43 protein-coding genes and 8 pseudogenes are annotated in these 48,422 nt (G+C 69.1%); 25 read left to right on the top strand and 26 right to left on the bottom strand.

What is annotated here, in order from left to right:
• Nucleotides 1-107: 107 nt before the first annotated feature.
• Together ACGF8B_RS25975 and ACGF8B_RS25970 are read right to left on the bottom strand one after the other, a co-directional pair.
• Nucleotides 108-476, bottom strand: a complete 369-nt coding sequence (locus ACGF8B_RS25975; RefSeq protein WP_392742938.1) for a VOC family protein — start codon at nt 474-476, stop codon at nt 108-110.
• A gap of 33 nt (nt 477-509) precedes the next feature.
• The gene (locus ACGF8B_RS25970; protein ID WP_392742935.1) at nt 510-1,283 is read right to left on the bottom strand and encodes an oxidoreductase; all 774 of its coding nucleotides are present in this window, start codon (nt 1,281-1,283) and stop codon (nt 510-512) included.
• 69 nt (nt 1,284-1,352) lie between these two features.
• Between ACGF8B_RS25970 and ACGF8B_RS25965 the strand changes: the two genes are divergently transcribed.
• Nucleotides 1,353-1,952, top strand: coding sequence for a TetR/AcrR family transcriptional regulator (locus ACGF8B_RS25965; protein WP_392742933.1), 600 nt, complete (start codon nt 1,353-1,355; stop codon nt 1,950-1,952).
• A gap of 49 nt (nt 1,953-2,001) precedes the next feature.
• Here ACGF8B_RS25965 and ACGF8B_RS25960 read toward each other — a convergent pair.
• Both ACGF8B_RS25960 and ACGF8B_RS25955 read right to left on the bottom strand, forming a co-directional pair.
• Nucleotides 2,002-2,223 (bottom strand): annotated as a pseudogene (locus ACGF8B_RS25960) (Tn3 family transposase); the annotation flags it as partial.
• Between the two features lie 104 nt (nt 2,224-2,327).
• Nucleotides 2,328-3,326, bottom strand: a complete 999-nt coding sequence (locus ACGF8B_RS25955) for a LacI family DNA-binding transcriptional regulator (protein ID WP_392742930.1) — start codon at nt 3,324-3,326, stop codon at nt 2,328-2,330.
• Nucleotides 3,327-3,344: 18 nt separating this feature from the next.
• Here ACGF8B_RS25955 and ACGF8B_RS25950 point away from each other — a divergent pair, with 18 nt between their 5' ends.
• Together ACGF8B_RS25950 and ACGF8B_RS25945 are read left to right on the top strand one after the other, a co-directional pair.
• Nucleotides 3,345-4,811 (top strand): MFS transporter, encoded by a 1,467-nt coding sequence (locus ACGF8B_RS25950; protein WP_392742928.1) that lies wholly within the window; start codon nt 3,345-3,347, stop codon nt 4,809-4,811.
• Nucleotides 4,808-6,151, top strand: coding sequence for a carboxylesterase family protein (locus ACGF8B_RS25945; RefSeq protein ID WP_392742925.1), 1,344 nt, complete (start codon nt 4,808-4,810; stop codon nt 6,149-6,151). The genes ACGF8B_RS25950 and ACGF8B_RS25945 overlap by 4 nt, the downstream gene beginning before the upstream one ends.
• 248 nt (nt 6,152-6,399) lie before the next feature.
• On the opposite strand, the gene ACGF8B_RS25940 is transcribed toward ACGF8B_RS25945, so the two are convergent.
• The 7 genes and pseudogenes from ACGF8B_RS25940 to istA form a co-directional block, all read right to left on the bottom strand.
• Nucleotides 6,400-6,816, bottom strand: a complete 417-nt coding sequence (locus tag ACGF8B_RS25940; RefSeq protein WP_392742980.1) for a pyridoxamine 5'-phosphate oxidase family protein — start codon at nt 6,814-6,816, stop codon at nt 6,400-6,402.
• A gap of 340 nt (nt 6,817-7,156) precedes the next feature.
• Nucleotides 7,157-8,929, bottom strand: coding sequence for an ABC transporter ATP-binding protein (locus tag ACGF8B_RS25935; protein WP_392742923.1), 1,773 nt, complete (start codon nt 8,927-8,929; stop codon nt 7,157-7,159).
• The gene (locus ACGF8B_RS25930; RefSeq protein WP_392742920.1) at nt 8,926-10,845 is read right to left on the bottom strand and encodes an ATP-binding cassette domain-containing protein; all 1,920 of its coding nucleotides are present in this window, start codon (nt 10,843-10,845) and stop codon (nt 8,926-8,928) included. The genes ACGF8B_RS25935 and ACGF8B_RS25930 overlap by 4 nt, the downstream gene beginning before the upstream one ends.
• Nucleotides 10,832-11,182: an RHS repeat-associated core domain-containing protein gene (locus ACGF8B_RS25925; protein WP_392742977.1), complete on the bottom strand. Its 351-nt coding sequence runs from the start codon at nt 11,180-11,182 to the stop codon at nt 10,832-10,834. Before ACGF8B_RS25925 ends, ACGF8B_RS25930 begins: the two co-directional genes overlap by 14 nt.
• The gene (locus ACGF8B_RS25920) at nt 11,179-11,682 is read right to left on the bottom strand and encodes a hypothetical protein (protein ID WP_392742983.1); all 504 of its coding nucleotides are present in this window, start codon (nt 11,680-11,682) and stop codon (nt 11,179-11,181) included. The genes ACGF8B_RS25925 and ACGF8B_RS25920 overlap by 4 nt, the downstream gene beginning before the upstream one ends.
• Before the next feature lie 52 nt (nt 11,683-11,734).
• The gene (gene istB / locus ACGF8B_RS25915) at nt 11,735-12,529 is read right to left on the bottom strand and encodes an IS21-like element helper ATPase IstB (protein WP_392742917.1); all 795 of its coding nucleotides are present in this window, start codon (nt 12,527-12,529) and stop codon (nt 11,735-11,737) included.
• Nucleotides 12,526-14,150: pseudogene (istA, locus tag ACGF8B_RS25910) on the bottom strand (IS21 family transposase). Before istA ends, istB begins: the two are co-directional and overlap by 4 nt.
• Before the next feature lie 903 nt (nt 14,151-15,053).
• Between istA and ACGF8B_RS25905 the strand changes: the two are divergent.
• Nucleotides 15,054-15,458 (top strand): hypothetical protein, encoded by a 405-nt coding sequence (locus ACGF8B_RS25905; RefSeq protein ID WP_392742914.1) that lies wholly within the window; start codon nt 15,054-15,056, stop codon nt 15,456-15,458.
• Here the strand turns inward: ACGF8B_RS25905 and ACGF8B_RS25900 are convergent.
• Nucleotides 15,431-16,660, bottom strand: coding sequence for an alpha/beta hydrolase family protein (locus ACGF8B_RS25900; protein ID WP_392742911.1), 1,230 nt, complete (start codon nt 16,658-16,660; stop codon nt 15,431-15,433). The genes ACGF8B_RS25905 and ACGF8B_RS25900 overlap by 28 nt on opposite strands.
• Before the next feature lie 526 nt (nt 16,661-17,186).
• On the opposite strand from ACGF8B_RS25900, the gene ACGF8B_RS25895 reads away from it, so the two are divergent.
• From ACGF8B_RS25895 to ACGF8B_RS25865, 7 genes are all read left to right on the top strand, one after another.
• Nucleotides 17,187-17,840: a response regulator transcription factor gene (locus ACGF8B_RS25895; RefSeq protein ID WP_342281157.1), complete on the top strand. Its 654-nt coding sequence runs from the start codon at nt 17,187-17,189 to the stop codon at nt 17,838-17,840.
• Nucleotides 17,831-19,099, top strand: a complete 1,269-nt coding sequence (locus tag ACGF8B_RS25890) for a sensor histidine kinase (RefSeq protein WP_392742908.1) — start codon at nt 17,831-17,833, stop codon at nt 19,097-19,099. Before ACGF8B_RS25895 ends, ACGF8B_RS25890 begins: the two co-directional genes overlap by 10 nt.
• A 38-nt stretch (nt 19,100-19,137) precedes the next feature.
• A complete protein-coding gene (locus ACGF8B_RS25885) occupies nt 19,138-20,409 on the top strand; it encodes a hypothetical protein (RefSeq protein ID WP_392742905.1) in 1,272 nt (423 codons plus the stop codon).
• 350 nt (nt 20,410-20,759) lie between these two features.
• Nucleotides 20,760-21,065, top strand: a complete 306-nt coding sequence (locus ACGF8B_RS25880) for a hypothetical protein (RefSeq protein ID WP_392742902.1) — start codon at nt 20,760-20,762, stop codon at nt 21,063-21,065.
• Between the two features lie 68 nt (nt 21,066-21,133).
• Nucleotides 21,134-21,541 carry an FtsX-like permease family protein gene (locus ACGF8B_RS25875; protein WP_392742900.1) on the top strand — a complete coding sequence of 136 codons (408 nt, stop codon included), beginning with the start codon at nt 21,134-21,136 and terminating at the stop codon, nt 21,539-21,541.
• 851 nt (nt 21,542-22,392) lie between these two features.
• Nucleotides 22,393-23,205 (top strand): serine hydrolase, encoded by an 813-nt coding sequence (locus ACGF8B_RS25870; protein WP_392742897.1) that lies wholly within the window; start codon nt 22,393-22,395, stop codon nt 23,203-23,205.
• 60 nt (nt 23,206-23,265) lie between these two features.
• Nucleotides 23,266-23,451 carry a hypothetical protein gene (locus tag ACGF8B_RS25865; protein WP_392742895.1) on the top strand — a complete coding sequence of 62 codons (186 nt, stop codon included), beginning with the start codon at nt 23,266-23,268 and terminating at the stop codon, nt 23,449-23,451.
• A 51-nt stretch (nt 23,452-23,502) separates the two neighbouring features.
• Here ACGF8B_RS25865 and ACGF8B_RS25860 read toward each other — a convergent pair whose 3' ends face one another.
• A complete protein-coding gene (locus ACGF8B_RS25860; protein WP_392742892.1) occupies nt 23,503-23,856 on the bottom strand; it encodes a MerR family transcriptional regulator in 354 nt (117 codons plus the stop codon).
• A 64-nt stretch (nt 23,857-23,920) separates the two neighbouring features.
• Here ACGF8B_RS25860 and ACGF8B_RS25855 point away from each other — a divergent pair, with 64 nt between their 5' ends.
• Nucleotides 23,921-25,150, top strand: a complete 1,230-nt coding sequence (locus tag ACGF8B_RS25855) for an MFS transporter (protein ID WP_392742889.1) — start codon at nt 23,921-23,923, stop codon at nt 25,148-25,150.
• A gap of 894 nt (nt 25,151-26,044) precedes the next feature.
• Here ACGF8B_RS25855 and ACGF8B_RS25850 read toward each other — a convergent pair.
• Both ACGF8B_RS25850 and ACGF8B_RS25845 read right to left on the bottom strand, forming a co-directional pair.
• Entirely contained in the window at nt 26,045-26,377 is a 333-nt protein-coding gene (locus ACGF8B_RS25850; RefSeq protein WP_392742887.1) for a hypothetical protein, read from the bottom strand.
• Between the two features lie 85 nt (nt 26,378-26,462).
• Nucleotides 26,463-27,095: a transposase gene (locus tag ACGF8B_RS25845; RefSeq protein WP_392742884.1), complete on the bottom strand. Its 633-nt coding sequence runs from the start codon at nt 27,093-27,095 to the stop codon at nt 26,463-26,465.
• A 356-nt stretch (nt 27,096-27,451) separates the two neighbouring features.
• Here ACGF8B_RS25845 and ACGF8B_RS25840 point away from each other — a divergent pair.
• The 3 genes and pseudogenes from ACGF8B_RS25840 to ACGF8B_RS25830 all read left to right on the top strand — a co-directional run.
• Nucleotides 27,452-27,796, top strand: a pseudogene (locus ACGF8B_RS25840) (DUF6225 family protein); the annotation flags it as partial.
• 46 nt (nt 27,797-27,842) lie between these two features.
• The gene (locus tag ACGF8B_RS25835; RefSeq protein ID WP_392742881.1) at nt 27,843-29,162 is read left to right on the top strand and encodes a hypothetical protein; all 1,320 of its coding nucleotides are present in this window, start codon (nt 27,843-27,845) and stop codon (nt 29,160-29,162) included.
• A 256-nt stretch (nt 29,163-29,418) separates the two neighbouring features.
• Nucleotides 29,419-30,039: a hypothetical protein gene (locus ACGF8B_RS25830; RefSeq protein WP_392742878.1), complete on the top strand. Its 621-nt coding sequence runs from the start codon at nt 29,419-29,421 to the stop codon at nt 30,037-30,039.
• Here ACGF8B_RS25830 and ACGF8B_RS25825 read toward each other — a convergent pair.
• Nucleotides 30,036-30,479: a hypothetical protein gene (locus tag ACGF8B_RS25825; RefSeq protein WP_392742875.1), complete on the bottom strand. Its 444-nt coding sequence runs from the start codon at nt 30,477-30,479 to the stop codon at nt 30,036-30,038. The genes ACGF8B_RS25830 and ACGF8B_RS25825 overlap by 4 nt on opposite strands.
• A gap of 59 nt (nt 30,480-30,538) precedes the next feature.
• Here ACGF8B_RS25825 and ACGF8B_RS25820 point away from each other — a divergent pair.
• Nucleotides 30,539-30,896, top strand: a pseudogene (locus ACGF8B_RS25820) (transposase); the annotation flags it as partial.
• A 15-nt stretch (nt 30,897-30,911) separates the two neighbouring features.
• Here the strand turns inward: ACGF8B_RS25820 and ACGF8B_RS25815 are convergent.
• Together ACGF8B_RS25815 and ACGF8B_RS25810 are read right to left on the bottom strand one after the other, a co-directional pair.
• Nucleotides 30,912-31,028, bottom strand: a pseudogene (locus tag ACGF8B_RS25815) (IS481 family transposase); the annotation flags it as partial.
• Between the two features lie 174 nt (nt 31,029-31,202).
• Nucleotides 31,203-31,681, bottom strand: a pseudogene (locus tag ACGF8B_RS25810) (IS5 family transposase); the annotation flags it as partial.
• 99 nt (nt 31,682-31,780) lie between these two features.
• On the opposite strand from ACGF8B_RS25810, the gene ACGF8B_RS25805 reads away from it, so the two are divergent.
• The 3 genes from ACGF8B_RS25805 (at nt 31,781) to ACGF8B_RS25795 (ending at nt 34,259) form a co-directional block, all read left to right on the top strand.
• A complete protein-coding gene (locus ACGF8B_RS25805; protein ID WP_392742873.1) occupies nt 31,781-32,257 on the top strand; it encodes a hypothetical protein in 477 nt (158 codons plus the stop codon).
• Nucleotides 32,258-32,358: 101 nt separating this feature from the next.
• A complete protein-coding gene (locus ACGF8B_RS25800) occupies nt 32,359-33,681 on the top strand; it encodes a radical SAM protein (protein WP_392742870.1) in 1,323 nt (440 codons plus the stop codon).
• The gene (locus ACGF8B_RS25795; RefSeq protein ID WP_392742867.1) at nt 33,678-34,259 is read left to right on the top strand and encodes a hypothetical protein; all 582 of its coding nucleotides are present in this window, start codon (nt 33,678-33,680) and stop codon (nt 34,257-34,259) included. Before ACGF8B_RS25800 ends, ACGF8B_RS25795 begins: the two co-directional genes overlap by 4 nt.
• Nucleotides 34,260-34,468: 209 nt before the next feature.
• Here the strand turns inward: ACGF8B_RS25795 and ACGF8B_RS25790 are convergent, their stop codons facing one another.
• On the bottom strand, nt 34,469-35,200 hold the full coding sequence (locus ACGF8B_RS25790) for an NAD(P)H-binding protein (RefSeq protein WP_392742864.1): 732 nt from the start codon (nt 35,198-35,200) through the stop codon (nt 34,469-34,471).
• Between the two features lie 67 nt (nt 35,201-35,267).
• On the opposite strand from ACGF8B_RS25790, the gene ACGF8B_RS25785 reads away from it, so the two are divergent.
• Nucleotides 35,268-36,074 carry a nucleotidyltransferase domain-containing protein gene (locus ACGF8B_RS25785; protein WP_392742861.1) on the top strand — a complete coding sequence of 269 codons (807 nt, stop codon included), beginning with the start codon at nt 35,268-35,270 and terminating at the stop codon, nt 36,072-36,074.
• On the opposite strand, the pseudogene ACGF8B_RS25780 reads toward ACGF8B_RS25785, so the two are convergent.
• A pseudogene (locus ACGF8B_RS25780) lies at nt 36,061-36,297 on the bottom strand (NAD(P)-dependent oxidoreductase); the annotation flags it as partial. The gene ACGF8B_RS25785 and the pseudogene ACGF8B_RS25780 sit on opposite strands and share 14 nt — an antisense overlap.
• A gap of 89 nt (nt 36,298-36,386) precedes the next feature.
• Nucleotides 36,387-36,824: an Lrp/AsnC family transcriptional regulator gene (locus ACGF8B_RS25775; RefSeq protein ID WP_392742858.1), complete on the bottom strand. Its 438-nt coding sequence runs from the start codon at nt 36,822-36,824 to the stop codon at nt 36,387-36,389.
• A gap of 178 nt (nt 36,825-37,002) precedes the next feature.
• On the opposite strand from ACGF8B_RS25775, the gene ACGF8B_RS25770 reads away from it, so the two are divergent.
• Together ACGF8B_RS25770 and ACGF8B_RS25765 are read left to right on the top strand one after the other, a co-directional pair.
• Entirely contained in the window at nt 37,003-40,488 is a 3,486-nt protein-coding gene (locus ACGF8B_RS25770) for an indolepyruvate ferredoxin oxidoreductase family protein (protein ID WP_392742855.1), read from the top strand.
• A 38-nt stretch (nt 40,489-40,526) separates the two neighbouring features.
• Nucleotides 40,527-41,666 carry an acyl-CoA dehydrogenase family protein gene (locus ACGF8B_RS25765; protein ID WP_392742854.1) on the top strand — a complete coding sequence of 380 codons (1,140 nt, stop codon included), beginning with the start codon at nt 40,527-40,529 and terminating at the stop codon, nt 41,664-41,666.
• 590 nt (nt 41,667-42,256) lie between these two features.
• On the opposite strand, the gene ACGF8B_RS25760 is transcribed toward ACGF8B_RS25765, so the two are convergent.
• The gene (locus tag ACGF8B_RS25760) at nt 42,257-42,454 is read right to left on the bottom strand and encodes a hypothetical protein (protein ID WP_392742851.1); all 198 of its coding nucleotides are present in this window, start codon (nt 42,452-42,454) and stop codon (nt 42,257-42,259) included.
• Between ACGF8B_RS25760 and ACGF8B_RS25755 the strand changes: the two genes are divergently transcribed.
• Nucleotides 42,435-42,815, top strand: coding sequence for a hypothetical protein (locus ACGF8B_RS25755; protein WP_392742848.1), 381 nt, complete (start codon nt 42,435-42,437; stop codon nt 42,813-42,815). The genes ACGF8B_RS25760 and ACGF8B_RS25755 overlap by 20 nt on opposite strands.
• Here ACGF8B_RS25755 and ACGF8B_RS25750 read toward each other — a convergent pair.
• Nucleotides 42,810-43,400, bottom strand: coding sequence for a DUF4240 domain-containing protein (locus ACGF8B_RS25750; protein WP_392742846.1), 591 nt, complete (start codon nt 43,398-43,400; stop codon nt 42,810-42,812). The genes ACGF8B_RS25755 and ACGF8B_RS25750 overlap by 6 nt on opposite strands.
• A 483-nt stretch (nt 43,401-43,883) precedes the next feature.
• Here ACGF8B_RS25750 and ACGF8B_RS25745 point away from each other — a divergent pair.
• Nucleotides 43,884-44,009 (top strand): annotated as a pseudogene (locus ACGF8B_RS25745) (IS5/IS1182 family transposase); the annotation flags it as partial.
• A 160-nt stretch (nt 44,010-44,169) separates the two neighbouring features.
• Here ACGF8B_RS25745 and ACGF8B_RS25740 read toward each other — a convergent pair.
• Together ACGF8B_RS25740 and ACGF8B_RS25735 are read right to left on the bottom strand one after the other, a co-directional pair.
• The gene (locus ACGF8B_RS25740; protein ID WP_392742843.1) at nt 44,170-44,727 is read right to left on the bottom strand and encodes a hypothetical protein; all 558 of its coding nucleotides are present in this window, start codon (nt 44,725-44,727) and stop codon (nt 44,170-44,172) included.
• Between the two features lie 92 nt (nt 44,728-44,819).
• Nucleotides 44,820-46,031: an MFS transporter gene (locus tag ACGF8B_RS25735; RefSeq protein WP_392742840.1), complete on the bottom strand. Its 1,212-nt coding sequence runs from the start codon at nt 46,029-46,031 to the stop codon at nt 44,820-44,822.
• A 98-nt stretch (nt 46,032-46,129) separates the two neighbouring features.
• Between ACGF8B_RS25735 and ACGF8B_RS25730 the strand changes: the two genes are divergently transcribed.
• Nucleotides 46,130-47,047 carry a LysR family transcriptional regulator gene (locus ACGF8B_RS25730; RefSeq protein ID WP_392742837.1) on the top strand — a complete coding sequence of 306 codons (918 nt, stop codon included), beginning with the start codon at nt 46,130-46,132 and terminating at the stop codon, nt 47,045-47,047.
• A gap of 815 nt (nt 47,048-47,862) precedes the next feature.
• On the opposite strand, the gene ACGF8B_RS25725 is transcribed toward ACGF8B_RS25730, so the two are convergent.
• The gene (locus tag ACGF8B_RS25725; RefSeq protein WP_392742835.1) at nt 47,863-48,270 is read right to left on the bottom strand and encodes a contact-dependent growth inhibition system immunity protein; all 408 of its coding nucleotides are present in this window, start codon (nt 48,268-48,270) and stop codon (nt 47,863-47,865) included.
• Nucleotides 48,271-48,422 lie beyond the last annotated feature (152 nt).

Raw genomic sequence — 48,422 nt, 5'->3', positions numbered from 1 at the left:
CCGGAACAGCATCCACAACTCATCCGGCACCAGCCGCTCAACCAGATTCGCCATGCACAACTCAACGAACGATCAAGCCATAAGAAACGGCTTCTTAAACGGCAAGCTCAGGCCGTGCGCAGGCAGAAGGGATGTCCGGCGGGGCTGGCGTAGACGCGGCTGCCGGTCCGGGTTTCGGGAGTCGCCTCCTCCACGGGCCGCAATCGGGTGGCACCGGCGTCGGTGGCGGTGCGGTCGGCGGTCGCGAGGTCCTCGACGCCGAAGTCGAGGTGCATCTGCTGGGAGGTGCCGTCGGGCCAGTTCGGGGTGAGGTGTCCGGGGGAGGACTGAACGACTACCACAGGCAAACCGGGGGCCTGGATGAAGTGGTGGGTCGGCGTGCGGGTGATCGAACCGCCGAGCAGTCGGTGCCAGAAGGGGCCCTCCGTCTCGATGTCGGCGGCGTCGATGATCACGGAAGTCAGGGTGATGGGCATGGTGGTGGTCCTGTTCTTCGTGCCGGTTGATGCTCAGACGGTCGGGAGGATGCCGCCGTCGACGCGGAACTGTGCTCCGGTGAGCCACTTCGCGCGGCTGGAGGCAAGGAAGGCGATCATCTCGGCGATGTCCTCGGGGTCCCCGGGACGCCCCATGGGGACTTTCAGGTGGTCCACGATCTGCCGCGTGACCTCGTCCGTGGATACGCCTTGCTTCTCGGCCATGTGCCGGAGGTGGGCGGCGGCGCCGTCGGTGACGACGAAGCCGGGCAGGACGCAGAGCACACGCACCCCGTGTTCACCGACCTCGGTGGCCAGTTCGCGGCTGTAGGTGTTGAGCGCGGCCTTGGCGGCGGCATAGGAGGCTTCGTTGCGCTGGGGCAGTCGGCTGGCGATCGAGGAGACGTGCACGACGACGCCGGATCCCTGCTCGACCATTCTCGGCACCAGGGCCCGGTCCAGGCGCACAGCGCTCAGAAGGTTCATGTCCAGGTCGGCCTGCCAGGACGCGTCCGAACGGCCCAGGGTCGGCGCCGGGGCGCTCGCCGCGCCGGCGTTGTTCACGAGCACGTCCACGCCGCCCACATGGTCGATGATGCGGCGGCCGAGTTCGGCCACACCCTCCTGCGTCGAGAGGTCCGCCGGCAGGAATGTGGCGCCGCTGTCCTTCTCCGGCCGGCTGCGGGAGGCCGTCAGCACGGTCGCGCCCGCATCGACGAACCGACGCACGGTGGCCGCGCCCAGGCCCCGGCTCCCGCCGGTGACCAGGACTCGCAGGCCGTCCAGACCCTCACCGATGATCGGCATGGGAAGTCCCTTCCGTAAGGTGAACCTGACTCCGGAAACGATACACGCAACCGGAACCGGACTCACCTTATGGAGGATTCCTTGTCGGCATCACGCCCATCACGCCCACTGCGCGCCGACGCGCGCCGCAATCGCGAGGCGCTGCTGTCTGCGGCCCGTGACGCGTTTCTTGCCGGGGACACCGAGGCGCACGTGGAGGAGATCGCCCGCAGCGCCGGGGTCGCCGTCGGAACGCTCTACCGCCACTTCGAAACCCGCGAGGCGCTGATCGAAGAGGTCTACCGCAAAGAGGTAGACGACCTGTGCGCGTCGCCGGAGCACCTGCTGGACCACCACAGCCCCGAGGAGGCCCTGGGTCGCTTCCTGCTCCTGCTCGTGGACCACGCCGCCGTGGGCAAGGGGATGTCCGTCGCGCTGGAGAGCATCATGGCGACCGACTCGCCGGTCTTCGAGGACGCCCGTACCCGCATGGGCGATGCGCTGACGCGGCTGCTCGACGCCGGCGCCGCGGCCGGCACCGTCCGCGGTGACGTTACCGGCCCCACCCTGTTGCGGGCTCTGGGCGGCATCTGCGCCATGCGCGTGAGTGAGGGATGGATCGACGAAGCCCGCCAGATCACCGGCCTCCTCCTCGACGGCCTGCGCCATGGTGTCCCCCGCGCGCCCTGAGCCGAAGAATGCGTGGCGTGTTACCCCCGCTCGTCGTCCTTGTCCAAGTCGGGGCGCCCGCATCGCGCAGCGGGCGCAGGGCGTCGGTTGCCGGGGCCGAGGCGGTGAAACCGTAGCGGCCGAGGAGGTTCAGGTTGCGGTGCCTGAGCGGGGAGATCCGGGCGATGACCTCCTCCCGGATCTCACGGCCCTCGGCGCGGAGCGCCTGGACGGTGACGTCGACGTCCTTCGTGGTCCGGAGCACGACGGCGTTGAGGACTGGTCCGAGCGATTCCGGCCGGCGCTGCTCGAATGGCGACTCGCCGTGACCACCTGCGGGAAGCCACACGCGAAGATGTCCTCGCCCGGCTCGCGACCGTGCACGGAGGGGCTCCGTCAGGCGCTTTCCCGGATGACGAGGGTGGGATGCAACGGGGGCGTGGCCGGTGGTCTGTCGCCGTGGATGCCGCACACGATGACGCGGGCCAGGTGGGCGACGAGCACGTCCTGGTTGTGATCGATGGTCGTCAGTGGCGGGTCGGTGAACAGACTGATCGGGATGTTGTCGGCACCGATCACGGCGAGGTCCTCCGGCGCCGAGATGCCGAGGCGGCGCATGGCGCTCAGGAGGGCGAAGGCGTAGTCGTCGCTGTAGACGCACACGGCGGTCACACGATCGTCGGCAGTGACGTCCCACCAGCGCCGGAGCGCGGCCGCGACGCTTTTCGGCGTGAGGTCGGTGCTCTCGACGTGGGGCCGGTCCAGACCGAGGTCGAGACACGCCGCCTCGGCCCCCTCGATCCGCAACCGGCGGAAGAGCCGGTCGTGTTCGGCTCTGGGTGCGAGGAACCCGATTCTCCGGTGCCCTCGTGCGGCCAGATGCTCAACTTGGAGCGCGCCCACGAGGCTGCCGCGCGCGAGCAGCGGGTTGTCGGTGTGCTCCTCGTCCCACAGGAGCCCCTGGGCGACGAAGATGCCGGTGCTCTCCATCGATGACCGCTCGTCCCTGCCCACGTCGTCCAAGAGCAGGACAGCCGCGGGCATGATCGCCTGCCACAGCTCGCCGACGGGCATCCCCTGTTTCAGCCGGCGGATGACCGGCTGGAGGTTCAGCTGTTCGAGCTGCTCAGTGAGGCCGTCCACAAATCCCGACATGGCGTACCCCAAAGGCCAGTCGGGGAGCACGATCAGTACGATGTCCGACCGCCCGAGACGCAGTGCGCGGGCGGCTGCGGAGGGGGTGTAGTTCAGCTCGCGGGCGGCCTCGAGGACGCGGCGCCGGGTCTCCTCCGGGATCCGTGTCAGTGATTTGTTGTTCAGCACGTAGCTGACGGTGGCCTGCGACACCTGGGCCGCCTCCGCCACCTGCCTTGCCGTGACCCGAGCAGTTCCCATTGAGCGCCTTGTCATCGGATGCGGTTCTCGCGCCAATCGTACCGAGCGGAGTTGTCGGCACGAAGGGCGGCTTGTACTGTGCTTATACGTTTCAGCGCTGATACGTATAAGCGCGGCCACGTGTCAGTGTCTGCTTCCGAGGACGAGAGAGCCATGAATCACCTCAATGAAGGCCCGCCGCAACTCGTTGTCCCGCCCGCCAAGAGTCCGCACCCCCTGAGCGGCCGGAGCACGACCCACGACGCACAGCGTCCCGGCGCGTCGCCGACGGTGAGCGCGGGGTTCGTCCTCATCTACGCCTTGGCATCGTTCGGCGCACTCCTGGTACTGCTCACGCCGTCTCTGGAGAGTCTCGCGCTACGGATCAACGCCTCCGTGCCGGCCGACGAGGCCCCGGGTGCGCTCGGAACCGTTCTGGCCCTCGGCCTCATCCTTCAAGTGCTGGCGCTCCCCGTCATCGGGCGCCTCAGCGATCGCACCCGTTCGAGGTTCGGTCGGCGTCGCCCCTGGATCGTTCTCGGGTCGATCGGCCTCCTGGCCGGAGCCCTTGTCATGGCGCTGGTGCCGAGCATCGTCGGCCTGACGATCGGCTACGCCGTCGTGTCGGTGTCGGGCAGCTCCTGCGTCGCGGCCCTGCTGGCCGTGATGTCAGACCGGGTGCCGGTCCGGCAACGCGGTCTGGTGTCGGCGTTCCTGGGCCTCGGAACCGTCGGGGCCCTGGTGGTCGGCTCCGTGATCGTGGCTCTCCTCCCGAGCAATTCGGGCGGCATGTTCGTCGTGCCGGCCGTCGTCGGCGCCATCCTCCTCGCGCTCTTCGCGGCATTGATGAACGACCGGCCTTCGTCGAACGACGCCCCGTTCCCGAAACTGACCACCGCCATGGTGGTCTCCACCTTCTGGGTGAGCCCCCGCCGCCACCCCGATTTCGGCTGGGCCTACCTCAGCCGCTTCCTGCTCCAGCTGGCCTACGCGTTCCTGACGACCTACCAGGCGTTCTACCTGATCAGTCACCTGGGGACAGCAGCTGACGACGTGCCGGGAAAGGTGCTGACGGGAACCCTTCTCCTGGGAGCCGCCACGATCGTCTCCAGCGTCGTGGCAGGGCGACTCTCCGACAAGCTGGCACGGCGGAAGGTCTTCGTGATCACTGCGGCGTTCATCACTGCGGGTGCCCTCCTCCTCATCGCGGGCGCGAACGACCTGCCCCTGTTCTACATCGGGCTGGTTCTCGGCGGCATCGGCTACGGCGGCTACACCGCCGTGGACCTGGCGCTGGCGACAGACGTTCTTCCGAACCCCGACGACGCCGCGAACGATCTCGCCATCTTCAATACGGCGTCGACCCTGCCCCAGGCGCTCGCTCCGGCCATCGCGCCAGGCATTCTCGCGATTACCGCACAGTCGTACTCCGTTCTCTACACCGTCGCCGCTGCCGTCGCCGTCACCGGCGGCTTCGTCATCTTCCGCGTGCGAGCGGTGCGATGAGCGCGGGCCCGACGCCGCAGTCGGCCACCGAGCCCCTCTTCCGGCCTCCGAGCGGTCCGGTGATCGGATGGCGCGACGGCGCCGTCGTCCGCGCCACGGGTATCCCGTACGCCACTGCGGCGCGTTTCGAGGCACCCCGCCCTCTCGACGACCGCGCCGAACCGTTCAGTGCACGGGGCTGGTCGCCGATGTGCCCCCAGCCCGCGGATCCCATCGCCGACACAATGTTCGGAGCCGATCCGCGCGCTCTGCCCACCGATGAACACTGCCAGCATCTGTCGATCACGATGCCGGCCCGGTCGAGTCCGGATCTGCTTCCGGTCATGGTCTGGATCCACGGGGGCGGCTATGTCACGGGAGCCGGTGACCTCGCGGTGATGGACCCGGCGTCCTTGGTCGCCGAGCAGGATGTCGTCGTTGTCACGGTCACCTACCGCCTGGGGCTTCTCGGATTCATCCAGTCGGAGAGCGGCCCGAGGGCGAACCTCGGTCTGCTCGACCAGAGGGAGGCGTTCCGCTGGATCCGGCGGAACATCTCCGCGTTCGGAGGTGATCCGCACAACGTCACCGCGTTCGGGCAGTCGGCCGGAGCCGCTGCCCTGGTCGAACTCATGGCGACGGAGAACGCAGCCTCCCTGTTCACACGAGCCATCATCCAGAGCGCGCCTCTCGGCATCATGCGTGGCCGCGTGAAGCTCAACCGTGCCCTCTCCCGGCGCGCGAACACGATCCGGGCCACGGCACCGCTCTCGGCGATTGCTGACGTGCAGGCCGACGTCATCCGCGCGGGCGTGCCGTTCGGCCTCAAGGGCGGGATGCCCATCGCTCCGCAGTACGGATACCCGCCCCTCCCGGCGGAGCGCGATGTCGACGCCGCATGGAGGAACACGGCTCCCCGCATCGACGTGCTCATCGGCAGCACCTCCGAAGAAGCGCGACTGTTCCTCCCGGCTCTCCCCGGACTGGCCCGCTGGTTCCGGATGCCTCTCGTCGGCCGCGTCCTCGAACGCGGCGTCGTGGCCTTCTGCACCTGGGCGGTGTATTCACGGGGGGCTCGCAGGTTCGCCCGACGTCACCGCCGGGCCGGCGGACGGGCGAGCAGGTATGTCCTGTCCTGGTCCGTGGCAGGCAACCCCATCGGCGCGGCCCACACGATAGACCTTCCGCTTCTCTTCGGCGACGAAACGGCTTGGGAGAAGGCAGAGTTGATCAAGGGGTCTTCGTGGAACGATGTTCATGAGGATGGCCGCCTCCTGCGCGCGGCGTGGGCAAGTTTCGCCCGGGGCGAGCGCGTCGATTCCCAGGGCGGCACCCGTCGATTCCTCCGGTTCCGTTCGTGAGCGGGAAGACTCAGAACTCGTACGGAGGTCACTCGCGCCCCGCTCCGCAGGCCACCGGCCGGCCTTGGCGGTGCAGTTCGGCATGGTGCCGGTGAACGTGCGCCACCTTGCACGGAGGAAGTGCACCGTTTTCGGAGCGGTGATGGAGCGAGGGCAGTGAGTCTGCTGTCGGTTCGGTTCGACAGGAAGGCGCCCCTCAAGGCCATCGGCAGACCCGGCAGATCCTGGTAGACACAGAGTGAGCAAGCTCAGCGAGTGGCCGTATAGCTCAGATCGTGGGCTGTCAGGGACGAGGGGGTCAGCCGCAGCCACACCGTGCCGCGATGTTCAGGATCATCATGCAGGTAGCGGACGAAGCGTGAATCCCAGCGGGACTCATCCGTGCCCAGATAGCGGACCAACTTGCGACGCCCACGCGGAACGTCGAAGGGAACGAGTTCGGCACGTCCACGGGCGATGACCTGGCGGACAAGCCCCGTATCGATGTCACATACATCCACCACAAGAGCGATCTGCGCATCCGCGCTCACCCGGTGAAACAGCTTGGTCCACGGCCCGGTCAAAACCCAGAAGGCGCTCTCCTCCCACAGAAACCACACAGGCCGCACGCTCGGTCCATCGGTAGCGATGCGCGCGGTGAGCGGCTGACTGAGGAAGACATCAATGTCAAAGGGAGGAGGCGTCACGTCTCCATGCTCGTTCTTCCAACCACCGCCGAACACCCCGACCTTCGGCCTAGGCCGAGCCATCGGTAGACCTGGCACATTCTGGTAGATAAAAAACAAGCTGACCTCCCGGACTTCGTCTCCGCGGCGATGGCGCGGGGATACGAGGGTCGGGCGCTGTGCCGGACGGCGGCGACGGAACAGGTCCCGTCCGTCACGTCCCTGACCGAACTCCTGGAACTCTTCTGACCGTACGACGGTGACGGTCCGTCCAACGAGGACGGGGCCGTCGTCGCTCGGCCACACGGTCCATGAGTGCACACGCCCCATGCGTGCCGGGTCAGTCTCCGTACGCGGCGGCCTGCAGGGCGTACAGCTCGGCGTAGAGCCCCTTTCCCGCGATGAGCTCGTCGTGGCCGCCGCACTCGGCGATCCGGCCGTCCTTGAGCACCACGATCAGATCGGCCATGCGCACGGTCGAGAAGCGGTGGGAGATCAGCAGGGTAACCCGGCCGTCGGCCCTGCCCAGCCGTGCCTCGGCGGCTACCTGCTCAAACAAGGCGTGTTCGGTGCCCGGGTCCAGGCTGGCCGTCGGCTCGTCGAAGACCGTGAGCAGCGGGCGGCGGCGCATCATTGAGCGGGCGAGCGCGAGTTTCTGCCACTGCCCGCCGGACAGTTCCACCCCGCCCCGCCAGCCTCCCCCGAGCGGGGTCTCAAGCCCCTCCGGCAGTTGCTCGGCGAAGCGCGCCCCGGCGCCCGCCAGGGCTGCGCGCACGGCCGCCGGGTCCGTCATCCGGTCAAGGTCTCCCACGCCCACGTTCTCGCGCACCGGCAGCTCGAAGCGCGCGAAGTCCTGGAACGCGGCGGTGATGTGCTCGCGGTAGGCGTGCGATTCGATGTCCGCCAGGTCGGTGTCGTCGAGCAGAATCCGTCCGGCGGTCGGCCGGTACATGCCGCACAGCAGCTTGACGAGGGTGGTCTTGCCCGCGCCGTTCTCTCCCACGAGGGCGACGACGGCCCCGGCGGGCAGCCGGAGCGAGACCTCGGACAGCGTCTGTCGCCCAGTGCCGGGATACGAGAACGCAAGGTTCTCCACGACGATGCCTCGGGTCAGCCCGGCAGGCGGCCGGGCCGTGCCGACGGCCGCCCTCGCGCGAGCGCGCAGCCACTCGTAGTGCTCGGCGGTGATGCGGGTGCGGGTCGCGGACCCGGCCAGTCCGGAGAGCGTCACCGCGGCGCCCACCACGGCCGAGGCCAGGCCGAGTGTCAGGGCGACGTCACCAGCGGTGGCCTGTCCTCGGCTCGCCTGCCGCAGCACCAGCAGGACGGCCGCGACATAGGCGCCCGCGAACAGCAGCCAGCTGCCCGTGCGCACGATCACCGAGCGCAACAGCGCGGCTTCGGTGGCGCGCTGCCGGTTGAGGGAGGCCGTCCGGTGCCGGCGTACGAGTTCGTCCTCAAGTCCGTAGACGCGCAGTTCAGGGCCGGACTCCGAGGCCACGGCGAGGTCGAAGACATACTGAGCGGTACGCCGGTCCGCCGCGGTGCGCAGTTCGGCCCGGCCGTACAGCTCCTCGGCCCGCCGTGCCAGCCAGGTCGCGGGCAGGGCGATCAGGGGAAGGACCAGGAGCGCAGGCTGCACCTCGGCCAACAGTCCTGCGACCAACGCCAGTTGGGCGATCACCAGCGGTCCGATGACGGCCAGCGTCATACCGTCGGCCAGGTCCTCGACGTTGCGCTTGAGCAGATGGAGACGGTCCTGGAACTCGGGCAGCTCGAAGTGCTCCAGACCGGGCGCTTTGGCGGACAGGGTCAGCACCCGCCGCTGGACGACCATGCGCGACCGTTCCCGCATCCGAATGGTGGCCCACCGGTAACCGAGGGGCGCGAGGGCCGTCAGCAGCAGCGCGACGCCGACCGGAACGGCTCCCATGGCGACCTGGTCCGCGTCGTGCGCGGCCGCGCCGTCGACCAGGGGACGCAGCCCGAGGGCCAGCAGCAGCGGGCCCACCAGGGAGATCGCGCTAACGCCGATGAAGAGCGCGCAGAGGCCGATGCCGACCTCCCGGCCTATGTCGACCAGCAGTCGCCAGGTACGCAGCCACCTCCTCATATCTCCGTCTCCTTCCTACGGGCTTCGGCGTCGAGATCGTCGGCGCCGCACTGATCAGGACCGGTCGGCGAGGCAGCGTCGAACCGGGCTGCTTGGAGGCAGAACATCGTGGCGTACTGCCCCTGGGCGGCCATGAGTTCGTCATGCGTGCCCTGTTCCGCCACACGGCCCGCATCGATCACGGCGATGCGATGGGCCTGCCGGACCGTGGAGAAGCGGTGGGAGATCACGACGGTGGTCAGTCCCCGGGTCAGTTCCATGAACTCCTCGTACAGCCGGGCCTCCGCGCGCACGTCCAGTTGCGCGGCGGGTTCGTCCAGGATCAGCAGGTCGGCGCCCCGCTCAACGGCGAACAGCGCCCGGGCCAGCGCCAGACGCTGCCACTGCCCGCCGGAGAGATCCACCCCGTCCGTGTACGAGGCGGACAGCGGGGTTTCCCAACCGAGGGGCAGCGCCTCGATCTCCGCGGCGATTCCGGCCCGTTCGGCGGCGGCCCGGACGTTGGCCACGGTCGCGGGGGCGTCGAGCCCGCCGAGGGCGATGTTGTCGCGGGCCGGCAGGGCGAAGCGCAGCGAGTTCTGGAAGACGGTGGCGATGCGACGGCGCCAGGCGACGGCGTCCACGTCGGCAAGATCGGCGTCCGCGACGGCGATGCGTCCGGCCGTGGGCTCGTACAGACGGCACAGCAGTTTGACGAGAGTCGTCTTTCCCGCGCCGTTGGCGCCGACGATCGCGAGCGAGCGGCCCGCAGGGATCTCCAGGTCCAGCCGGTCGAGGACGTCGGACGAACGGCCCGGGTAGCCGAAGGACACCTTCTCGAAACGGATGTCTCCGCGCGGGGCGTCGGCGGTGGTGGCGGTCGGCGGTGTCGTCGCCGCCGGGGCTTCTGCCGACGGGGGCGTCCGGGCCGTCCCGGGCTCGGCCTCCGCGACGGTGGCGACCGCTGTGTCGAAGCGGCGCAGCGTGGCCGTCGCCAGCTCCGTCTGCAGGCCCATCCACGAGGACTGCTGCATGGCGGCGATCCCCGTCATCAGCGCCTGGACCCACACCACGGCCTCTCCCGGCGTGGCGTGACCCCGGGCGGCCTCGGTCACGATCCAGGTCAGCCCGCCCAGCACCACCGCCGCGAGAGTGAGACCGGCGGCGACCGGGCGCGGCGGCAGCGGTCCGATCACCTCGGTCATCGAGCGGCGCCACGTACGCAGGAAACGGTCGGTCAGAAACCCGGACAGGCCGAAGACGCGAACCTCTTTGGCGGCGGGGGCCTCGACGCCCAGGGCGTAGTAGTACTCCAGCCTTCGGGCGCCCTCGCTGTCGCCGTAGTGGTGCGCCGCCTCGGTTCGCGAGGCCGCCTTCTCCTCGTACGCCGCCCACACCGCGGCGATCAGCAGTGCGGCCCCGAGGAGCACATGGAATCCGGCGAGGAGCGCGCACACGCCGAACAGGGTGAGTCGTCCCGCGACCAGTCCGCCGACGGTGGAGACGAGCCTGCCGGGCCGGCCCCACGCGCCGCTGAACGTCTCGCGGCCGACGCTGATCAGGTCGACGGTCCCCGGCTCCTCCAGGTGAGCGGTCCCGGTCGGGGTCATGACCGCCCGCATCAGCTCGCGTTGCAGCAGGGCGTCGATGCGGTCGCCCAGGGCGGTGGCCGCGGCGGTGCGCAGGGCCGCCGCGATCCAGAGCAACAGGAGGATCAGTCCGGCCAGGGCCGCCCAGCCGAGTCCCTGTCGGCCGAGCGGCGAGTCGAGTCCTCGGGCGGCCACGCCGGGAACCGTCTCGACCAGGGCCCCGATCGCGGAGATCAGGGCCAGCGGAACGACCGCGGCGAGCAGGACCGTACCGAAAGCGACCACGGTGAGACCGCGGCCCGCCTGCCAGGCGACCTGGGCGAACCGCCCGTAGTCACCGATGCGCACCCGCGGCGGCCGGTCCGACCTTGCCGGACGACGGCGTCTGTTCCACCTTGCCACTCCAGGACTCCCATCGATCGGCGGGACGGCGCGGAATCGGCTCATCATCCTGATCACCGTGCGGAGCCGCAAGGAGGTGTCCGGTGGGGTCGGTGCGGTTGACGGGGTCGCCGAGGCAGTAGGCGTAGGGGTTGATCCCGCCCGCGCCGAAGGGGCTGAGGCTGTCGGGGGTGGTGAACCGCATCAGATCTGGGTGGTAGGCGCGGTAGCCGTTGCCCAGGTGCAGCCAGCCGGTCGCCGGGTCGGTGCGCTGGCCGTCGTAGCCGAGGACGCTTCGCGTCAGTGATCTTGGCCTGTGGTCCGTGCGGAGCAGTCGTGTCCGTCGCCAGGCAGGCCCATGACGTTCAGCACGGGTTTCTCGCCCTCGGGGATCTCGAAGGTGAAGTTCGCTCCTGACGCGATCGCCGTGAGCGCGCACTGGTTGCCGAAGGTCAGCGGAGCATGCGGCTTCCAGGAACAGCCGGCCCTGTCCAAGGCGGAAACGACGTCCGCGTGCTTGAGCCCTGCCGGGAAGGTGCCCGTCCCCCCGACAACCGACGGAGGGAGTTCGACGACGTCACGCCAGGTCTGGACGCAGATGAGAGAAACCTTGCGGCAGCGGCAGACACTCAGCTCAAGATCTCCATAGGCGAAGAGCCGCGGCCACTTTCTGTTCCGGCTCATTGTTCCGATGTCCCACGGCTCGCCGAGTGCTGCGGTCACATCGTTCCAGTCGGCTCCGCTGAACACCGGGCCCAGCCGACCTGTCTTCGCCATGCTGGTCAGGACATCGAGAATCTCCACGAGGCGGAGCCTGACAGGTGCCTTGACCAGCAGTCCAGCGGTTTCAGAGGAGTCAGCCCGCTGCGGGTTGTTCGGTTCGGGCTCGGGTGCTGGCGAGGCGGTAGGAGTCGGTGCCGGTCTCGATGATGGTGCCGTTGAACGTGAGCCGGTCGACGATGGCCGCGCAGAGGCGAGGGTCGGTGAAGGTCTTGGTCCAGCCGCCGAACGACTCGTTGGAGGCGATGGCGACGCTGTTCTTCTCCTCGCGTTCGGTCAGGACCTGGAAGAGGAGTTCGGCGCCGTGGCGGTCGAGTTCCATGTAGCCGAGCTCGTCAATGCACAAGAGATCGACGCGGCCGTAGCGGGCGATGGTCTTGTTCAGCTGCTTCTCGTCGGCTGCCTCGACCAGCTCGTTCACCAGTTTCGTGGCGAGGGTGTAGCGGACGCGGTAGCCCTTCATTGCGGCCTCGGTGCCCAGGGCGATGAGCATGTGGGACTTGCCGGTGCCGGAGTCGCCGATGAGGCAGAGCGGCTGGCTTTTCTTGATCCATTCGCAGCTGGCGAGGGTGTGGACGGTGGCCGGGTCGATGTTGGGGTTGGCGTCGAAGTCGAAGGAGCGCAGGGACTTCTCCCGGGGGAAGCCGGCTGCCTTGATCCGCCGTTCCGACCGGCGGCGGGCCCGGTCGTCGCACTCGGCCATCAGGAGCTCGGCGAGGAAGCCGCGGTAGCTCATCTGGTCCTTGATCGCCCGGTCGGCGATGTCGGAGAACTCGTTGCGGATCGACGGCAGCCGCAGCAAGCGGCAGGCGGAGTCGATCGCGGCGTCGGCGGCCTGCTCGGTCAAGCCTCGCTGGTGGGGCATGGTCACTGCGCTTCTCCCTCACGGTGGCCGCTGCCGCTGGTGCGGCGGCGTCGGAGCAATTGGTCGTAGTGGGACACCGAGGGCAGCGGCCTGGTGTCCGGCGGAAGATGCGCCAGGCGCCACTCGTGCAGGGACGTCACCGTCGCCGGTGTCTGGCCGAGGGGCCGGGCATCCGGTGCGGGCTCGGTCTCGGCCTGGGCGGCCTTGCGGGCCTCCAGCGCGACCGCGTCCGCGGTCAGGGCCCCGGCCCGCAGGGCTGCGGCCAGGCCGGCGACGACATGCTCGTGCGTCATATGGCGTCCGAGCAGCAGCACCTCGATCAGCGCGCGGGTGCCGTCCCGCTCGCCGTGGATCTTCATGGCCTGCGTCCACCAGGCGTCGTGGACCGGGGTGAACTTGCCAGCCGAGCGGGCCTGTTCGAGAGCGGTCGAGCCGGGGAAGGCGCCGGGCTTGCGGACCAGGACTTCCAGGTAGTGGTCCAGATCCAGGCGGGCGGCACCTTTGGCGATCAGCCGCTCGTGCCGGGCGACCTCCACGTTCTGGTCATAAACCACCAGGTGAGAGGCGTGAAGGATGACTCTCACCCGCTTGCCGATCAGCCGGATGGGGACCGAGTAGCGGTTCGTGCGAACCGGGATCTGGCCGTAGCGGTCGACCCGAGGGGTGAACAGCCGCCCTGTCTCGAACGGCTCCTCCGGCAGCGGCATCAGCAGCGGCCGTTCGAGCGCGAACTCCTCGGCGATCGTCCTGGACCTCGAGCCGATCCTGCGGGCGTCATCCTGCCGGTCCCACTGCTCGACCATCTCGTTCAGCTCGGCCAGCGACGACACCTCGGGCACCGGGACGAAGTGGTTGCGGCGGAAGTAGCCGATCTGCCCCTCGACGCCGCCCTTCTCGTGGGCGCCCTCGATGCCTGGGCGGCAGTAGAAGCTCTCGATGCCGTAGTGCGATTTGGAGGCGATCCACCGGTCCGCCTCCGCCCTCGCCCGGCTCAGCCCGAGCACGCGGGCGACGGCTGCCTTGAGGTTGTCGTAGCGAACCTTGCTCCGCGGGACCCCGCCCAGCGTCCGCAGCGCGTGGACGTGCCCTTCGAAGAACGCCTCCTGCCCGCAGGACGCGAACACGCGGTGGACGGCCTTGCCCGAATACGACAGACGGAAGGAGAACAGGTAGCAGGTCACCAGCTCGCCGGCAAGGCGGATCGTCACGTCGCCAAAGCCTCCGCCTCGTGACCGGGCTGGTGGGTCTGCGGGACGAACGCCTCCAGCGGCGCCTTGCCCGACTCGACCAGGATCTCGGGCTTCCGGGCCGCGACGTAGTAGCGGACCATCCCGTAGGAAACATCGGCGCCGTGTTCCTCGACCAGCCGATGGAAGATCCGGGTGACCGTGTGGCGTTGCTTGCGCGGCGCGGCCAGGTCCGCCCGCAGGATCTCGTCGATCACCGACTTGTAGCGGTCCACTCCGGTCGCCCGCGGAGGCAGCTTCTTACGCGGCTCCGGCCAGGACGAATCCAACGCCTTCCGCACCGTCCGCCACGTCACACCATGCTTGCGCTCAAGCTCCCGCATCGACATGCCGCCACGGTGGTCACGCCGGATCGCCGCGTACAGCTCGACCTTCGACATCCGCGGCATGACCAGCACCTTTCACCAGGAGCACCCCGATGCTGCCCTGGCAAGAACCCCAGTGCCTCCCAAACTCGTCGACATCACCCATCCGTGGAACAGGGCGCCTCCCAAACCCATCGACAAGCGACGTCGCTACTGCTCGATAAGGCCAAAGGTATGGCCCATCGGACAGCACAGTGCGCCGCGGTCGGGGTGCAGGCGGCGCGTGTGGCACGTCGGGCAGCGCAGCAGGTCTAGGAACAGTCCGAGGGCGGGGGGAAGCAACACGGGCACGAGGCACTCCTGGCAAGGCTGAAGGGAAGAGACCGTGCCTGGACGCGCGCACAGAACGTCACTGCCTCAGGAAGGACAAGCAGCGTCGGGAAAGTGGTTCGCGTAGCGGGCACGCCTAGGAGGGCGATGTCGTCCGACATCGCCCTCAGCGCCTTCCGATCACAGGAAGCAGCAGTGCGGGGTGCTCATGAATGCCACGCCATGAGTTTACGAGCCTCGATGAAGCCCTTCATGCCCGCCGGAGTTGAGAGAAGCGACCTAGTACTCATATCGCACCAGACACGACCGAGTTCCCGAACGGACAAGTCCCTTGCCTGCCCTGTTGTCTGGCTTCTAGCCGCCCTGTCGCCCTCACCAGCCAGGGCATCGTGGCCTGAGGCCGCCCGGACGAGCGACGGCTCGGGAATCGGCACCAGCGTCTCGGTGTCGGCCGTGCAGGCCTTGTCGGCAACCTCGCAGCCAACAACACCTATGCCTGCTGGCCCAGCCTCAGTGCTGCTGTCCTCTTGGCTTTCGCACGAAGGTGAGGGGTGCCCAGCTGAGGTGCTGTAGCAGCTGCGTCTCGTCGCTGTCATCGCAATGCCGGATCCCGTCAGCGGGCTGCAGATCCCGTGAGAGACCTGGGGCATGTCCGACGACAGAACTGGTGCACACCGCGCGCAGGCGGTGCGTGCGGTTGAGGTGAGCCGGGTGGCTGCGGTGCAGCGGCTGTTCGGCTTGGAGGCCCGGGGTGAGCTGACGTCCCGCCATGTCCGGCTGGTGGGAGAGGCCTTGGGGGCCATCCGCCGGGACCTGACGGCCGGCGAGCGGGCCGGGCTCAGGCAGGGCGAGCAGGCGCGGCGGGCGCATGACGTGTTCGCCAAGCGTCCGCCCACTCACCGCAACGTGGTCTGGGAGGGCGATCACAAGCGGGTTCCGGTCCAGGTGGGCGTCGAGGGCGAGCTGGTCTGTCCGTGGGTGACCTGGTTCATCGACTGCGCGACCAAGGTGATCGTCGTCCGGCGTCAGCCGATGAAGCGCATCTCCGGGTAATGGGCGGACGGACCGTCCAGGATCCGTGCCGGCTGGTGACGCAGGTGGAGGTCGAAGTAGGCGCGCAGGAAGCGCCGCTGAATGTCGATCGCCCGCGCCTCGTCGAGCGGGCCGATGAATTCGGCGAGCTGTTCCTCGGTCGCCCCGAGGCGTTCGGCGGCCTGGGGCATGAAGGTCTCGTAGTCGGTGTACGAGAAGTGCCGCGTACCGGTCAGCCGGAGATTGCGGCGCCAGTCGCGCAGGTGGGGCCAGGCCTTTGCCCAGCTCGGGTTGCTGTCCGCGTCCTCGCTCATCAGGAGGAACGGCCGGCGCAGCCCGGAGTCCACCACGGGGCCGAACAGGGCGCCGTCGAGGTTCGCTCCGGCGCGCAGCGGTACGCCCGATGCCATCGCCGCGGCCGCGGTTGCGCCGCCCAGGGAGTGGCCGAACATTGCGACCCGGGACATGTCGAGGACATCGGCGAGACCGTGCGGGAGCGGTCGGCCGCCGGAACGCCGGGACCGTACGATCCGCGACAGCTCCTCCAGTACGAATCGGGTGTCGGTGACCCGTACGTCGACCGCCTTGCCGACAACCGGGTCGTCGTCCTCGTCGCCCAGAGGCGGCATGGCGTAGGTCTCGACCCGGCCGCCGGGGAACTCGACCTGTCCGGCGTCGTAGGTGTGGTCGATCGTGACGACGACGTATCCGTGACTGACGAGGTCCTCGACCAGCGACGTGCTGGAAGCGCGGTGCTGACCGTGCCCGTGGGAGTACAGGATCACCGGGCGCCGGCCCGCGCGGGTATCGGCCGCGGCGGAGTCACGGGCGTGGGTGACCGGGAGCGTGACATAGCCGTCAAGCAGGTAGCCCGTCTTCTGGAAGACCTTGGCGGCCTCCGCGGTCATCCAGGGTGCCTGGGGAAGGCCCGGCCTGGATGGTGCGGCAGCGCTGCGGGCCGGGTACCAGAGCTGGACCATCAATTCCCTCACCGGCTGCGCGGGCACCCAGGGATCGCGGCGGCTGCGGTCGGTGAGACGCAGAGCTGCAGTGCCGATGGCGTGGTGGCCGGTCGGTCGCGGCAGAACGAGCCGCACCGGCGGTTCGGGGCGGGGGTACGGTGCCGCACCCGGCGTGCGGCCGGGCGCAGCGGCGGCCGGGGCGGCGGCCATCGCGAGGCCGGTCGCGAGACCGGCGGCGAGGACCGCACCCGTGCTTACCACCTGCCTCCTGCTGGGCCTGGGCGGAGTCGGAGTCCGGGCAGGGACAGAATTCGACATGGCGGTCTCCTTCGCGTTCGTACGTACGAGGTGCAGCGCGTGACGCGCCTGCCCCCTGCTCACAAGCTAGGCGCCGCCAGGCCCATGGACTGCAGTGATCTCTCACGGCTTTCGCTGACATTTGTCACTTCCTCTGCGATGTCAGTGCGTTGATCACCGAGCAATCCGACCGACCGATCACAAAGTCGTTCCATGAAGTTCACCAGCGTGGCACCGCCGCTCTCGTGGCGGTATCCGCCATGGCCGCCCTGGCCCCGACCCAGACCGGTCGCCGTCCGACCACGTTCACCGTGCTGGTGCCCGTGCACGGCGGCGAACCGCGGGACGGTGGCTGACGACCGGGCAACGGACACCTGCGTGCGCTACGGCGGGGCTGGCAGGGGGCGTGCGGTGGCAGCGCCTTTCACGACCGTCAGGCGGCTGATCAGGGCAGATGGAGAACCGGGACGGGAGTATCTAGGGTCAGCACGTGGCTTTCATCATGGTGTGCGAAGACGACGCGGCGGTCCGTGGCGTCCTCAAGCGTGCCCTGGAGCACGACGGTCACACCGTCGCTGTTGCCGCGACGGCCGACGGCCTGCTGCGGCAGCTCGCACCGGCGCCCCAGCTGGTTGTGCTGGATCTCGGGCTGCCGGACGCCGACGGCCGCGATGTCTGCCTGGCCCTGCGGGCTCGCGGCGTCGATGTGCCGGTGTTGATGCTCACCGCGTTGGACGGCCTGCATCACAAGGTGGGCGGCTTCGAGGCCGGCGCCGACGACTACATGACCAAGCCCTTCGACATTCCGGAACTGCTGGTCCGCGTCCGGGCGTTGCTGCGCCGGGCCACCGTGGCGCCCGCACCGCACGAGGTCCACCTCGATCCGGCGAAGCACATGGTGACCTTTGACGCGGTGAGCGTGAGCCTGACCCCGACCGAGTTCCGGCTCCTGGGCCGCCTGATCGCCTCGCAGGGCGACGTGGTACGGCGCCACGCCCTCGTCGCCGCGGGCTGGCCGCACGGCGCGCAGGTCAGCGACAACACGCTCGACTCCTACGTGCGTCGGCTGCGGACGAAGCTCGGTTCGCTGGGTGTGGCCGAGCGGCTGGCGACGGTCCGCGGCGTGGGCTACCGATGGCAGTGACGGGATTTCGAAGCAGGGTGGTCGCGCTCACCATGCTGATCGCCACCGCCGTGGTCGCCATCCTGGTCGTGGTCTCGCACGTGCTGCTGAGCCGGGTGACGGACGCCGACGCGCACGATCTGGCCCGTACGCGCGCCGAGGCGGTCGCGGCGAACGTCAGCTCCAAGGGCGGCCGTGTCGTGCTCACCGAGAACAACAGCGAGGCGCTGGACGAGGTCGCCTGGGTATATGCCGACGGCCGTCTGATCGACGGGAACGTACCGGCGAGTGTGGTCGCGCGCGCGGAGGAGCTGGCGGACGAGGGGCGATCACAGACCGCGACCGTCGGCGACCACCTCCTGTACGCGCGCCAGGTCCCGATCGACGGCCACCACGCCATGGTGATCGTCCGGGTGGACCTCACTCCCTACGAGACGTCCGAGCAGCGCAGCCTGACCTTGACGCTGATCCTGGGCGGCCTCACCATCCTCCTCGCCGGCGGCGTCGCGCACCTCGTGGTGCACCGCGCGCTGCGGGTCGTGCACGAGATGGCGGCCCTCGCCGACGACTGGGGCCATCACGAACCCGGGCGCCGTTTCAACCTCGGCGTCCCCCGCGACGAGTTCGGGGAACTGGGACAGACCCTGGACCGCCTTCTGGAACGCGTCGACACCGCACTGGCGGACGAGCGCCGGCTCACCGACGAGATCGCCCACGAACTGCGCACGCCACTCACGGTCCTGCGGGCCGAGGCGCAATTGGCCCAGCTGTCCGGCGAGCCGGTGGGGCCGCAGGTGGTGTTGAGCGAGGTCGACCGCCTCGACGCGGCGATCACGACGATTCTGCGCGCCGCGCGCGCACGGACGGACGACGGCACCCGATGCGATCTGCGCTCCGCCGCCCGGCGGGCGATCGGCAGCCGCGTGGTCGAGATCGCCGTTCCGGCCAAGGTCGAGGTGGCCGTGGCGCCCGACATCGCCGTATCACTGCTGTCACCGCTGCTGGAGAACGGCCTGCGGCATGCGAAGTCCCGAGTGTGGATCACCGCGCGCCACCAGGACGACGCCATCGTGGTCGATGTCCTGGACGACGGCCCCGGGTTCGATCCCGCCGAGGTCGACCGGGTCTTCGAGGCGGGGGTGACCGGCAGCGGCGGGTACGGCCTTGGACTGCCGGTGGTGAGGCGGATCGCCGCTTCGGCCGGTGCGGAGGTCCGTGCGATCGCGGACGGCCGCGGTCACGTCGAGGTGACACTGCCGATCGCGCGTACGGTCACGTAGTCAGGTTGCTTGCAGGTTCCCTGCGTAAATCTCCCTCCATGACAACGACAACGGAAGCACGCTCGCGCAGCGGGCATCTCATGCTCAACAAGGTTCCTGAGGTCACCATCTGGTTCTGGGTGATCAAGATCCTCTGCACGACCGTCGGGGAGAGTTTCGCCGACTGGATCAACATGAAGCTGGGCGTCGGCCTGGTGAACACGGCCTGGATCTTCACCGCGGTGTTCGTGGTGGTCCTGGCCGTTCAGCTGCGGCTGAAGCGATACGTCCCCTTCCCGTACTGGCTGACCGTGGTCGTTGTCAGCGTCACGGGCACCCTGTACACCGACATCCTCACCGACCAGCTCAACGTGCCGCTGTGGATCAGCTCCGCCGTGTTCTCGGTCCTGCTCGCCGTGGTCTTCGGCGTGTGGTGGCTGCGTGAGCGCACCCTGTCGATCCACTCGGTCACGACGCTGCCTCGGGAGTTGTTCTACTGGCTCGCCGTGCTCGTCACCTTCGCGCTCGGCACCGCGACCGGCGACTGGACCCTTGAGCTGACCGGCTGGAGCCCGGGCGCCTCGGTGCTGCTGCCGCTCGGTCTCATCGCGGCGATCACGCTGCTGTGGAAGTTCGGCGCCAACCCGGTGCTGTCTTTCTGGCTCGCCTACATCCTGACCCGCCCGCTGGGCGCCAACATCGGCGACTGGCTCGCGTCCCCGAAGGTCGCTCAGCCGGGCGAGCCGACGGGTCTCGCGCTGGGCACCTTCACCACCAGCCTGATCTTCCTCGGTCTCATCCTGGCGACGGTGATCTACCTGACGGTGACGCGCTCGGACGTGACCGAGACCTACGAGGCGGCCCACGCCGAACACGCCACCGGTGACCCGCGCAAGGAGCGCGTCGCGCTGGCCGGCTTCGGACTGCTCGCCGTCGCGACCACGGGCCTGCTGCTCTGGGCCCATGGCCAGCCGCACACCGGCCCGGCGCCGGAGGAGGACAACGCCTCCGCCGTCCAGATGGCTCCGGGCGAGGCGGTGAAGAAGTTCCCGCCTGCCAAGGTCTCCGCGCTGCGGACCCTCGCCTCGACCTCGCTCAAGGACGCACGCTCAGGGAACGCGAAGGGCGCGCACGCGGCCGCCCAGTCGCTGCGCGACCTGTGGGACGCAGACCAGGCGTCGTTGCAGCCGCTGGACAACACCGGCTGGACCTCCATCGACGCTCAGATGGACAAGGTGCTGGGGACCTTCGGCATCGATCACTCGAACCCGCCGATGCCGCCCGCCCAGCAGGAGAAGGAACTCAACGCCCTCCTGACGGACATGGGCTGACCGACCGCCCAACGCCCCCGGCCGGCCCTCCCCGCAGACGGGCTCAGGGCCAGGTCGAGGCCCTGGCCCGTGGTGACCGGCTGTACATCGGCGCGGGCACGGTGAAGACCCGTGTCGCCCGGCTGCTGGCCAAGCTCGATGCCCGCGACCGCGTCCAACTCGTCATCCACGTCTACCGCAGCGGCCTCGCCGGCTGACGCGGCCGACTTACGTCGCGAGCAGCCCGCGGCCGAGCCAGTCCAGGCAACGACCGGACTCCGCCCCGGCTCAGTGACCCGCAGATCGAGACACGGTTGCGGTCTCTGCCAGGCGCGGAGGGGGTACGGGCCCGCGCGCTGTCTCAGGTGAACATGACCGGGCAGCCCCAGCCCGTCTTCGCCGACTTCTATCGTGGCGACGATTCCTGGTACGAGCACACCATCGTCAAGGGCCGGGCACCAGCAGGGGCGGGCGAGATCGTGGCCGGGCCGGCATTCCTGACCCAGCGCGGGCTGAAGCTCGGTGACCGGGTCACGCTGGAGCTGAACGGCAGGGAGATCACCGCGACCGTCGTGGGTCAGCTCATTGAGGTCAACGCCCGTGCCCTGGAGATCACTTGGGATTGCTTCGCCCAACTCGCGCCGGACGTCCACGCCACCGAGTACACGGTGCGGTAGCCCCCGGCGCCGTCGCGTGCACCTACGCCGAGGCGGTCGCGGCGCTCAACCCGGGCCTGCACGCGTCGGTGACGGACTCCGGCAACGCCGACACCGCCACCGTCATCGCCTTCTCGACGGTGTTCACGGTGCTGCTGACGCTCGTCGCGTCGCTCGGTGTCTTCAACACCGTTCTCCTGAACACCCGTGAGCGACGCCGGGACCTGGGCATGCTCAAGTCGATCGGGATGACACCCCGGGAGGTGGTGGTGATGACGGTGACCTCGGTCGCCGGGCTGGGCGCGATCGGCGGGCTGCTCGGCATCCCGCTCGGGATCGTGGCGCATCGCCTCGTCGTGGACCATGTCGGGGTGGTCGGCTTCCCCGCATACACGAAGGACGTGTGGCACGCGCCGCAGCTGGCCATGATGCTCCGGCGGGTATGGCGATCGCAGTCCTCGGCGCACTGGTCCCGGCCCGGGCGGCGGCCCGGATGACCATCTCCTCGGTGCTGCACACCGAGTAGATCACCTGTCGGCATGGTGCAGAGAAGAGCGAGGACGCTTCCGCCGACGGCTGCGGCGACCATGCCGCGCTCGGGCATCATCATGCCGATCGCCGCACCCAGCCCCAGCGGCTCACAGTCGCCGCGCCGTACGGCGGTGCCGGTGCGCTGCTTCGGCTTCTCGCCGGTGCCGCCGTTCTTCCTCGCCGCCTCCCGGGCCGCGAGAAGGGCCTGGCGGGCGAAGTCCACACCGCTCAGCTCGCTCACTCACCGTCCCGCGGTAGCGTCGTCTAGCGCGCGTGCGGTGAACCCGGCGGCACCCCGGCCCGATGACCGTTGAGGATTCCGGTCTCCGCAGCGTCCCCGTAGCGTTACCCGGGCGCCCGTCCCTCGCAGGGCGTGAGCCAACCTGCCACCTCACTGGTCGTGAGGGCGTCACTTCCGGGGCACTTTGGCGAATATCACACGAAACCAAAGCCCACCCGCCGCCCACTTCGCCCCATATGTCCACAATGCTCGAATACCAGCCACGTATCGTCGCCGTTGGTATGTGAATTCTCAGGATTCGATCCGGTACGACTGAGCCCGACTCCCACCCATCGATTCTCCGCAGCCCGGACAGATACCGGGGCGGCAATCTGCTGGAGCCCGGCCGGGCTGAGCGATTGTCGGCAATCACAGCGGAAGCCGACCCTCAGCCGGCCCCACAACGCGCGGCAAGGTGACCTTCAACACGCAGCGGGACAGGACACAGCCTTCATGTATGGATCACGAATATCGGCCTGCTCGCGGCGCTCTCTGGCCACTGCCCTGACCGCAAGTTCCTTGCTCACCGTATTGATCATGGCAACCCCAGCCTCGGCCGACACCGCCAGTGCCACGGCGGGGGACGCGAAGGTCTTCTGCAGCTCGAAGAGGCCGGGCCTGGCCTCCGAGCTTTCCCGCGACATCGCCAGTGCTCTCGGCGGGCGAGAGGGAACATCGTCCCTGGCTTTGTACGACCGGATCACCGCAACCACCTGCGAACTCAAGTCCGACACGCATTTCGACTCCGCCAGCGTGGTGAAGGTTTCAGTGCTCGGATCACTGCTGCGGCAGGCCGAGGAGGCACACCGGAAACTGACTCCGCGGGAGGTGGCACTGACCACCGCCATGATCACCAAGTCGGACAACGACTCCACCTCGGCCCTCTGGCGCCAGATCGGCGCCGCCGGCTTCAGAAGGTTCCTCGCTCTGGCGCAAATGCGGCATACCGTTCCCGGCTCCGGGAAGAGTTGGGGACTCACCCAGATCACCGCCGGCGACCAGCTCCGGCTGATGCAGCTACTGACGACGGAGAACGCGGTGCTCGGCCCCGCGTCGCGCGGCTACGCCCTCGATCTGATGAATCGCGTCACGCCCGGCCAGAAGTGGGGGGTGCCCGCCGGATCACCCGCCACGGCAACGGTGCACGTCAAGAATGGCTGGCTGCCGCGCACCACCGGCGGATGGCGGGTCAACAGCGTGGGCGCCTTCACCGGCGGCGGTCACGACTACGGCATGGCTGTCCTCTCCACCGGCAGCCGCACCATGGACTACGGCATAGGCACCATCGAAGGAGCGGCCCGCGTCATCCACTACGACCTGAGCAGCGCGGGCTCTGCGGCAAGCCGCTGACCGGAGGGCTGCCGGGGCCGGGACAGCGCGGGATGCACCTGCCCGTGCGACTGCCGCCGGATGCTCCCGACCAGCCCCTGGACCGTGCCGCCCGCCGCCATCGGATGGCCCCGGCCCCTGTCCCAGCACTCCCTGCTCCCCGAGGCCGCCCACAACGGGCTCGTCCTGGGATACGGCAACACCTCCGAGCCGGCGTTCGCGTCCGGCCTGCGCCAACTCACGCAGCTGGTCAGGGGCCTGGAGTGACCTCCGTGCCCGGCAGCTCCCAAAACGCCTCCTCGGACGACGCGGCAGGACTCAGGAGCGGGGTCCGAGGTAGTCGTGGATCGCGTCGCGGTTGCGGGTGAGGCAGTCGATGCGTTCGTTGAGCTGGTCCAGTTCGCGCCGGAGCAGGGCGGTCAGTTCCGGCCCCGGGGCGGCCGGGAGAGTCACCGAACCGTGCAGGCAGGGGATGACCGAGCGTAGGGCGCGCGTCGACAGGCCGGAGTCGAGCAGCCCTCGGATCTGCTGGACGCACCGGACCGCGTTGTCCGGGTAACTGCGATAGCCGTTGCCCTCTTCCCGTACGGGGTCGAGCAGGCCCTGTTCCTCGTAGTAGCGCAGCAGCCTCGGGCTCACCCCGGTGCGCCGGGACAGCTCGCCGATCCTCATGTGTGCCACCTCACAGGGCTGGGTTTGACTTTCACATCGATGTCAGAGTTCTAGCGTCCCAGTCATGTCGAAGACAGCACAACCCTCTTCCTCCTCCGTCTCCTCCACTCCCGCGAGCCCCGCTCCGGGCTGGCCCCTCGCCGGGCTGCTCAGCCTGTCGGCGGCGGTGTTCCTGGCCCTGACCACCGAGATGCTGCCGGCCGGGGTCCTCCCCTCGACGGCCCGCGATCTGGGCGTGTCCGAGGACGCGGCCGGGCTCCTGGTCACGGCGTTCGCCTACGCGATGGCCCTCGGGGCGATACCGCTGACGGCGCTCACCCGAGGCCTTCCCCGACGCTCGCTGATGGTCGCCCTCATGGCCGGATTCGCCGTGGTCAACGTGCTGACGGCGGTCTCCGGCAGCTTCGTGCTCACCGCCGTGGCGCGGGTGACCGGAGGCCTGCTCGCCGGGGTGTTCTGGTCGACGGCCGCGGCCTACGCGGCCCGGCTGGTCGCCCCCGAGCGGGTCGGCCGGGCGGTGGCGATCGTGTTCGCGGGCCAGGCCGTCGCGCTGACGGCCGGCCTGCCGCTCGGGGCAGCCGTCGGCTCGGCGGTCGGCTGGCGGACGGCCTTCGGCGGCCTGGCCGCGCTCGCGCTGCTGCTCGCCGCGCTGGTGGCGCGGTTCCTGCCCGCCCGGCCCGGCGACCGGGCACGGGGCGGGAAGCAGGTGGCCGCGGTGCTGCGGACGCCCGCCGTCCTGGTGGTCTCCGGCACCACGCTGGTCGTGATGCTGGGGCAGTTCGCGCTCTACACCTACGTCGCACCGCTGTTGGAGCGCGCCGGGCTCGGCGGGTCCGCGATCGGCTGGGCGCTGCTGGCGTACGGCGCGGCGGGCGCGGCGGGCGTCGGGGCGGCCGCGGCACTGGTGGACCGCCGGCCGCGCGCGGCGGTGCTGGGCGGGCTCGGCCTGCTCACCGGTGCCGTGCTGCTCCTCGCGGCGGCCGGACGTTCCGCGCCGGTCGTGCTGGTGGCCCTCGCCGCGTGGGGCCTGGCCTTCGGGGCGCTGCCCACGCTGCTGCACGCGGCGGTGGTGCGGGCGGCCCCGGCCACCCCCGAGGTCGCCGACTCCGTGCTCAACTCCGGTTTCAACATCGGTATCGGCACCGGCGCGGTCCTCGGCGGCCAGGTCCTCGCCCGGGCCGGGGTCGGGGCGGTGCCATGGAGCGCGCTCGCCCTGTTGGTGGTCGGCGCGGCAGTGGCACTGGCGGCCCGCCGAACGGGGTTCCCCGAGCTTCGGGCGGGGGCGGCCGACTGAGAACGACCGCCCCGGCCGGTTTCCAGAACCCCCGTCCGCCCTGGACGGCGGCCCTTCGTGCCGGCTTGTCCGGGGAGGTTGCCTTCGTGGCTGGGGTGCTGGGTGCGGAGCCGGTCGAGTGCAAGCAGCCGTCGGACGAGGTAGCCGCCTGGGCGCGCCCGGGCCATGCGTTTGCCGTCTGACACGCCGGCTCACGGGATGTCCGGCAAGTCCAGCGTGTTGAGTTGGAAAAGCGCGGCCAGCCCTGGGCTGTTGCGCGGGTCCAGGTCATAGGGGGATGGCGTCGAGCGTGTCCTTGAGACTGCGCAATGCGGCGCCGAGCTCGTCGCGGGGCGGTGTGGCCAGTGCCAGGCGGAGGGCTCGGGGGCGGTGGGGCCGGTGGCGAAGGCGTCCGCGGTGGTCACGAGGATCCCCTGCTCCGCAAGAACGGCAGCGGCGTGATCGGGGCGCTGATCTGGCTCCAGAGCGATCCACACGGTGTAGGAGACCGGGTGTGCCGTGATGTCCAGGCCGGCGAGGGCGGCGCGCCGCCACCAGCCACCGGCACACCATGCGCTCGGACACCGCCAGCGTGCCAGCGACCATCCGCCCGTGACCGGCCGTCAGCTCTCCCCGGGATTCAAGCGCCAGCAACCGCCGCACCGCGACCGGCCGCAACACCTCAGCATCCGCCGCAGCCCCCACCAACACGCTCCCCCGCCACGACAGGCACCCGCGGCCCACCAAAAATGATCAAGGAAAGACTTGACTCCATTGGAGCCTCCAGCCTGCTGAACAGCCAACTCTCAACCACTGACCAACCACCCTCACCTCACTGTCCAGCTCCAACACCCTCCCCCACCACCCCGAACACCCCGCAAGACAACACCGATCGGCCCACTCAACCGCATCCACCTACCCGGACACCGAAATGAGAATGCCACCGGACAAGAACGCGAGAACGTCCACGTGGTCGGGTACGGCTGCTGCTGCCGGGTCGGTGTCTCGCATGCGAGACAGATCAGTGTCGGCGACGGCGGCCTGAGTGGCGCCCAGGGCGCGGGCGACGTCGAGGAGCCGGTACGCCTGAGCGCGGCTGATACCGAACTCCGCGGCGCAGTACGCCTCCCAAGAGGGATGGCCGAGCGGTGCCCAGACCCGGGCGGCGTGCGCGGCCCGGACCCGGTCCGCGAGAACACCGACCAAGCGCCGGACATCGTCCATCGCTTCCCGCAGCCCGGCCGTCATCTCCTGGGCCTGCGCCGGCAGGTGGGGCAGGTGCCGGTCCAGGTGGCCAGCAGGTGTTGGAGGAGGGCCGGGGTCTGGTAGAGAGTCAGGCCCCGGCAGGGACTTTTGGGCAGGATCGTTGTTCGGTCAGGAAGAGGTGGGCGGCGGTGACGAGGGTGACGTGGCGGTGCCAGCCGGTGAATGAGCGGCCTTCGAAGTGGTCGAGTCCGAGCGTCGTTTTCAGCTCGCGGTAGTCGTGCTCGATGTGCCAGCGAAGTTTCGCGAGGCGGACCAGGTCCCGGGCGGGGATGTCGGCGGGCAGGTTGGAGATCCAGTATTTGACCGGCTCGTCCTGTCCTTCGGGCCACTGGGCGATGAGCCACCGAAGGCCGATGACACCGTCGGGAGCCGGCTTCGGCCGGCGGCCGGCGAGGCGGACGCACAGGAACACGAAGCGTGCGGACATGGCTGCTTTCAGGCCCTTGTGCCAGGTGACGGTCACCACTTTGCCGCGTCCGGCGGACAGGAAGTGTTCGCGCAGGCTGACCGGCCGGGTTCGGTAGCGGGGCAAGGGACGTGGCCCGAGCCCGTCGTGGGGCGGCTGGTTCGGAACGGCCGACTCGGTATGGGCGGTCATCTCGCCCTTGACCTGCAGTGCGTAGGCCAGGCCGCGGTCTTCATTCGGCGGTTCTGGATGGCGTCCTCTGGTCCCGGATGGGCGGTGGATCTTCCAGACCAACGACTGGCGGCAGTGGCGATTCCGCGCCAGCTGCGGCCAGGCCAGTCTCCCGGCGACGTCGCACCGGATGCTGGCTCGGGTCCCGAACTCGCGGTGCCCCAGTGCCTCGTGCTCGGCCCCGGGGCCGAGCCGGCGCTTGGTCCGCCGGCGGGTGGCCGGGTTCGAAGTACTACACCGTGAGCCGGCGGAGTAGGCACACAGATGTGCTGCCCTTCGCCTGCGACTCGGAGGGTGTCCTGCGTGGTCCGCTCGCTGAAGCCGACGACGGCATCGTGAGCGTGCCGGGTGGCGAGCGGGAGCCCGACCGCCTGAGACGCGCGCAACCAGGCACCTACCCCGTAGCGGTCCGGAGCTGACTGTGGGGCCCGGATCTCACTCGGCGGGCCCCACGGGGCCAGAAAACCCTGACCATCGGCTCCACCAGCGTATGGTCTACCCCCGGCGGGCGCCGACGCGGCCCGGGCTTCGCAGCCGATGACCTGCTCTCACCGGCGCGGCTCGGCAGGCTGTCACGCACTCCAGCCTCTGGCCGCTGGCTGACATGTTCGATCGATCACGCGCCGCAGGTATGGACGGCAGGGCAGCTGCGGTCCGCTACCACCGCCGTTCCCGACGAGATCCCCGTCCACGTCGGTGCGGCGGATGGGCCGGGGAACTTCATCGACGGCTACGACGAGTTCGTGCTGGTCCGCGCTGAGCCCGTGGAGCAGGCAGACGGCTGGCGGTGGCAGGCGAGAGGATGCCGGTATGACACTGCTGCCGATCACCGCGCCCGCGTTCCTGCTGGACGTCCACCGTCTCGACCCCGAAGCCGGCGGATGGGGACTCAGGGTCGATCACGCGGTGGCGACGACGGCCGGCGACACCTACGTGCTGGCCGGCCTGCGTCGCTACCGCGCGCACGCGGCCGGCTCGGCCGACCCCGCCGAGCGGGATTTCGGCTACCAGCTGATCACCCGCCACGACACTGGCGGGAAGCCCATCGCCACCGCCGTATTCGGACAGGCGGTGCCGGGCGGTGTTCCGTCGGCCATACCGGAGGGCGACAGCGCGACCCTGGCCGTCCTCCCGGACGGCGCGATCGCCATCAGCTCCAAGCCCGGCAGCACCCACCTCCTGTCCCCGGACCTGGACAAGGTCCTCGCCTCCTGGCCGATGTCCTGGGGCTGGGAAAAACAGCAGGGCCCCAGGGACGACCCATTCGCTGCGTCGATCACCGTCACCCCCGCGGGCCGGCTGCTGTGCATGACCTCCGAGTACGGGCTCAGCAACTGGGCCGGCGCCCACCCCAACATCGTCGCCGTCTCCGAACCCGGCACAGCCCTCGGCCCGGGCCGCAAGCCCGTGCTGCGCGCCATCGCGACCCTGGACGGGCGCACCGACTGCCAGAGCGACACCGACTCGTACGCGCACGTGCGGTACGCAGACGCGCCGGTGGGGCGTGGCAACCGGCCCTCGCCCTCGTTGACCGAGGCCCTGTCGGAGCTCACCGGGACCAGCGGCAGCCTCTACGGATACCTCGACTCCACGATGACCCGCCCGGCAGCGTTCGGCGACGACCTGTTCGTCGTCCCGGTCTTCGGGAAGACCTACCGTTCGAGCAACCGGGGGCAGGAGTTCAGCTTCGCCCTCGTCGACGACCGCGGGGTGTTGCGGGGCAGGCTGGGAGGCTTGCACCTGCGCGAGGACAGCCCGTTCACCGGCTTCGACTTCACCGTGGTCTCCGACCCGCATCACGCCCACGCCTTCCATCTCAACCGCTACGGCCTGTACGCGTGGAGCGCCGACGGCGTGCTCCGCGCCCGGATGTCCACTGCGGAGAAGCCGTTCAAGCCTCTCGTCCACTTCGCACTGCTGGAGTGCACACCCGCAGGGGAGCTGCTCCTTGCGCACCGCAAGCAGCACTTGCTGCTGCGGGTGCCAGTGCCGCAGGACCTGGACGACCTGGCGGTGGCGGTGGAGACCGCGCTGAAAGGTTACGGGCGCGAGCGCACCATGCTGAAGAGGCAGTACGGGCCCGTGAACTGGCTCTGGTCAGATGACGCCGCCACCGTGAACCCTCACTGATAATCCATCACCTCGATCGTCTTGCTGGGTTGGGTGTAGCTGATAGTGCGGCCCGTGGCGCGGCGGAGAACCGGCGGGCCGACGCTTCCGGTGCGGACCTGCGTGCGGTGACACGATGGTTGTGATGGAGGGTGGGGATTCGCGCGCGGTGGCAGGCGGCGGCGGTGTGCTGCTGTGGTCGGTCCCTGGACGCCGCTGATCTGCGGCAGCTAATAACGGCCTCGGCTTGTCGCGCGGCCCTGCCTATGCTGCCGCTATGGGTCTGGATATCACGCTGTTCATGGCGGACTGGGAGAAGTTGAGCACTATCCCTGTGGAGAACCGGGTCCGTGCACTGGATGACACGACCTGGCCACCAGAGGTCGACGGGTACCCCCAGCGGAACGGACTGGCCGGCGGCTGGCTGTGGCCCCCGGATCGGGAGTCTGCATGGTGCGCCGAGTACGACTTTTCCACCACCACCGGTGCCTATCGCCCGCACGCCCGGGCGGGCGATGCATGGGACGACATGCGGCCCCTCGTCGACGCATCCGTGCGCGAGGCGATCGACGCCTTTCTTGTCGGTCTGATCTGGGACGCGAACCCGGCCGACGATCCTGCGCTGACAGGTGGCGGAGGGTTCTTCCCACCGGCCACCGACGGCGGGCGCCGGGGCATCCTCCTGGTGTGCCCACCTGAGGCAGTGACCGGCAAGGCCCGCGCCTGGAAGGAAGCGGTGTCCCACCTGGATGTGCTGCGCGAGCCGTTCGCCGCCGAGTGCGCGGGCTGGGCAGGACGCCCGGACACCTTCGAAGACTTCACCGCGCTTCTGCGTGAATGGGGCGCCGTGATCACAACGGCCGCGCACCGCGGTTGGGGACTGGTGGGTCTGCCCTAGCGGTCAAGGCTCACGGTGGCGGGGGACAGTACCTGGGCAGACTGATCGATGCCGTGCCAGAACCCGGCGCGCAGCTGCACCCGGTGGTCTTCGCTGATGTCCAGCACCTCATTGCCGTTCATTCCGAAGTCGGTGAGCCTGTAGAAGTCGCTCTTGCCGGTCTTGGTGGCGATCTCCTCCAGGAGGCTCTTGCCCGGGACGCGGCGGTCCGCGGCGTAGTGGGTGCCGAAGGACAGCGCGGGCGCGGCCGCGGCGGCGGCCGGGTGGACCTTGATGCCGAGCGCGCGGGCGCCGGCCCCGGCGACAATGGCCTGCGTGGCCGTGTAGGTCAGGCAATGCTGCAGGCACGCGTTACGGCCGTCGGCCGTGCCGTGGGTGGTCTTCTTCTTGGTGACCGGGTCCTCGTAGGTGATGGGGTGGTCGTCGGAGGCGCCCTTCACACGGGTGCAGAAATCGTCCTGGATCCAGAAGTCGCCGATCGCGCTGGCGGCGCGGGCACGTCATGGCCGCACTGCGCGTGCCCAAAGCGATCGGCCGACCGCGCACTTCGGCCCCTCGTGGTCCTGGCGGACCGCGCCTACTCGTCCCGAGCCATCCGAGAGCACCTGCGCAGGCGCAACATCCGGACGGTGATCCCGCAGCCCGCCGACCAGACCGCCAACCGCAAGCGCAACGGCCGCCACGGCGGCCGCCCGCCCGTCTTCGACCGCGAGACAGACAAGCAACGCAACACCGTCGAACGCTGCACCAACCGGCTGAAGAACTGGCGCGGCCTGGCCACCCGCTACGAGAAGACCGCCACAGTCTTCCGAGCCGGACTCCACATCGCTGACATCTTCATTTGGTCCGCCCGCTGATCCATAAGAAAGGCCCTAGGTGTACTGGCCCGCACCGTTGTTCACGCGGGTGATGGGTCCGTCGAGTGCGGTGTGGCAGCGGTGCTGGTTGTAGGTGTGGAGGAAGTCTGCCAGGGCTTCGGTCCGCTCAGCGATCTCATCCCTGCCGTGATCCGCCGGCCTTCTTCCTTCGAGCTGGCCGACCCGGAGCAGGTGCCGACGGTCACCGGTGTCCTCATGGCCGCCGCGATGGGCATGGACACCGTGGCCTGGCGCGGCCGGTTCGGGGAGATCCCGCCGAAAGAGGCGATAGTCCATGGTTTCGTGCTCGTTTGTGTTCCCGCCCGTGAGCACGAAGGCCAAGGGACGGCCGGCTCCGTCGCAGGCCAGGTGGATCCTGCTGGTCAGGCCGCCTCGGGAGCGTCCGAGTCCGGGAACGCGGAGCCCCTTTTTCGGGCTCCGGCGGCATGCTGGTGGGCTCGGACGACGGTGGAGCCGACCGACACGAGCCAGTCGATGTTCCCGACCGCGTCGGCCCTTGCCCGGGCGGCCCGGAGCATCTGTTCGAACGTGCCGTCCAGGGCCCACCGCCGGAACCGGGTGTGGAGCGTGGCCCACGGCCCGTAACGCTCGGGCACGTCCCGCCAGGCCGTCCCGGTCCGGAACTTCCACCCGATCCCGTTGAGAACCCGCCGGTCGTCCAGCCGCTTGCGCCCCCGCGGCGAAACGGGCAACAGCACCCGGACGAACTCCCACCCCGCATCCGACAGTTCATGACGACGTATCACCCGACCGTGATCCACCACGCAAGATTGTCTGAATGCACGACCTAGTGCCTTCTTCCGAGACCGGATGCGACCGAGGACCGATCCGGAAGAGGAACCTCCACGTTTAGCGTGGTGGTCATGAGTGAAGCTGGGCAGATAGCCGCCTCGGGCTGCGCCGTTGCCCTTGTGCGCGGGTACGCGGAGCATGACGCCGTCGCGGTGGAGAGTTCCCTCGTCACGCTGGACGCGTCCGGTCAGGCGAGGGCGTACGCGATTCTCGGGGCGCAGCTCCAGTCGACGCTGAGTATCGTCGAGGTTGTCGGCCGGGACATCGGGGTCTGCCGTCTGGTGCGTCTGGCTGACTTCGTCGCTTCGGCCGCGCCGCCGCACTACGAGTTCGCTGTCACCGAGGCCGTACGTGCCTGGGCTCGCGACGACCCGGGTGGGGTTCGGCAGGTGTGCGGCGAGGACTTGGTAGGTGCCCTGCATGTGTCGGCTGTCTTCGTCGCGGCGCTGGGACTGGCGCTGTGGGGTCAGGACACTTTCCTGGGCGCTCTGACCGAGTACGGGCAGGCCGCCCAGGACCTCATGACGGGACACCGGCCCGACTTCTAGCCGACTCGCCCCCCAAAGAACTCTCGCCGGCTTCGTCGTCGATGCCCCCATCCCTGGCCGAGGCCGGCGAGAACCCCGTGTAGTAAAGGAGAGTTCCGCGTATGCCCAGCCGCTTCGCCTTGGTCGAAGGTCTCATGGATCGCTTCCCGAGCCTGCCTCGGGAAGCGGTGATCAAGGAAGACCTGCTGCGCGGCGGCATCGCCTTCGATGCCGCCGCGCTGAGTGACAACCACGATGGGGACGTCAAACCGAAGTCGTACTTCATCTTCTCCTTCGACCACGGCACCCTGCCCGAGCTGGGCCAGGCCGCGCTGCGCCGCCCGCCGGAGGAGATCGTGCTGACCGGCGGGCCCTATGGGCTGCGCCGCACGGTGGTGTCGGTTCGGGTGAACCCTGCCTCGCCCTACCGGGTGGCTCCCTGCGCTGAGGGGAGGCTGGGTCTGTATCTGGACGGGAAGCGGATCGCCGATGCCGGTCTGCCGCCGATGCCGGACTATTACCGGCACACCCTGGAGAGCGGGAAATCGGTGATGGAGGTCGCCCCGACCATCCAGTGGGGCTATCTGATCTATCTGACGGTGTTCCGCGTCTGCCAGTACTTCGGCGCCAAGCAGGAGTGCCAGTACTGCGACATCAACCACAACTGGCACCAGCACAAGGCCGCTGGCCGCCCCTACACCGGTGTCAAGCCCGTCGAGGAGGTGCTGGAGGCGCTGGAGATCATCGACCGGCACGATGTCGCCGGCATTTCAACCGCTTACACGCTGACCGGCGGGGCGATCACCTCACGGGTCGGAGGGCTGGACGAAGCCGATTTCTACGGTCAGTACGCCAAGGCGATCGAGGAGCGGTTCCCCGGCCGCTGGATCGGCAAGGTAGTCGCCCAGGCCCTGCCCAAGGCCGACGTGCAGCGGTTCCACGACTACGGCGTGCAGATCTACCACCCCAACTACGAGGTGTGGGACCGGCGTCTGTTCGAGCTGTACTGCCCCGGCAAGGAACGGCACGTCGGCCGCGACGAGTGGCACCGGCGCATCCTGGACTCCGCCGAGATCTTCGGGCCGCGCAACGTGATCCCGAACTTCGTCGCGGGGGTCGAAATGGCCGAGCCCTTCGGTTTCACCGGTGTCGGCGAGGCCATCGACTCCACCGTCGAGGGCCTGCGGTTCTTCATGTCGCACGGCATCACCCCGCGCTTCACCACCTGGTGCCCGGAACCCACCACCCCACTGGGCAAGGCCAACCCGCACGGAGCACCGCTGGAATACCACGTCCGGCTCCTTGAGGCGTATCGGGCGACGATGCAGGAGTTCGGCCTGAGCTCGCCGCCCGGATACGGCCCGGCCGGCCCCGGGAACGCCGTCTTCTCCGTCAGCTCCTTCATGGACACCCTCCCCGCGCAACCGCGGGAGGCGAAGAAGTGAACTTCCGTACACCGATCCCGGCGCTGTTCCCCGGCGCCTCGGGCCGTATCGTCACCGCGCTGACCGCCCACCAGACGACGAACGCCGGGGCACCGCTGTCGCCGACGGACCTGGCCCGTGACGCGTCCGTTGCCGCTACCCAAGTGGAGGCCACGCTCTTCCGCCTCGGTCTCCTGGGCCTGATCGAGCCACGTGGGCGTGGAGGGGATGTGCGGCTGGTCGCAGGACACGTCGTGTGGAAGGCACTGGACGGCTTGGCCGACTTGCGGCAGCGCGTGGTGGAGGAAGTCCGCGAACGTGCCGCTGCGGACCTCACCCCCGCCCCCGCCCGGCTCGCCATCGCCGGTCCCGTCGCCGACGGCACTGCCACACACCCGGCCGACGTACTGGAACTGATCGTCGTCCCACCCTCCGCAGCCCCCGAGAACTGGAGCGAGCAGGCAGACCGCATGGCCGCGCGGCTCTCCCGGCACCTGGGCAACGTCGTCACCCTTCGCACAGCGGCGACCGAGGCCGACGCCGCCTGCTTCGCCGGACCCGAGGCATCCCTCATCATCCCGCCAGACAGTGCGCGGTAAATCACCGGCAACCACTTCCAGGAGATGAGGGGATATATCCCTCCCCTCGTAGTGTGGAGTCCGCGATTGCAGCGGAAGTTGGGATTGCCGTGGAGGTCGTATGCCACTCGTCGTCTGGCTCCTTCAACGCGATCAACGTGGGCGCGCCGGAAGAAGCTCGCCACTGGTTGTTCCGGCACCGATCGTGAAGTACGAGGCCGCCCCCTTGGTTAGCAGTCAGGCTGATCGTCTCCGAAGGCGGTATCAGCCCCCTCTCCCCCAGGAGCACGAACAGAGCATGGAGCAGTTCCGCGTCGCGGTGCTCGACTCCGACCCGGAACGCTTCCCCCCGCACCGACGCGCTGCCGCTCACCGCCCTCGGCAAGATCGACAAGAAGAGGCTCCGCAACCAACCCTGAATAACCGCACTCTCCCGCCCACGCACACGCGGATGATCCCGCGTCGCCCTGGGCAAGAAGCCCCGCCTGGAAGAAATCCGCGACAATCTCAAAGAGAGAATCGCCGAAGCCGAACGTGGCGATGTCGCGCAGGTGGGAACACGGCAGAGACGGCGGGAACCGCCGCCGGCACCGCGGCGATCCACAGGGGCACCCCCGTGCCGCTGCTCCCCACGTTCCTGCCACTGCTCCCCCGGCGCTCGCCGCAGTGGCCCGTCCGTGGGGCCGTCCCGGCAGCCGACAGGGCTGGCGGGTGGGACGGGACCACCGACACGGGAAGGTTGTTGCGGGGACGGTGATCAGGGCGGCGAGGACGGCTGCGACGTCGGACCGGGGAATCCCGCACGGCCCGGCGGCCTCGGCAAGGTGGACCCTGCCGGTCACGGCTCCGTCACGGAGCCAGGACGGCCGCACCACGGTGCAGTCCAGGGTGTCGCCGGCCAGCAGGTTCTCGTCGGCTATGCCCTTGGCCCGCAGGATGGTCTCCGCGAGCTGATCGGCCATGCCACTTCGATTCCCGTCCGGTCGAGTGTTACGTTGATCTGCTTTGCTCCGATCGGAAGGAAAGCAGATGGACGTCCCCTCCTTGCACAGCCGGTTCGTCAGCGACGTGCTTCCTCGGATCCGGCAGGATGCGCGCGTGGCCGGCATGGCGATCACCGGGTCGCTCGCGGGAGGCCGCCCCGATGTCTACTCGGACGTGGACCTGATCCTGGTCATCGATAACGAGACGTACGACGCGGTCATGCGGGAGCGGCTCGTACTGATCGGCTCCTGGACCTCCCTGGTGGCCGGATTCACCGGGGAGCATGTCGGCGAGCCGCGCGTGGTCATCACGCTCGTCGGGCCGCCTCTCCTGCACGTCGACTTCAAGTTCGTCCGTGCCTCCGACTTCGCCGAACGGATCGAGGACCCGGAGATCCTGTGGGACCGGGACGGCGTCCTGGCCGACACGCTCGCCCAACAGCCTCCGGCCACCCCGGCGTTCGACCTCCAGTGGATCGAGGACCGGTTCTGGGTCTGGGTGCACTACGGCGCGACAAAGCTCGGCCGCGGTGAACTGTTCGAGACCATCAGTTTCCTCACCTACCTGCGCGAGACCGTGCTCGGCCCCCTTGCCGCCCGCCGGGTGGGCACGATCTCCCGCGGTGTACGCCACCTTGAGGCCATCGCGCCCGAAGAGGCGCGCGCCCTCCAGGCAACGCTGTGCGGCTACGACCGCCACGAAGCAGGACGGGCGCTCCTCGCCACCGTCGATCTCTACCGCCGATGGTCCGATGCCGGTGGAGCGATCGTTGAACGGCGCCATCACGCCGAGAAGCTCGCCATGCAGTATCTCCACTACGTCATCGATCAAGCCTCTGACCGACCGCGCTGATCACAACATCCTGCCCCTTGGCCACCTCGGCCAAGGACGCCGCGTCCAGGACATCGCCGGTGACCACGGGCAGCTGGGGTCGGTCCGGGCGAGCTTCGCCGGGTCACGCACGACCGCCGTCACCCGGTGGCCACGGCGCAGCGTCTCATCCAGGACGCGGGATCCGATCCAGGACACGGGATCCGATGGTGCCGGTCGCGCCGAACAAGGCGGTCCTGGACATGTTTTGCTCCCCGCTTCGGTTGTCGGCAGCGCGGGGTGCCGACCCATATCCGGTAAGGCAGACGGCCTCTCGTTCCTCGCGCGCGCTGTTCAGTTCCTCGTCCACGACCCCAGGATCATGAGTGTTTTGGTACTCGTGACGTTGCCGGTGCGGCGCAGTCCATCGATGACATGCTGCAGGTGTCCGATGTCGCGTACGCGCACGTGCACCAGGGAGTCCGGCGCGCCGGCGATGGTGAAGACGGCTTGCACTTCAGGCGTTCTGTAGGCAGTGCGGACGATTTCTCCTACAGGTGTCGTGCCGATGTAGGTGAGTTCGACGAAGGCTTCGATGGACCATCCGATCTTCGAGTGATCGACCTGGACCGTGAAGCCGGTGATGACGCCGTTCTCCCGGAGTCGGTCCACCCGGCGCTTGACCGCGGCGACCGACAGCCCCACCTCGGGGGCCATCTCGGAGAACGTGCGCCTGCCGTTCTCCTTGAGCATGCGCAGCAGTTGGTGGTCCACATCATCGATCTCGGTCACTCGAAGCTCCCGGCGCAGAGGCAGTAGCGGTGGCAGTCGAAGCAATTTATTTGATCCAACCACCCTGTTCTTGGCAGTAGTTTGCGTATTGCCCACTACGAGTCGCAACTTGCTTGCGATGAGAGGGCATGTCTTGCTGTCCTGGGCGCCCCGAACGGATCACGCCGAGGAGGCTCGCATGGGCACGGACCCTGCCGTCACGTTGGACGACAAGTACGCCGCACGCGGCGGTCGTGTCCTGATGTCCGGCGTCCAGGCGTTGGTCCGCCTGACGCTGGAGCAGCGTCGCCTCGATGAGACGCGTGGTCTGGACACCCGGGTCTTCGTCAGCGGCTACCAGGGATCGCCGCTCGGTGGTGTCGATCTGGAAATGGGCCGGGCGCGCCGCTTTCTCGATCCCGCCGGTGTGGTGTTCCGGGCCGGGCTGAACGAGGAGCTCGCGGCGACGGCGGTGGCCGGCACCCAGATGCTCGGGCAGGTTCCCGGACGACGCCATGAAGGCGTCACCGGATTCTGGTACGGGAAGAACCCGGGGCTGGACCGGGCGGCCGACGCGATCCGGCACTCCACCGTGGCGGGTACTACGGCGCTGGGCGGCGCGGTGGCGTGGATCGGTGACGACCCGGGCAGCAAGTCCTCGACCGTTCCCAGCTCGTGCGAGCCCATGTGCCAGAGCCTGGCCATGCCGCTGCTCGCGCCCGGTTCGGTGGCCGAGATCCTTGAGTACGGCCTGCACGCGGTGGCGTTGTCCCGTGCGAGCGGCCTGTGGGTCGGGCTGAAGATCGTAACGGACATCGCGGATGCCTCCGCAGTCGTGGACCTGGACGAACTGCGGCCCGAGGTTCCGGCTCCCGCGCGGACCGACCGCGGCGCGCCCCCGACGCTTGTCGGCCCCGCCTCGCTGGACGCCGAGCACGACATGCTCACCCGCCGGCTCGATCTGGCCCGTGACTACGCTCGTCAGGCGGGTCTGAACCGCATCGGCTTCAGTGCCGAGCACGCCGCCCTGGGCGTCCTCGCCTCGGGTACTTCGTACGCCGTGGTGCAGCGGGCGCTCGCCGATCTCGGCATCGACGAGGCCGCCATGGAAGAACTCGGCCTCCGGCTGATCCGTATCGCCATGCCCTTCCCGGTCTCTCCCGAGGACCTGGCGGCCATGACCGGCGATCTGGACCAGGTGCTCGTCGTCGAGGACAAGGTCCCCTTCCTGGAGGGGCACCTGAAGCAGGCCCTCTACGGCATCGACAATCCGCCCGTTGTCGTGGGACGCCATGACGAGAGCGGCCGTCCCCTGCTGACCGCGCGGGGCACCCTGGCGGCCGAGGACGTGGCGCGGGCCCTGGCCTCGCGGATCGGGCCGGAGCGACTGCCGCGTGCCGCGGGCGCTCATCTGGCTCTGCTGGCCCCGCCGGCGCGGAAGCGGATGGCCTTGCCGATGGTTTCGTCGCGCACGCCCTACTTCTGTTCCGGCTGCCCGCACAACGCGTCGACGAGGACATCCGACGACACACTGGTCGGCGTGGGCATCGGCTGCCACGCCATGGTCGCACTGGACGGTGCGGGCCGCGGCAACCAGATCGGGCTGACCCAGATGGGCGGCGAGGGCGCCCAGTGGATCGGGATGACCCCCTTCACGGACGACCGGCACTTCGTACAGAACCTCGGTGACGGCACCTTCCATCACTCCGGATCTCTCGCCGTCCGCGCGGCCGTGGCCGCCGGGGCGACGATGACCTACAAACTGCTCTACAACGATGCCGTCGCCATGACGGGCGGGCAGCGGCCGGAGGGGCGTCTCGACGTACCCGCCCTGACCCGGTTGCTCGCCCTGGAGGGCGTCAAGAAGATCATCGTCACCACCGCGCGGCCGGCCGACTACCAGGGCGTACGTCTCGACCCGATCGCGAGCGTCCGCCACCGGGACGATCTGCCCGCGGCGGAGAAGGAACTCGCCGCCGTCGACGGGGTGACCGTCCTGATCCACGACGACCGGTGCGCCGCCGAGGAACGCCGGCTGCGCAAGCGCGGACAGTTGCCGACCCCGGCCGAGAAGGTCGTCATCAACGAGCGGGTGTGCGAGGGATGCGGCGACTGCGGTGACGTGTCGACCTGCCTGTCCGTGCAGCCCGTCGAGACGGAGTTCGGCCGCAAGACCCGGATCCACCAGGCGTCCTGCAACTCCGACTTCAGCTGCCTCAAGGGCGACTGCCCGTCGTTCCTGCTGGTGGAGCCGAAGGCGGCGCCACGGCGGGAGATCCCGCAGCTTCCGGTAGAGCTGTCCGATCCGGTTCCCGCCGTGTCGGGCGACAGCGCGCTTCTGCACATGCCGGGTATCGGCGGTACCGGGGTCGTCACCGTCTCACAGATCCTGCAGATGGCCGCTCACCTCGACGGCCGCTACGCGGCGGGACTGGAGCAGACGGGCCTTGCCCAGAAGGGCGGACCGGTGGTGAGCGATGTGCGGATCTCCAGCACGCCGGTCACCGGAGCGGTGCGCGCTTCCCGCGCCACGGCGGACGTGCTCGTCGGCTTCGATCTGCTGGGTGCGGCTGCCGAGTCGAACCTGCGGGTGGCACGGCCCGACCACACCATCGCGGTGATCAACACCGCCATCGTGCCGACGGCTGCCATGGTGACCAACCGGGTCGTCGTCCCCGATTCCCCCGACGACGCGCTGGAGCGCATCGCGGCCCTCACCCGTCCGGAGAAGAATCTCCACCTGGACGCGCAGGGGCTGTCCGAGGCCCTCTTCGGGGACCACATGCCGGCCAACATGCTGCTGATCGGGGCCGCCTTCCAGCACGGCTGTATCCCGCTGTCGCAGGACGCGATCGAAGCGGCGATCCGCCTCAACGGGGCCGCCGTGGAGAAGAATCTGGCGGCCTTCAGGTGGGGGCGGGCCGCGGTCCTCGACCACGAGGCCGTGGTGAAGGCCGTCGGCACACCCGTCCGGCCGGTCGTCGAGATCACTCCGGCTGCACGGGCCATGGCCGAGGAGCACCTGACCGCCGGGACGCTGCAGGACGTGGTCGCCCTGCGTTCCACGGACCTGATCGCCTATCAGAACGATGCGTACGCGTCGAAGTACGTCCGGGAGGTCCACTCCGTGGCCGCCTCGGCCAGGCGGCTGGCCGGCGACGAGGCCGGTGAGCGGATCGCGGTGGCGTACGCCAAGGGCCTGTACAAGGTCATGGCGTACAAGGACGAGTACGACGTGGCCCGACTGCACCTGGACACGGTGGAGAGCGCCAGGATCAGCGACGAGTTCGGCCCGGATGCCTCGGTGTCGGTGCTGCTGCACCCGCCTGTGCTCAGGGCCCTGGGCATGAAGCGCAAGATCCGTCTGCGGCGCACCGCTCCGCTCGCCTTCCGGGCTCTGCGCGCGCTGCGCGGGGTACGAGGAACATCGTTCGACGTGTTCGGCTACGCCCGCATCCGCCGCGAGGAGCGCGCCCTGGTCCAGGAGTACCCGCGGCTGGTCCGCGCCGCGCTGGCGCATCTCACCCCGGAGAACGCCACCGAGGTCGAAGAACTGGTGCGGCTCGTCGACGGCATCCGCGGTTACGAGGACATCAAGCTGGCCCGCCTCGCCGACTTCCGCGATCAGGCACGCAGTGCTCTCGGTGCCCTGGAAACCGCCCCCGCCACCGCCACCACGTCCTGACCACCGGCCGCAGCCGTCCGGAAGGAGAACGAACCGTCATGCCCGTCGAACGCCTGCTGCCCACGCGGGAAGCCGAGGACCTGCTCGCTCGTGCCCGGCACATCGCCGACGCGGAACTCGCCCCGAGCGTGGAGGAGCACGAACTCTCCGAGACCTACCCCGAGGGCCTGTTCGCACGGCTCGGCCAAGCCGGCCTGCTGGGCCTGCCCTACCGTGAGGAGTTCGGGGGAGGCAACCAGCCCTACGAGGTCTACCTCCAGGTCATCGAGGAACTCGCCGCGCGCTGGGCATCCGTTGCCGTCGCCGTGAGCGTCCACACCCTCGCCGCGTTCCCTCTGCTGCATTTCGGCAGCGGCGACCAGTGCCGGCGGTGGGCCGAGGACGTCCTCGGCGGCCGGTTGGTCGGCGGATACAGTCTGTCCGAACCCCAGGCGGGCTCCGATGCCGGAGCCCTGGCGTGCGGTGCCCGTCGTACCCCGGACGGCTATCGCATCAGCGGGACCAAGGCCTGGATCACTCACGGCGGCAGAGCCGGCTTCTACGCCCTGTTCGCCCGCACCGGCCCGGGCGGCAACGGCATCTCCTGCTTCTTCGCTCCTGGCCGGGTCGACGGCCTCACCTTCGGCAAGCCCGAGAAGAAGATGGGCCTGCACGCCGTTCCGACCACTGCGGCCTTCTGGGACGATGCGCTGATCGACACCGGCCGGCTCATCGGCGAGGAGGGCCAGGGCCTGCAGATCGCCTTCAGCGCGCTGGACTCCGGACGGCTCGGCATCGCCGCCTGCGCCACCGGCCTGGCCCAGTCCGCCCTCGATGCCGCGGTCGCCTACGCGCAGGAACGGACCACCTTCGGCCGCAGGATCATCGACCATCAGGGGCTGGGGTTCCTGCTGGCCGACATGGCTGCCGCCGTCGACTCGGCACGGGCGACCTACCTCGACGCCGCCCGCCGCCGCGACGCCGGCCTCTCCTACGGCCGGCAGGCCAGCGTTGCCAAACTGATCGCCACCGACGCCGCGATGAAGGTCACCACGGACGCTGTCCAGGTCCTGGGCGGTTGCGGATACACCCACGACCACCCCGTCGAGCGCTACATGCGCGAAGCGAAGATCATGCAGATCTTCGAGGGCACCAATCAGATCCAGCGTCTCGTCATCAGCCGCCACCTGGCCCGCTGATCAACTCCTCCCTCTCAGGCCGTTCAGCACCAAGTCGATGCTGAGGCGGGCCGTGAGGGACCTGGCGAGAGCCGCCGATCTTCCAGTGATGGTCGTGGTGGCGCTGGAGAAGACCCTGCCTGCCTGACTCGCTCCCCCGACACAACACCCGCGCCGCCGCCCATGGACACGGCTACAGCTGGGCCTCCACAGAGCTGGCCTCCGGCTGCGCGCGAGCCGGGCCTGTAGAAAATCGCGCACCCTGCGAACGGGAAGGGGCCAGACCTGGCGACGGTCACGGCAAGTCGGCCGCACTCCACTCGAGCAGGGCGCAGGGCGCCGTACAGGCTTCCTGCCCGGGACGGACCGACCGTCAACCGGAGGGGTTCGCAGGGCGTGGCCGGTGCCGTCCGGCGCTCGGGCACGCTTCACCGGGCCGAGCTGTCGGCCGACGCTGTCTGGTGCGCCGTCCGGCGGGGTCAGATGGTGCAGGTGTCGAGCATCTCGGAGAGGGCTGCGGTCTTCGGCCAGCGTAGTTGATGTTGTTCGGAGTGCTTGTTCGTAGGCGATGGGGCTGCGGTGTCCGAGGCGGGAGTGGCGTCTGGCTTCGTTCACGTGAAGTAGCAGCCCGGCGCTCGGGTGTCGTCCACTGCGATGCGCCGGAGCGCCAGGCTTCCTTGAGGGGGGACGACGAGGTCGATGTCGATGCGGGAGGCAGAGTCGCTGGTCAGGCCGTCGTACATCGACTCGATCGTCTCGCCCGTCGCCACCCGCCACCCGCCACCGAGCATGGCGAAGGCTCTCGACACCGCCCACAAGGTCGTCGACGAATGGGCACTACATGGCACCCCGATCAACGTCGGGGACGAGTGGGCACGACGGCTCAGCCATATCGCCGCAGAACCGGTCAGCCGGGCAGTCCCGACCTCCGATCAACGCCGCCTGGCGGCCTTCCCTGAAACCGTCGTGCTGGCAGAGCTCGTCCTCGATCCGCCTGAACACAGCACCGAGCCGAAGGACCTCTACCTGGCGACGACCGCCGAGCTCAGCCGTCGGCTTTCACGGAGTCACACCACACCGGGCATCCAAGACCCTCTCTTCCAGCACCTCTGCAAACCGGAGACCGGCCTCAACGAGAGCCAACGCACTGAACGTGACGCAACCTTATGAGTCAGCATGGAGCGGGAACATGACACTCAATCGCGGCAGCCTACGAGTCGCTTCTGCTTCGTCCCGGACATTCCAGCGTTCCCCCGCCAACCCCCGGCTGACCACGTGCTCACCTCGCTGAGCCCGCACCGTTGCGTAGAACTCTTCGCCGCACGGATCTGGGTCCCCGGTCACAGCCCCGTAGGCTTCCGAGGCCACATAGTCCAGCAACTCCCACCCAGGCCAGTCCTCGCCCCAGTCCCTCCAGCTCCTCCCAGCCAACGGCAGCACCTCAGGCGCATCAGCCAAGGCATCCGGGTGAAGCACCGCTCGCCCGAAGATCTCACCTCCGAGCCCGACCATCCAGAGGCCGAAGTATTCGAAATCGTCGTCCGAGCACCGGCCGCCGAAGATCCGCTCAGCTGCAGCAACCAAGTCCCAGTGGAATGTCTGACGGGTCACCTGGTCGAGGCGCAGCTGGAACTCGACGATCTCCATCTGCGACCTTCGCGACAGTTCATCCCGCAACCAGGCAAGCCGCGCATCCCTGCCCTCCGACTCTCGTCGGCAGGTCTCCATCAGTTCCCAGAAGGATTCAACGTTCACACGGCGCACACTGCCAGGTGCCACTGACAAGCATCGAGAGCACTTCCGCGAAGGCCAGACCGATTGAGAATGCGGCCAACACCGGGCCGTCGACTACTTGGCAACTCCGCAGGTCAGTGCCGCATCACCTGCCACCCAATCTGCGACAGGACAATTGAGCCGCGAAATGGCCGCCTGTCTCACCCTGATGGCGGGCGGACCGGAGTGGCTCGACGAGCTCTCCACGGACGAGATCGAGGAACAGCTCACACTGTTCGACCACCTCGACGTACGGCCGGACCTGGCACGGATCGCGGTGCCGAACCTGGTGGTCTCCCCGATGCGGGACCTGCTCATCACTCCCGGGAACTTGCAGATCGCATACCCGGCTCCCGGCTGGCGACCCTGGGCTGCGGGCACGCCATCGCCGCTGAAGAGCCGGCCTCCCGGGTGGCGTCGATCCGAGAATTATGGCAAGCACCTCGTCGCGCGACCTACCCAACCAATCGCCTCAAGCAGTGGCGTGGTCCGGCCATGCGAACAGACAAGCTCGCCATCGCCTACCAGGCCGCACTGCACCTCGCTGCGATTCTCATATGGACACGGCCCCGACCGATGGCTAAGGGCTGTCCCGCAATTCCTGGTGGAACAGCGTGCGGCGTCAGATGCGGTGCATCGCAAGGCGGAGGGACGTCCACATACTGGATGTATATGGACGTTCCGACAACGCGGCGAGGTGCCGTAGCTGTCGTCGCACGCCCGCCAGGAATTGCCGGACAGCCCTTAGGGCCTAGAACGGCGGCCGACCGTCAAGGCCCATCCGGTTGACGCCGCGAGGTGAGAACGTCATCGGTCCTATCCATCCTCGGCGGACGAGGGCGATCTGGGAGGGCAGCGGTGACACCGGGTCGAGTGCCCTCCCGCGGGCCCAGTTCTCGAACAGTCCCTCGGTCGTCTCGACGGCGGACACCACCATGGTCACCTTCAGGTCCCCGTCGCTCCAGGTGTTCCACAGCGCCCAGCCCTCCGGCCTGGGGTCGACACCGATCCGTGCACACACGTCCTCGTATGCTTCCTCCACCCCGGCCGGCATGGCCCCGGGCTTCAACACCGAGGCTCCGACGAGGCATACCGGAGGCCGGTCCTCGTCCAGGCAGCCATCGCCCGCGAAGTGGTAGTGGCGCAGCGCCCGAGCAAGCACGTTCACGCTGCGCTGCAGCGGTGTCGCCTCATCCGGGTCTGTCTGGAACGAGAGCCATCCTTCGTTGGATGCCTCCACACTGACGCGGTTGGCGAGGCGCTCGATCTCCCGGAGATAGTCCAGGTCACTGAGCTCGGGCGAGGTCATGGCCCGAAGTTTTGCACCATGCCGCCGACACCGACACAGGTTATCGATCCAGCATGCATCACCCTGCGCAGCGCACTTCCAAGAGACAGGCTCTAGCCGAGCTGGCCATTCTCCGGGGCCCGGCCCAGGGCGGCCACCAGCAAGGCGGCGAGCGCCAGGCCGCCGCCCAGCCACATCACGGCTTCGATCCCGGCGCCGTCTGCAGTGAGACCGCCGGCCAAGGCGCCCAGCGCGATCGCCCCGTTGAAGACACCCACAAAGAGCGAGGCCGCCGCCTCACGGTCCTGCGGCGCAGCGGCCAGCAGCCAGGTCTGGGTGCTCACCGAAACGCCGCCGTACAAGATGCCCCACACCGCGAACAGCACACCGGCTGTCAGCACCGAGCCGCCGAGCAGAGGCAGGAGCCCCACCGTGGCCGCCAGGACGAGGGCGATCACCAGGAGGGTGCCGCGCGGAGAGCGGCCCGCCCCGGCGCCGGCCACGAAGTTCCCGAGGACGCCGGCGACGCCGTAGACGAGGAGCAGGGTGCCGATCATCGTGGGGCTGACCTCGGAGATCTCCTCCAGCACGGGCCGTACGTACGTGTAGGCAGCGAAGTGTCCGGTAACCAGCAAGGCCACCACGGCGAGCCCGGTCGCCACCCGCGGGTTGCCGATCAGCTTCAGCACGCCGCCGAGGCGGATGACCTGCTCGGCCGGGAGCGGCGGCAGCAGGACCGCGAGCGCGATCAGGACCACCGCGGCGAGGGCGGCTATGACAACGAACGCCGCTCTCCAGTCGGCCAGTTCGCCGATGTACGTACCGGCTGGGACGCCCAGCACCGAGGCCACCGCGATCCCGCTGAAGATGAGCGAGGTGGCCGGGCCGATGGCGGTGCCGGACACGAGCCGTACAGCGAGACCGGCGGCGACCGCCCAGACCACGCCCATGCCGATACCGATGATGACGCGGGCGACCACCATCACCCCGAAGTTGGGGGCCCACGCCGCGAGCAGGTTGCCCAGCACGAGCAGCGCCATCATGGAGCACAGCAGCACCCGACGGTCCAGCCGGCCGAGCAGTGGAGTCAGCAGCGGCGCGGAAGCTGCGCCGACCAGACCCGTGATGGTGAGGGTCAGCCCTGCGGTCCCCTCGCTCACATGGAGCGTGTGGCCGATGGAGGTGAGTAGCCCCACGGGCAGCATTTCGGAGGTGACCACCGTGAACGTCGCCCCGGCGACGGCGGAGACTGCGGGCCAGCCCCCACGTCCTGCCGGCTGCCCCTCTTCGGGTGCCTTGTCTGCGCTTTCCTCTGTCTGTGTCATAGAACCAGCCAAGCCGCAGGGCCGTTCGGGAACAACGGCCAATCTCTCATCCTTCTATGAGTGGGATTACTCGATCGGGTGGAAGGGGCCGGGATTCCGTGGGCGGTATCGAGATCCGTGAGTTGGAGGCGTTCCTCGTCCTGGCCGAGGAGCTGCACTTCGGCCGGGCGGGCGAGCGACTGTACGTCTCCCAGAGCAGGGTGAGCCAGCTGCTGCGCAGCCTGGAGGAACGGATCGGTGCCCCGCTGGTCGAGCGCACCAGCCGCCGGGTGCGGCTGACTCCGCTCGGAGAGTCCTTCATCGGCAGCCTGCGGCCCGCGTACGACGGGCTGCGCGCCGCCCTGGACGAGGTGCGGGCCGCCGCCCGGGCGGAGGTGGGCGGGGTACTGCGGATCGGCTTCCAGGGCACCGTCGACGACTACCTCGCCAAGGCGATAGCCCTGTTCGAGGAAGAGTGCCCGGGGTGCGTGCTGGAGCTGACGGAGATCCCGCTGTCGGACCCGTTCGGGCCTGTGCGCCGCCAAGAGGTGGACTGTGCGGTGGTGCTCATGCCAGTACGGGAGGAGGACTTGGTGCTCGGGCCAGTCTTCTCCCGGCAGTCGCAGACCCTCGCCGTCTCCGTCCGGCACCCGATCGCGGCCCGGGAGACGGTATCGGCGGAGGAGCTGACCGACTGCCAGCTCATCGGCGTGGGCGCGGGCGGGGTGCCCGGTCCCGCGCCCACATACTGGCGCCTGGCGCAGACCCCGGACCACACCCCGGAGCTGCGGCCGATCCCGGCGGGCCCACTGGTCAACACCCTTCAGGAGGGGCTGAGTCTGACGGCGGCGGACCGGGGTGCGATGCTGTTGTGCCGGTCCACGGCCGACTACCACGGGCGGCGCAGCGCTGTCACCTTCATCCCGGTCGACGGACTGCCCCCCTCCGAACTGGGGCTGATCTGGCACCGCTCCCATGTCCCCCCGACCGTCCTCGCCTTCGCGCGGGCGGTGAAGGGCATCGCGCCGGGGCTGTAGTCGTGCCCCTTCCGGTGGGGGCCAGACAGAAGAGCGAGCCCGGCCCCAGACCGCCTCCCGTGTCACGGGTCCCAGTCGCGTCCCTTCCCCGGCTGTCTCCGCCTGGGCGGTTGTGCCTGGTGATCTTCGGCGCACCCAACATCGCGACTGTGTACTGGTGCTTCACGTGGTGGCACGATGCGGGACCGTGGAGCGGCTGCACGACGCGCTGCGCAACCAGGTCCGAGCGGCCGACGGTCGCAGCGCCGAGCGCAGCGCGGGGCTCATCGACTCGCAGTCCGTGCGCACGGCCGACACCGTCCCCGTGTCCACCAGAGGGTTTGACGCAGGCAAGAAGGTCGAAGGCCGCAAGCGGTTCATCGTCACCGACACGCTCGGCCTCGTCTGGCGGTACACGTTGTTGCCGCGAGCGTCCAGAATCGTGACGGCGCGAAGCACTCTCTGTTTTGGACCCGCCTCGCCCATCCGAGCATCCAGAAGGTCTGGGCGGACCAGGGGTTCTCCGGACAGCTGGTCGATTGGAGCGCTTCGATCCTCTGCCGCGAGCTGGAGATCGTTCGTAAAGCGCCTGGCCGGCGAGGCTTTCAAGTCCATCCCAAACACTGGGCCGTTGAGCGGACGTACGCCTGAATGACCGCTCACCGGCGGCTTGCCCGTGACTACGAGGCCGATCCTGCCCGGTCGGAGACCATGATCCAGTGGGCGGTGATCGGCATCATGGTCCGCCGGCTCACCCGAGGTTGCCCGGCCCAACGGCCAGGACCACGGCCTCTACGGTGCACAGGACCGGAGTAGACGTCAGCACCTGCAACGCGTCAGGGTTTCCGGACGGCGCCTACGAACCGCTCGACCTTGCTCCGCAGGTCTGGCGAGAGGTCGGAGAGGCCGCCGACGATGAAGGTCAGTTGCCTCGCAAGTTCCGGATAGGCGCTCCAGACTGCCGTGCTCCTGGTCAAGACCGCGCGCAGCAGGTCGCCCTCGTACATGTCGCCTTCGGCCAGCGGGTTGTCACGAAGCACCTCGACCGCGAGCGGAAGAAGCACCGGCAGCCCAATGTCCTGCCCGATCAGCAGGCGCAGGTCCTCAACGGTCAGTGTCCCGACCGGCCGACTCCGCAGGGCATGCGCCGTCGCAATGAGACGGGTGGCGTCGGCCGGGGGCGCCTGCCAGCGATCACGTTCAAGCTCCTCAAGGGACCGACGACGGTCGATGGATACAGTCACCGGTGGATTCTCTCGTGAATGCGTTGTGGTGGGGGGGGGGGGGGGGCCCCCCCCCCGGCCGGGGCGCGGCCCCCCCCACCCCGGCGACGGAAAAAAGGGGGGGGGGGGCGGGGGGGGGGGGGGCGGGGCCCGCGCGGGGCGCGGGGGGGCGC

This window comes from Streptomyces sp. NPDC047917 (genome assembly GCF_043204345.1).
Classification (GTDB): Bacteria; Actinomycetota; Actinomycetes; order Streptomycetales; family Streptomycetaceae; genus Streptomyces; species Streptomyces sanglieri.
This window is presented reverse-complemented; position numbering and strand designations above follow the sequence as displayed.

Bases quoted from the DNA above. Each gene is read 5' to 3' on its own strand.
- ACGF8B_RS25770 (WP_392742855.1), top strand. From the start codon at position 37,003: ATGGGCACGGACCCTGCCGTCACGTTGGACGACAAGTACGCCGCACGC.
- ACGF8B_RS25765 (WP_392742854.1), top strand. From the start codon at position 40,527: ATGCCCGTCGAACGCCTGCTGCCCACGCGGGAAGCCGAGGACCTGCTC.
- ACGF8B_RS25790 (WP_392742864.1), bottom strand. From the start codon at position 35,200: ATGGCCGATCAGCTCGCGGAGACCATCCTGCGGGCCAAGGGCATAGCC.
- ACGF8B_RS25740 (WP_392742843.1), bottom strand. From the start codon at position 44,727: ATGACCTCGCCCGAGCTCAGTGACCTGGACTATCTCCGGGAGATCGAG.
- ACGF8B_RS25870 (WP_392742897.1), top strand. From the start codon at position 22,393: ATGGCAACCCCAGCCTCGGCCGACACCGCCAGTGCCACGGCGGGGGAC.
- ACGF8B_RS25890 (WP_392742908.1), top strand. From the start codon at position 17,831: ATGGCAGTGACGGGATTTCGAAGCAGGGTGGTCGCGCTCACCATGCTG.
- ACGF8B_RS25830 (WP_392742878.1), top strand. From the start codon at position 29,419: ATGGGTCTGGATATCACGCTGTTCATGGCGGACTGGGAGAAGTTGAGC.
- ACGF8B_RS25805 (WP_392742873.1), top strand. From the start codon at position 31,781: ATGAGTGAAGCTGGGCAGATAGCCGCCTCGGGCTGCGCCGTTGCCCTT.
- ACGF8B_RS25880 (WP_392742902.1), top strand. From the start codon at position 20,760: ATGACCGGGCAGCCCCAGCCCGTCTTCGCCGACTTCTATCGTGGCGAC.
- ACGF8B_RS25950 (WP_392742928.1), top strand. From the start codon at position 3,345: ATGCGGTTCTCGCGCCAATCGTACCGAGCGGAGTTGTCGGCACGAAGG.
- ACGF8B_RS25865 (WP_392742895.1), top strand. From the start codon at position 23,266: ATGCTCCCGACCAGCCCCTGGACCGTGCCGCCCGCCGCCATCGGATGG.
- ACGF8B_RS25975 (WP_392742938.1), bottom strand. From the start codon at position 476: ATGCCCATCACCCTGACTTCCGTGATCATCGACGCCGCCGACATCGAG.
- ACGF8B_RS25835 (WP_392742881.1), top strand. From the start codon at position 27,843: ATGACACTGCTGCCGATCACCGCGCCCGCGTTCCTGCTGGACGTCCAC.
- ACGF8B_RS25855 (WP_392742889.1), top strand. From the start codon at position 23,921: ATGTCGAAGACAGCACAACCCTCTTCCTCCTCCGTCTCCTCCACTCCC.
- ACGF8B_RS25860 (WP_392742892.1), bottom strand. From the start codon at position 23,856: ATGAGGATCGGCGAGCTGTCCCGGCGCACCGGGGTGAGCCCGAGGCTG.
- ACGF8B_RS25945 (WP_392742925.1), top strand. From the start codon at position 4,808: ATGAGCGCGGGCCCGACGCCGCAGTCGGCCACCGAGCCCCTCTTCCGG.
- ACGF8B_RS25850 (WP_392742887.1), bottom strand. From the start codon at position 26,377: ATGACGGCCGGGCTGCGGGAAGCGATGGACGATGTCCGGCGCTTGGTC.
- ACGF8B_RS25955 (WP_392742930.1), bottom strand. From the start codon at position 3,326: ATGGGAACTGCTCGGGTCACGGCAAGGCAGGTGGCGGAGGCGGCCCAG.
- ACGF8B_RS25785 (WP_392742861.1), top strand. From the start codon at position 35,268: ATGGACGTCCCCTCCTTGCACAGCCGGTTCGTCAGCGACGTGCTTCCT.
- ACGF8B_RS25755 (WP_392742848.1), top strand. From the start codon at position 42,435: ATGGCGAAGGCTCTCGACACCGCCCACAAGGTCGTCGACGAATGGGCA.
- ACGF8B_RS25800 (WP_392742870.1), top strand. From the start codon at position 32,359: ATGCCCAGCCGCTTCGCCTTGGTCGAAGGTCTCATGGATCGCTTCCCG.
- ACGF8B_RS25905 (WP_392742914.1), top strand. From the start codon at position 15,054: ATGTCCGACGACAGAACTGGTGCACACCGCGCGCAGGCGGTGCGTGCG.
- ACGF8B_RS25970 (WP_392742935.1), bottom strand. From the start codon at position 1,283: ATGCCGATCATCGGTGAGGGTCTGGACGGCCTGCGAGTCCTGGTCACC.
- ACGF8B_RS25885 (WP_392742905.1), top strand. From the start codon at position 19,138: ATGACAACGACAACGGAAGCACGCTCGCGCAGCGGGCATCTCATGCTC.
- ACGF8B_RS25965 (WP_392742933.1), top strand. From the start codon at position 1,353: ATGGAGGATTCCTTGTCGGCATCACGCCCATCACGCCCACTGCGCGCC.
- ACGF8B_RS25735 (WP_392742840.1), bottom strand. From the start codon at position 46,031: ATGACACAGACAGAGGAAAGCGCAGACAAGGCACCCGAAGAGGGGCAG.
- ACGF8B_RS25935 (WP_392742923.1), bottom strand. From the start codon at position 8,929: ATGAGGAGGTGGCTGCGTACCTGGCGACTGCTGGTCGACATAGGCCGG.